The organism is Microbacterium foliorum (genome assembly GCF_006385575.1).
In the GTDB taxonomy this organism is placed as follows: domain Bacteria; phylum Actinomycetota; class Actinomycetes; order Actinomycetales; family Microbacteriaceae; genus Microbacterium; species Microbacterium foliorum_B.
The window spans coordinates 56,348-113,255 of the sequence record NZ_CP041040.1; the positions used below are offsets into that span (position 1 = coordinate 56,348).

The 56,908-nt window shown below is 68.6% G+C and carries 52 protein-coding genes and 1 pseudogene (1 of these 53 only partly in view); 27 read left to right on the plus strand and 26 right to left on the minus strand.

The window, feature by feature from the left end:
* Positions 1 to 1,071 carry an FtsX-like permease family protein gene (locus FIV50_RS00305; protein WP_140038550.1) on the plus strand — a complete coding sequence of 357 codons (1,071 nt, stop codon included), beginning with the start codon at positions 1 to 3 and terminating at the stop codon, positions 1,069 to 1,071.
* Positions 1,068 to 1,763 (plus strand): ABC transporter ATP-binding protein, encoded by a 696-nt coding sequence (locus FIV50_RS00310; RefSeq protein ID WP_140035686.1) that lies wholly within the window; start codon positions 1,068 to 1,070, stop codon positions 1,761 to 1,763. Before FIV50_RS00305 ends, FIV50_RS00310 begins: the two co-directional genes overlap by 4 nt.
* Positions 1,764 to 1,770: 7 nt before the next feature.
* Here the strand turns inward: FIV50_RS00310 and FIV50_RS00315 are convergent, their stop codons facing one another.
* Together FIV50_RS00315 and FIV50_RS00320 are read right to left on the minus strand one after the other, a co-directional pair.
* On the minus strand, positions 1,771 to 2,769 hold the full coding sequence (locus tag FIV50_RS00315; protein ID WP_140035687.1) for a hypothetical protein: 999 nt from the start codon (positions 2,767 to 2,769) through the stop codon (positions 1,771 to 1,773).
* A gap of 9 nt (positions 2,770 to 2,778) precedes the next feature.
* Entirely contained in the window at positions 2,779 to 4,605 is a 1,827-nt protein-coding gene (locus tag FIV50_RS00320; protein WP_140035688.1) for a substrate-binding and vWA domain-containing protein, read from the minus strand.
* A gap of 99 nt (positions 4,606 to 4,704) precedes the next feature.
* Between FIV50_RS00320 and fdhD the strand changes: the two genes are divergently transcribed.
* Positions 4,705 to 5,595, plus strand: a complete 891-nt coding sequence (gene fdhD / locus FIV50_RS00325) for a formate dehydrogenase accessory sulfurtransferase FdhD (protein WP_140035689.1) — start codon at positions 4,705 to 4,707, stop codon at positions 5,593 to 5,595.
* Positions 5,585 to 7,948 (plus strand): FdhF/YdeP family oxidoreductase, encoded by a 2,364-nt coding sequence (locus FIV50_RS00330; RefSeq protein WP_219846231.1) that lies wholly within the window; start codon positions 5,585 to 5,587, stop codon positions 7,946 to 7,948. Before fdhD ends, FIV50_RS00330 begins: the two co-directional genes overlap by 11 nt.
* Before the next feature lie 22 nt (positions 7,949 to 7,970).
* Here FIV50_RS00330 and FIV50_RS00335 read toward each other — a convergent pair whose 3' ends face one another.
* Entirely contained in the window at positions 7,971 to 8,420 is a 450-nt protein-coding gene (locus FIV50_RS00335) for a MarR family winged helix-turn-helix transcriptional regulator (RefSeq protein ID WP_140035690.1), read from the minus strand.
* 113 nt (positions 8,421 to 8,533) lie between these two features.
* Between FIV50_RS00335 and FIV50_RS00340 the strand changes: the two genes are divergently transcribed.
* On the plus strand, positions 8,534 to 9,721 hold the full coding sequence (locus tag FIV50_RS00340; protein WP_140035691.1) for an MFS transporter: 1,188 nt from the start codon (positions 8,534 to 8,536) through the stop codon (positions 9,719 to 9,721).
* A gap of 135 nt (positions 9,722 to 9,856) precedes the next feature.
* Here the strand turns inward: FIV50_RS00340 and FIV50_RS00345 are convergent, their stop codons facing one another.
* A complete protein-coding gene (locus tag FIV50_RS00345; protein WP_181164276.1) occupies positions 9,857 to 10,675 on the minus strand; it encodes a shikimate 5-dehydrogenase in 819 nt (272 codons plus the stop codon).
* A gap of 543 nt (positions 10,676 to 11,218) precedes the next feature.
* On the opposite strand from FIV50_RS00345, the gene FIV50_RS00350 reads away from it, so the two are divergent.
* Positions 11,219 to 11,425, plus strand: a complete 207-nt coding sequence (locus tag FIV50_RS00350) for a cold-shock protein (protein ID WP_042540947.1) — start codon at positions 11,219 to 11,221, stop codon at positions 11,423 to 11,425.
* 218 nt (positions 11,426 to 11,643) lie between these two features.
* On the opposite strand, the gene FIV50_RS00355 is transcribed toward FIV50_RS00350, so the two are convergent.
* Both FIV50_RS00355 and nucS read right to left on the minus strand, forming a co-directional pair.
* On the minus strand, positions 11,644 to 12,309 hold the full coding sequence (locus tag FIV50_RS00355; RefSeq protein ID WP_140035692.1) for an HAD hydrolase-like protein: 666 nt from the start codon (positions 12,307 to 12,309) through the stop codon (positions 11,644 to 11,646).
* 63 nt (positions 12,310 to 12,372) lie between these two features.
* Positions 12,373 to 13,068, minus strand: coding sequence for an endonuclease NucS (nucS, locus tag FIV50_RS00360; protein WP_140035693.1), 696 nt, complete (start codon positions 13,066 to 13,068; stop codon positions 12,373 to 12,375).
* 105 nt (positions 13,069 to 13,173) lie between these two features.
* Here nucS and FIV50_RS00365 point away from each other — a divergent pair, with 105 nt between their 5' ends.
* Positions 13,174 to 13,464 carry a response regulator gene (locus FIV50_RS00365; RefSeq protein WP_258184343.1) on the plus strand — a complete coding sequence of 97 codons (291 nt, stop codon included), beginning with the start codon at positions 13,174 to 13,176 and terminating at the stop codon, positions 13,462 to 13,464.
* Between the two features lies 1 nt (position 13,465).
* Here the strand turns inward: FIV50_RS00365 and FIV50_RS00370 are convergent, their stop codons facing one another.
* Positions 13,466 to 14,716, minus strand: coding sequence for an MFS transporter (locus FIV50_RS00370; RefSeq protein ID WP_140035694.1), 1,251 nt, complete (start codon positions 14,714 to 14,716; stop codon positions 13,466 to 13,468).
* Between the two features lie 59 nt (positions 14,717 to 14,775).
* Here FIV50_RS00370 and FIV50_RS00375 point away from each other — a divergent pair, with 59 nt between their 5' ends.
* Positions 14,776 to 15,837: a LacI family DNA-binding transcriptional regulator gene (locus tag FIV50_RS00375; RefSeq protein WP_140035695.1), complete on the plus strand. Its 1,062-nt coding sequence runs from the start codon at positions 14,776 to 14,778 to the stop codon at positions 15,835 to 15,837.
* 12 nt (positions 15,838 to 15,849) lie between these two features.
* Here FIV50_RS00375 and FIV50_RS00380 read toward each other — a convergent pair whose 3' ends face one another.
* Positions 15,850 to 17,349: a hypothetical protein gene (locus FIV50_RS00380; RefSeq protein WP_140035696.1), complete on the minus strand. Its 1,500-nt coding sequence runs from the start codon at positions 17,347 to 17,349 to the stop codon at positions 15,850 to 15,852.
* 262 nt (positions 17,350 to 17,611) lie between these two features.
* Between FIV50_RS00380 and FIV50_RS00385 the strand changes: the two genes are divergently transcribed.
* The 7 genes and pseudogenes from FIV50_RS00385 to FIV50_RS17750 all read left to right on the plus strand — a co-directional run bounded on the left by FIV50_RS00385 (position 17,612) and on the right by FIV50_RS17750 (position 24,953).
* Positions 17,612 to 20,554: a Na+/H+ antiporter subunit A gene (locus FIV50_RS00385; protein ID WP_140035697.1), complete on the plus strand. Its 2,943-nt coding sequence runs from the start codon at positions 17,612 to 17,614 to the stop codon at positions 20,552 to 20,554.
* A pseudogene (locus tag FIV50_RS00390) lies at positions 20,554 to 21,063 on the plus strand (Na(+)/H(+) antiporter subunit C); the annotation flags it as partial. The gene FIV50_RS00385 and the pseudogene FIV50_RS00390, both read left to right, overlap by 1 nt.
* A 248-nt stretch (positions 21,064 to 21,311) precedes the next feature.
* A complete protein-coding gene (locus tag FIV50_RS00395) occupies positions 21,312 to 22,865 on the plus strand; it encodes a Na+/H+ antiporter subunit D (protein WP_140035698.1) in 1,554 nt (517 codons plus the stop codon).
* The gene (locus FIV50_RS00400; protein WP_140035699.1) at positions 22,862 to 23,470 is read left to right on the plus strand and encodes a Na+/H+ antiporter subunit E; all 609 of its coding nucleotides are present in this window, start codon (positions 22,862 to 22,864) and stop codon (positions 23,468 to 23,470) included. Before FIV50_RS00395 ends, FIV50_RS00400 begins: the two co-directional genes overlap by 4 nt.
* Entirely contained in the window at positions 23,467 to 23,736 is a 270-nt protein-coding gene (locus tag FIV50_RS00405; protein WP_140035700.1) for a monovalent cation/H+ antiporter complex subunit F, read from the plus strand. Before FIV50_RS00400 ends, FIV50_RS00405 begins: the two co-directional genes overlap by 4 nt.
* Complete coding sequence (gene mnhG / locus FIV50_RS00410; protein ID WP_140035701.1) at positions 23,733 to 24,122, plus strand: monovalent cation/H(+) antiporter subunit G; 390 nt, start codon at positions 23,733 to 23,735, stop codon at positions 24,120 to 24,122. The genes FIV50_RS00405 and mnhG overlap by 4 nt, the downstream gene beginning before the upstream one ends.
* A 15-nt stretch (positions 24,123 to 24,137) precedes the next feature.
* Complete coding sequence (locus FIV50_RS17750; protein WP_219846232.1) at positions 24,138 to 24,953, plus strand: DUF2510 domain-containing protein; 816 nt, start codon at positions 24,138 to 24,140, stop codon at positions 24,951 to 24,953.
* A 34-nt stretch (positions 24,954 to 24,987) separates the two neighbouring features.
* Here the strand turns inward: FIV50_RS17750 and FIV50_RS00420 are convergent, their stop codons facing one another.
* Entirely contained in the window at positions 24,988 to 25,749 is a 762-nt protein-coding gene (locus FIV50_RS00420) for an alpha/beta fold hydrolase (RefSeq protein ID WP_140035702.1), read from the minus strand.
* A 103-nt stretch (positions 25,750 to 25,852) separates the two neighbouring features.
* Here FIV50_RS00420 and FIV50_RS00425 point away from each other — a divergent pair, with 103 nt between their 5' ends.
* Positions 25,853 to 27,217 (plus strand): MFS transporter, encoded by a 1,365-nt coding sequence (locus FIV50_RS00425; protein ID WP_258184344.1) that lies wholly within the window; start codon positions 25,853 to 25,855, stop codon positions 27,215 to 27,217.
* Between the two features lie 19 nt (positions 27,218 to 27,236).
* Here the strand turns inward: FIV50_RS00425 and FIV50_RS00430 are convergent, their stop codons facing one another.
* The 6 genes from FIV50_RS00430 to FIV50_RS00455 all read right to left on the minus strand — a co-directional run bounded on the left by FIV50_RS00430 (position 27,237) and on the right by FIV50_RS00455 (position 35,496).
* A complete protein-coding gene (locus tag FIV50_RS00430; RefSeq protein ID WP_181164277.1) occupies positions 27,237 to 29,882 on the minus strand; it encodes a penicillin acylase family protein in 2,646 nt (881 codons plus the stop codon).
* Between the two features lie 135 nt (positions 29,883 to 30,017).
* Positions 30,018 to 31,895 (minus strand): YhgE/Pip domain-containing protein, encoded by a 1,878-nt coding sequence (locus tag FIV50_RS00435; protein WP_140035703.1) that lies wholly within the window; start codon positions 31,893 to 31,895, stop codon positions 30,018 to 30,020.
* Positions 31,892 to 32,821: a hypothetical protein gene (locus tag FIV50_RS17555; RefSeq protein ID WP_181164278.1), complete on the minus strand. Its 930-nt coding sequence runs from the start codon at positions 32,819 to 32,821 to the stop codon at positions 31,892 to 31,894. Before FIV50_RS17555 ends, FIV50_RS00435 begins: the two co-directional genes overlap by 4 nt.
* On the minus strand, positions 32,818 to 33,441 hold the full coding sequence (locus FIV50_RS00445; RefSeq protein ID WP_140035704.1) for a TetR/AcrR family transcriptional regulator: 624 nt from the start codon (positions 33,439 to 33,441) through the stop codon (positions 32,818 to 32,820). The genes FIV50_RS17555 and FIV50_RS00445 overlap by 4 nt, the downstream gene beginning before the upstream one ends.
* A 133-nt stretch (positions 33,442 to 33,574) precedes the next feature.
* Entirely contained in the window at positions 33,575 to 35,008 is a 1,434-nt protein-coding gene (argG, locus tag FIV50_RS00450) for an argininosuccinate synthase (RefSeq protein WP_140035705.1), read from the minus strand.
* 68 nt (positions 35,009 to 35,076) lie between these two features.
* A complete protein-coding gene (locus tag FIV50_RS00455) occupies positions 35,077 to 35,496 on the minus strand; it encodes a winged helix-turn-helix transcriptional regulator (protein ID WP_140035706.1) in 420 nt (139 codons plus the stop codon).
* 110 nt (positions 35,497 to 35,606) lie between these two features.
* Here FIV50_RS00455 and FIV50_RS00460 point away from each other — a divergent pair, with 110 nt between their 5' ends.
* The 5 genes from FIV50_RS00460 to FIV50_RS00480 all read left to right on the plus strand — a co-directional run bounded on the left by FIV50_RS00460 (position 35,607) and on the right by FIV50_RS00480 (position 40,745).
* Complete coding sequence (locus FIV50_RS00460; RefSeq protein WP_140035707.1) at positions 35,607 to 36,971, plus strand: MFS transporter; 1,365 nt, start codon at positions 35,607 to 35,609, stop codon at positions 36,969 to 36,971.
* 13 nt (positions 36,972 to 36,984) lie between these two features.
* Positions 36,985 to 37,776 carry an NAD(P)H-dependent oxidoreductase gene (locus tag FIV50_RS00465; protein WP_140035708.1) on the plus strand — a complete coding sequence of 264 codons (792 nt, stop codon included), beginning with the start codon at positions 36,985 to 36,987 and terminating at the stop codon, positions 37,774 to 37,776.
* Between the two features lie 95 nt (positions 37,777 to 37,871).
* Positions 37,872 to 38,579 (plus strand): ZIP family metal transporter, encoded by a 708-nt coding sequence (locus FIV50_RS00470; RefSeq protein WP_140035709.1) that lies wholly within the window; start codon positions 37,872 to 37,874, stop codon positions 38,577 to 38,579.
* A gap of 135 nt (positions 38,580 to 38,714) precedes the next feature.
* Positions 38,715 to 39,683, plus strand: a complete 969-nt coding sequence (locus tag FIV50_RS00475; RefSeq protein ID WP_140035710.1) for an alpha/beta hydrolase — start codon at positions 38,715 to 38,717, stop codon at positions 39,681 to 39,683.
* 66 nt (positions 39,684 to 39,749) lie between these two features.
* Positions 39,750 to 40,745, plus strand: coding sequence for a hypothetical protein (locus FIV50_RS00480; RefSeq protein ID WP_258184345.1), 996 nt, complete (start codon positions 39,750 to 39,752; stop codon positions 40,743 to 40,745).
* A 50-nt stretch (positions 40,746 to 40,795) separates the two neighbouring features.
* On the opposite strand, the gene FIV50_RS00485 is transcribed toward FIV50_RS00480, so the two are convergent.
* The 11 genes from FIV50_RS00485 to FIV50_RS00535 all read right to left on the minus strand — a co-directional run bounded on the left by FIV50_RS00485 (position 40,796) and on the right by FIV50_RS00535 (position 49,871).
* Positions 40,796 to 41,212 (minus strand): PIN domain-containing protein, encoded by a 417-nt coding sequence (locus tag FIV50_RS00485; protein ID WP_140035712.1) that lies wholly within the window; start codon positions 41,210 to 41,212, stop codon positions 40,796 to 40,798.
* Entirely contained in the window at positions 41,196 to 41,429 is a 234-nt protein-coding gene (locus tag FIV50_RS00490) for an AbrB/MazE/SpoVT family DNA-binding domain-containing protein (RefSeq protein WP_140035713.1), read from the minus strand. The genes FIV50_RS00485 and FIV50_RS00490 overlap by 17 nt, the downstream gene beginning before the upstream one ends.
* A gap of 39 nt (positions 41,430 to 41,468) precedes the next feature.
* A complete protein-coding gene (locus FIV50_RS00495) occupies positions 41,469 to 42,590 on the minus strand; it encodes a hypothetical protein (RefSeq protein ID WP_140035714.1) in 1,122 nt (373 codons plus the stop codon).
* Positions 42,584 to 43,372, minus strand: a complete 789-nt coding sequence (locus FIV50_RS00500) for a hypothetical protein (protein ID WP_140035715.1) — start codon at positions 43,370 to 43,372, stop codon at positions 42,584 to 42,586. Before FIV50_RS00500 ends, FIV50_RS00495 begins: the two co-directional genes overlap by 7 nt.
* Positions 43,369 to 44,394, minus strand: a complete 1,026-nt coding sequence (locus tag FIV50_RS00505) for a vWA domain-containing protein (RefSeq protein WP_140035716.1) — start codon at positions 44,392 to 44,394, stop codon at positions 43,369 to 43,371. The genes FIV50_RS00500 and FIV50_RS00505 overlap by 4 nt, the downstream gene beginning before the upstream one ends.
* Positions 44,391 to 45,377 carry a vWA domain-containing protein gene (locus FIV50_RS00510; protein ID WP_140035717.1) on the minus strand — a complete coding sequence of 329 codons (987 nt, stop codon included), beginning with the start codon at positions 45,375 to 45,377 and terminating at the stop codon, positions 44,391 to 44,393. Before FIV50_RS00510 ends, FIV50_RS00505 begins: the two co-directional genes overlap by 4 nt.
* Entirely contained in the window at positions 45,368 to 45,859 is a 492-nt protein-coding gene (locus tag FIV50_RS00515) for a hypothetical protein (RefSeq protein WP_140035718.1), read from the minus strand. The genes FIV50_RS00510 and FIV50_RS00515 overlap by 10 nt, the downstream gene beginning before the upstream one ends.
* Positions 45,843 to 46,733 (minus strand): DUF58 domain-containing protein, encoded by an 891-nt coding sequence (locus tag FIV50_RS00520; protein ID WP_140035719.1) that lies wholly within the window; start codon positions 46,731 to 46,733, stop codon positions 45,843 to 45,845. Before FIV50_RS00520 ends, FIV50_RS00515 begins: the two co-directional genes overlap by 17 nt.
* A gap of 29 nt (positions 46,734 to 46,762) precedes the next feature.
* Positions 46,763 to 47,920 (minus strand): AAA family ATPase, encoded by a 1,158-nt coding sequence (locus FIV50_RS00525; protein ID WP_258184346.1) that lies wholly within the window; start codon positions 47,918 to 47,920, stop codon positions 46,763 to 46,765.
* A gap of 196 nt (positions 47,921 to 48,116) precedes the next feature.
* The gene (locus FIV50_RS00530) at positions 48,117 to 48,821 is read right to left on the minus strand and encodes a Pr6Pr family membrane protein (protein WP_140035720.1); all 705 of its coding nucleotides are present in this window, start codon (positions 48,819 to 48,821) and stop codon (positions 48,117 to 48,119) included.
* Between the two features lie 117 nt (positions 48,822 to 48,938).
* On the minus strand, positions 48,939 to 49,871 hold the full coding sequence (locus FIV50_RS00535) for a DMT family transporter (protein WP_140035721.1): 933 nt from the start codon (positions 49,869 to 49,871) through the stop codon (positions 48,939 to 48,941).
* Between the two features lie 194 nt (positions 49,872 to 50,065).
* Here FIV50_RS00535 and FIV50_RS00540 point away from each other — a divergent pair, with 194 nt between their 5' ends.
* From FIV50_RS00540 to FIV50_RS00565, 6 genes are all read left to right on the plus strand, one after another.
* Positions 50,066 to 51,352, plus strand: a complete 1,287-nt coding sequence (locus tag FIV50_RS00540; RefSeq protein ID WP_140035722.1) for an adenylosuccinate synthase — start codon at positions 50,066 to 50,068, stop codon at positions 51,350 to 51,352.
* Positions 51,353 to 51,359: 7 nt separating this feature from the next.
* A complete protein-coding gene (locus FIV50_RS00545; RefSeq protein WP_140035723.1) occupies positions 51,360 to 52,469 on the plus strand; it encodes a lactonase family protein in 1,110 nt (369 codons plus the stop codon).
* A gap of 57 nt (positions 52,470 to 52,526) precedes the next feature.
* Positions 52,527 to 53,900 carry an MFS transporter gene (locus FIV50_RS00550; protein ID WP_140035724.1) on the plus strand — a complete coding sequence of 458 codons (1,374 nt, stop codon included), beginning with the start codon at positions 52,527 to 52,529 and terminating at the stop codon, positions 53,898 to 53,900.
* A gap of 250 nt (positions 53,901 to 54,150) precedes the next feature.
* Complete coding sequence (locus tag FIV50_RS00555) at positions 54,151 to 55,584, plus strand: dihydrolipoyl dehydrogenase family protein (protein WP_140035725.1); 1,434 nt, start codon at positions 54,151 to 54,153, stop codon at positions 55,582 to 55,584.
* Positions 55,585 to 55,785: 201 nt separating this feature from the next.
* Positions 55,786 to 56,088, plus strand: coding sequence for a DUF427 domain-containing protein (locus tag FIV50_RS00560; protein WP_140035726.1), 303 nt, complete (start codon positions 55,786 to 55,788; stop codon positions 56,086 to 56,088).
* Between the two features lie 64 nt (positions 56,089 to 56,152).
* Positions 56,153 to 56,908: the 5' portion of an ABC transporter ATP-binding protein gene (locus tag FIV50_RS00565; protein ID WP_258184347.1), read on the plus strand. It continues 132 nt past the right edge of the window; the window shows 756 of its 888 coding nt (coding positions 1–756); its start codon is at positions 56,153 to 56,155; its stop codon lies beyond the right edge, outside the window.

The window sequence follows — 56,908 nt, forward strand, 5'->3', positions numbered from 1 at the left end:
ATGTTCGTCGCGTTACGCGATCTTCGCTTCGCCAAGGGTCGATTCACCCTCATCGGCTCCGTCGTCGCCCTCATCACCCTTCTCGTGGGATTCCTGAGCGGACTGACGGGGGGCCTCGCCATCCAGAACGTCTCGGGCGTGCTCGCGCTTCCCGCAGACCGCATCGTGTTCTCCGCCCCCGAAGGAGGAGACGGAGCGGCCAGCTTCGCGGACTCCACGATCACCGAGCAGCAGGCGAACGACTGGGCGGCGACCGCCGACGTGACCGACGCGCGCCCTCTCGGCATCAGCCAGACCCGCGCCGAGACCGACGACACCCGCGCCGCGATCGCGGTGTTCGGTGTCGAGCCCGGTTTCGACGCCGGTGCGCCCTCCGGCGACGGTCAGCTGCGTCTGTCGGTGCCCGCTGCGGAGGCGCTCGCCGTGAAGGTCGGAGATCAGATCGAGATCGCCGGCGTCTCCTACGACGTCGAGACGGTCGAGGGCGACGCGTGGTACAGCCATACTCCCGTCGTGCAGATGACCCTGCACGACTGGCAGGCGTACTCGGCATCCACGGGAAACCCCGATGCCTACGCCACGGTCCTCGCCGTCATGGGTGCCCCCGACTGGGATGCCGCGGATGCCGCGAACGACACGATCTCTGAGACGACCCTCGGATCGCTGACGGCGCTGAGCGCCTTCCGTTCCGAGATCGGTTCTCTCCTGCTCATGGTGGCCATGCTGTTCGGCATCTCGGGACTCGTCATCGGTGCCTTCTTCACCGTGTGGACCATGCAGCGCAAAGGCGATGTCGCCGTCCTCAAGGCGCTCGGCGCGAGCACGCGATCCCTGATCCGCGACGCCTTGGGTCAGGCGCTGATCGTCCTGCTGGTGGGCATCGGCATCGGTCTGGGGCTGGTCACGGTGCTCGGCCTGGTCGCAGGCACCGCCCTTCCGTTCCTGCTGAGCCCTGTCACGACGATCCTTCCGGGCGGCATCATGATCGCCCTCGGCCTCGCAGGCGCCGCCTTCGCCCTGCGATCCGTCACCTCCGCCGACCCCCTCACCGCACTCGGGAGCAACCGATGATCCGCCTGAACGACATCACCCTGACCTTCCCCGACGGTGAGTCCCGCGTGACCGCCGTGGACGGCGTCTCCCTCACCGCCCACCCCGGGACCGTCACCGGCATCACCGGCCCCAGCGGCTCCGGCAAGTCCAGTCTGCTCGCCGCCGCCGGCACCCTGCTGCGGCCGGATTCCGGCGAGATCCTCATCGATGGGAGCGACGTCACAGCGCTCAGCCCGGCCGAGGCGACGCGTCTGCGGCGGGAGCGGATCGGGATCGTCTTCCAACAACCCAACCTCATCTCCTCCTTGACTGCCCGTGAGCAGCTGAGCGTCATGAACGAGCTCGGTGCCGCGCACAGCCGACGCAATCGCGCCAAGGCGGCCGCCCGTGCGGATGAGCTGCTCGCCGCGGTCGGCCTCGCCGAGCACGGTCACAAGAGGCCGCACCAGCTTTCCGGCGGCCAGCGTCAGCGCATCAACATCGCTCGCGCCCTGATGAACGATCCGAGCGTGCTCCTGGTCGACGAGCCGACCAGTGCCCTCGATCAGGAACGCGGCGCCGCCATCATCGATCTCATCCTGCGGCTCACCGATGAACTGAACACCTCGACGCTGCTCGTCACCCACGACCTCGTGCACCTCCCGCGCATGCACGGGGTGCTGCACCTCGTGGACGGTCGTGTCGTCGACAACGCCGTCGCGAGGCGCTGAGCGGTGACTACTCGCCGGAGCTCTGCTTGAACTGACGCTCCCAGTCGCGCAGCTCGCTGCGACCGATGAGCGAATCGAGCGACACCTGAAAGAGCAGTCCCTTGCGGGCGTTGACCTGCTTGATGTTGTCGACGATCTGCGTGCTCACGGCCGACAGCGCCTCGCGCACCTCGGCGATGCGCTCGTCGGGAGCATCCCACAGGTCGGGCCTGGTGAGCAGGTCGAGCAGGTAGTCGCGGTCGAGCGCGGCGACGAGGCGAGCCAGCTTGTCGGAGTACTCGGCCTCGGCGAGCACGCTCTGATCCTCGCCTGCTCTCGCGTCGAGGCGGGTGAACAGCTGCTCGACGTGAGAGGCGAGAGCGTCGATACCTGCAGCCGTCTCGGCGGCGACCGGGCTGCCGGGCACCGCCGCATAGTCGGCACGCAGCTCGCGCAGGCGATTCACCCGAAGGCGGATGCCGGGGGGCACCGGGTCGGTCGAGACGACCGGCGTGCGGCGACGGCGACGGGCGATCAGGCCGATGGCGGTCACGGCAGCAGCGACGAGAACGACACCACCGATCACCAGCGGGATCACGGGGCCGGCGACCTCGGAGTCGCCACCCGGCGAGGTCGGCGCCTCGGCCGAGATCTCGGTCACGGTCTCGACGAGCTGGTCCTGCAGGCTTCCACCCGAAGACTCGTTCTCGTTCGCGATGCGCAGCGCATCATCACCGATCGCCGCCGACGCGGCCTGCAGGTCATCACCGATCGCGACGATCACGGTCTGCTGACTCGCGCCCGCAGTGAGCTGTTCGAGGATGTACGTGTTGTACGGGGTATCCGTCGCAGCATTCGCCGACAGCACGACCACCGCGATCGACCCGTCGCCGGGGACGACGCTCGCAAGCGCATCCGTCAGCGCCGCTCCCCCCGACACATCGGGGTCGACATAGATGTTCTGAACGGATATGCCCTCAACGGCATCCTCGATCCAGGGGTTGTTCGACGAGGAGAGATACGGCATCGCGAGGCCTCAGAAGTTGTTGATCACGGAAGCGAAGACGAGGTCGATGCGCTCGGCATCCGAGGCGTCGAACAGCTGTCCGCCCGTCACTTCCGCGATTCGCTGCAGTGCCGAGGTATCCGCGCCCTCTCCATACGCGATCGGGAATATACGCACCGGAGCGTCGTCGCCGCCCTCCTTCGTGCTCTTGCCGATCTTCGCGATGAGCGAGTCGAGCGAGGTGCTCGAGTCGGTGTCCTCGCCGTCCGAGAGCACCACGATCGCGTTGATGCGACCGGGCTCGGCCCGCTCGCTCATCGCCTCGTACGCGAGCAGGATCGAATCGTAGAGCGGAGTGCCGTTGCGCTGCGCGTAGCGCAGGTCGTCGAGCGACGAGTCGAGCTTCTCGCCGTCCGCGCCGAGTGCGCTCACGTCGCGGAGCACCTGGATGCCCTCGCCCTCGTCGGAAGAGATGCCGGTCGTGAACGCCCACACGCCGATCTCATCCGTCGAGCGGAAGTGGTTCAGCGTCGACTGCGCACCCTCGATCGCACCGTCGAGACGCGAGCGACCGTCGCCGATCGGGTCGTCCATCGAACCGGAGATATCGATGAGCTCGAGCACCGACGAGGGCTTGCGCACCTGCGTCCACTGGTCGATCGCGGTCGAGATCACGTCGACCTCGGGCTTCGGCAGCGTCACGGCGGGCTGCGCGGGGTCGACTCCGTACTTCGCGGTGAACAGGTCGCCCAGCGGCGCCGATTCGTCGAGCGGGCGGAACCCGTAGTCCGGCAGGATATTCTGCGCTGCGGTGGTCTGCACGAACTCGGCGAAGGCCTCGCCGGCGGCACGCTGCTCGGCGGTCACCCAGTCGGCGCCGAGCACCGTGATCGGGTTGTCCGACCACATGGAGCCACCCTCGGGGTAGACGGCGACGAGCTTGGTCTTGGGCGGCGTCAGTGTCTCGCCCGGCTGCACCGTGTGCGAGTCGGGGTTGCCCTGGTTGTAGTTGAGCAGCGAGGTCTCCTCCAGCGCGACGGCCGAGACGTACGCCGAGCCGTTCGAGCCGTTCTGCGTCTCGTCGTAGAGCGTAGAGAGCACATTGCCGGTCGTGTCGCCGTAGTGGATGACGCACTCCTCGAACACCCGCGAGAAGTCGGCCGAGGCCTCGACGTCGGCCGAGGTGAGGCCCTCGAGCTTGCCGGTCGCCTCGTACGACTGCATCAGGATGGTCGAGAGCCCTGTGGTCGACGTGTTGGGGTTGGTCTTCGAGATCTTGAAGGCGCCCCAGATGTCCTTGCCCACGCTGCCCCACCCGGCCGGGTCCTGGCAGAGGGCCTCGAGGTCGGTGATGCTGATGGGCGTGTTCGGCCAGCCGAGGGCGTTGGCCATCGGCTCGGGCATGCCGAACACGACGGGCGTGCGCGTGAACGACCTCGGTTCGCCCACGAGGCTGGGTGACGCGGCGGCGGCGACGCGATCGGTCCAGACCGTGGATGCCGGAGACCACAGGGTGGGCCACAGCGACTGGTCGTCGGTCGGCCAGTCCTCGCCCGAGGTGAGGAAGCGCGTCGCGTTGCCGGACGAGACGTTGGTGGGGCGCACGGTCGCGCACGTCTCGAGCCCCTCGTGTTCGGGCGAGTCCTTGAACGCCTTCGCCAGCTCGTCGAGCATGTTGACCTTCTCCGACGAGGTGGCGACGGCGATGTGCGTGCAGCCGTCGTCAGGGAACCCCTGTCCTCCGTCACTGTTCGTGCCCTCGTCGCCACCGCCGGTGCAGGCGGTCAATGCCAGGGCGACGATCGCCGCCATGGCGAGGGCAGCGGATGTCCGTCGTGCGTTGCGAGGCGCGCTCATGGGCTTAGGGTACCCAGGTATCGGCCTCCCGATGATGGATCGATCCGATCCCGTGACTGCATCGATCCGATCCCGTGGCCGCGGAGTACGCTCGCTGGTGTGGGGCGGATCACGACGCGGAGACCGATTCTGAAGCTCACCCTCGGCGAGGGTGCGAGCCGTCGCGCCGACACGCTCGCCGTCGAGGAGCCGCTCGAGATACGGGTCGCAGGCCCGCCGCTCGCGGTCACGATGCGCACTCCGGGGCACGACGTCGAGCTGGCGGCGGGGTTCCTCGTGTCCGAGGGGATCATCGCCCAGACCGCCGAGTTCCACTCGGCGATCCACTGCGGCGGCCCGGGCACCGGCGGCCAGGAGAACACGTACAACGTGCTCGACATCAGCCTCGCTCACGGCGTCGCGCTTCCCGACCCCGATGCCGCGCGGCGCTTCTACACGACCAGTTCGTGCGGCGTGTGCGGCAAGGCCAGCATCGACGCGGTGCGCACGGTGTCGCGGCATCCGGTCTCCGACGACGGCGTCCAGGCGGATGCCGAGCAGATCGCCGCCTTCCCCGATCGTCTGCGTGCAGAGCAGGCGGCGTTCGACAAGACGGGCGGCCTGCACGCCGCCGCTCTCTTCGACGCCGACACGGGCGAGATGCTCGTGCTGCGCGAAGACGTCGGGCGCCACAACGCGGTCGACAAGGTCGTCGGCTGGGCGCTGCTGAATGACCGGCTGCCGCTGCACCGGCAGATTCTGCAGGTCTCCGGCAGAGCGAGCTTCGAACTGGTGCAGAAGGCCGCGATGGCCGGCATCCCTCTGCTCAGTGCCGTCTCGGCGCCCTCGTCTCTGGCGGCGGAACTCGCCGAGGAGTCGGGCGTGACGCTCGTCGGATTCGTCCGCGGACGGTCGATGAACATCTACACGCACGCGCATCGGGTGCGCATCGGAGCCGAGTCGCTCGGCTCGTCTGCGCGCTCCGAAGAAGGGGCACACCATGCTCGATAGCCAGGGAACCGCGGGCAACGCAGGAACTGCCGGAAGCGCCTTCGGGCTGATGCCGGTCGAACCACGCCAGGGTGGCTACGGCCCTCGCACCGATCGGCCCTGGTCGCGCAAGCCGTACGGCCACCCCGCCGCCGGGTGGGGCGCGGCGCTGTCGGTAGGGCGGGTGGTGCTGGACCAGCGCGTGCCTATCGCCGGACCGCTCTCGATGCTGCAGATGAACCATCCCGTCTCGGGCTACGACTGCCCCGGATGCGCGTGGCCCGACGACCCGGGCAATCTCAAGCTCGACATCTGCGAGAACGGCATCAAGCACGTCACCTGGGAGATGACGCGCAAGCGCGTCGATCGGCGCTTCTTCGCCGAGCACACGGTCACCGAGCTCGCGACCTGGCCCGACTTCGACCTCGAAGATCAGGGGCGCCTGACTGAGCCGATGGTCTACGACGCGGCCACCGATCACTATGTGCCGATCACGTGGGACGACGCGTTCGCGCTGGTCGGTGACGAGATGCAGGCGCTCGACAGCCCCGACGAGGCATCGTTCTACACGTCGGGACGACTCAGCAACGAGGCCACGTTCCTCTACCAGCTGATGGTGCGCGAGTACGGCACCAACAACCTGCCCGACTGCTCGAACATGTGCCATGAGGCCTCGGGTCGCGCGCTCAAGGCCTCGATCGCCACGGGCAAGGGCACGGTCGACCTGCACGACTGGGACGACTGCGACGCCCTCTTCGTGCTGGGCGTGAACGCGGCATCCAACGCTCCGCGCATGCTCACAGCACTGTCGGATGCCGTGAAGCGCGGCGCCCAGGTCGTGCACGTCAACCCGCTCGTCGAGGCCGGTGCCACCCGCACGATCGTGCCGCACGACTTCGTCGACATGGCGCGTTTCAAGGCGACGGGCACGAGCACCATGAACCTGCAGGTGCGCCCCGGCGGTGACCTCGCACTGATCCGCGGCATGTCGAAAGTCGTCTTCGAGGCGGCAGTCGACGATCCATCCGTGCTCGACTCCGCGTTCCTCGCGTCGCTGACGACCGGCGCCGATGCGTACCGTGAGCTGGTCGAGGCCACACCATGGACCGACCTGGTCACGCAGTCGGGGCTCAGCGAAGAGCAGATCCGTGCGGCCGCCGCGGTCTATCTCGCCTCCGAACGCACGATCATCAGCTGGTGCCTCGGCGTGAGCCAGCACGAGCATGGCGTCGACACCGTGCGAGAGATCGTCAACCTGCTGCTGCTCCGAGGCAACATCGGGCGCAAGGGTGCCGGTCCTTCGCCCATCCGTGGGCACAGCAACGTGCAGGGCAACCGCACCTGCGGAATCGATCACCACCCCACGGATGCTTGGCTCGACCGACTCGCCGAGGCGTGCCGCATCGATCCGCCGCGGCATCCGGGACTCGACACCGTTCGCACGATCGAGGCCATGCACGACGGCCGCGTCAAGGTGTTCGTGGGCATGGGCGGCAACTTCGTGCTCGCGGCTCCCGACACCCCGTTCACGGCGCAGGGGCTAGAGAAGTGCCGCCTGACGGTGCAGGTGAGCACCAAGCTCAACCGCAGTCACCTCGTGCACGGTGAGAAGGCGCTGATCCTGCCCTGCCTCGGCCGCACCGAGCGCGACCAGCAGGCTCAGGGGCCGCAGGGCATCACGGTCGAGGATGCGATGAGCATGGTGCACCTCTCGATGGGGCGCAAGCAACCGGCATCCGCGTATCTGAGGTCGGAGCCGGCGATCATCGCCGGGATCGCGAAGGCGACCCTGCCCCACACGGCCACGCCCTGGGACTGGTACGTCGGCGACTACGACAACATCCGCGACGTGATGGCGAGGGTGCTGCCCGGGTTCGAGGGGTTCAACGACCTGATCCGCGACAAGCATGGCTTCCGCATCCCGCAGCCGGCGCGAGACCGCGTGTTCGAGACCCCGTCGGGGCGCGCCGAGTTCTCGCACCCGCCGCTGCCGAACGTCATCCCCGAGTCGACCGAGACCCTGGTGCTGCAGACCATGCGCTCGCATGACCAGTGGAACACGACGATCTACTCGAACGACGACCGCTATCGGGGCGTGAAGAACCTGCGCGAGCTCGTGTTCCTGCACGAAGACGACATGCGCGACCGGGGACTCGTCGAGGGCGACCTCGTCGACATCGTGTCGACCTCGAAAGACGGATCGACGCGGATGCTGACGGCGTTCCGCGCCGTGCCCTACGACCTGCCTCGTGGCAGCGCCGCCGGCTACATGCCCGAGATGAATGTGCTGATCGGGCGCAAGGACTTCAGCGCGCAGAGCGACCAGCCGCTCATGAAGAGCATCCAGGTGACCGTCGCGCGCTCGGGGTCGTGAGCGGGGCCGCGCTCGCTGCGCCTCAGGCGTCGACGGTCACAGCCTGCAGCGCGTGCACGACGGGCGCGAGCTCTGGCTGCGTGACCGCCTCACCGAGCGCGCGTTCGAGTGTCTCGTCGTGGATCGGATGCGCCTGCTCGTAGAGCGCCTGACCGGCAGCAGTGAGCTCGGTGTAGATGCCGCGGCGGTCGTCGGCGCAGAGGATGCGGGTGAGCAGCCCACGGTCTTCGAGGCGGGTCACGAGCCTCGTCGTCGCGCTCGGGCTCAGTGCCGTGGCGCGGGCGAGCTGCTGCATCCGCATGTGCCAGCCGTCCTGGCGGCTGAGCGCGTCGAGCACCGTGTACTCGACCACCGAGAGACCGACCGAGGCGCCGAGCGCCTTCTCGAGATCGGCCTCGATGATCCCGTGCAGCGCCGCGAGCGTGCGCCAGCCGCGCGCGCGGATCTCGACAGCATCGTCTGAGATGCCCACAGTGACCTCCGAAATAGTTGCTTGCGCTGGATAGTTGCGTGTGCAATGATTATCCGTCGGACGCAATATCCCGCGTCTGCAACTACTTTAGCAGAGGACCACGGAACATACCCATGCCACTCGGACTCATCGCACTCGCCATCGGCGCCTTCGGGATCGGACTCACCGAGTTTGTGATCATGGGGCTGCTGCCGGAGGTCGCCACCGACTTCGGCGTCACCGAGGCCACGGCCGGCTGGCTCATCTCGGGCTACGCGCTGAGCGTCGTCGTCGGTGCCCTCGGCCTCACCGCGGCAACCACGCGCCTGCCGCGCAAACCCGTGCTGCTCGGCCTCCTCGTGCTGTTCATCGTGGGCAACGCGATCACGGCACTCGCCCCCGATTACACGGTCGCCATGATCGGCCGCATCATCGCCGCCCTGTGCCACGGAGCGTTCTTCGGCATCGGATCGGTCGTCGCGGCCGAGCTCGTCGCCCCCGAGAAGAAGGCGCGGGCCATCGCGATCATGTTCACCGGCCTCACGGCGGCCAATGTGTTCGGCGTTCCCCTCGGCACGTTCCTCGGTCAGCAGTTCGGCTGGCGTTCGACGTTCTGGGTGATCTCGGCCATCGGTGTCATCGCCTTCGCGGGCATCGCTCTGCTCGTCGCCGCCCCGAAGTCGACCGGTGCGCAGGTGAGTCTGCGCAGCGAACTGCGGGCCTTCCGCTCGGGTCAGGTGTGGCTATCGCTCATCGTCACCGCTCTCGCGTTCGGCGGCATGTTCGGCGCCTTCACCTACATCGCGTACACGCTCACCGACGTCACCGGATTCGCCGACACGGCCGTGCCGTGGCTGCTCGTGCTCTTCGGCGTCGGGCTCGTCGCGGGCAACTGGGTCGGCGGGCGCCTGGCCGACCGTTCGATCGACCGCACCCTCCTCCTCTTCATCTCGGCCCTGGTGGTCGTGCTCGTGCTGTTCGGGTTCTTCGCCTGGTCGCAGCCCGTGACGACGGCGATCCTCGTACTGATGGGCGCGTTCGGATTCGGCACGGTGCCCGCGCTGCAGAGCCGCGTCATGCACTACGCCGGCGGAGCACCCACACTCGCCTCCGGCGCCAACATCGGTGCGTTCAACGTCGGCAACGCCCTCGGCGCCTGGGCCGGCGGCCTCGGCATCTCCGCAGGACTCGGCTACACCTCGCCCATCTGGATCGGCGCCGCGATCACGGCATCCGCTCTGGTCGTCATGGTGATCGCCGTCGTCACGGCTCGGCGGTCGTCGCCCGTCGCGACCGGCTCCCTGCAGACCATCGCCGCGTGACCGCCGCGCGGCCTCCGCGCGGCCCGAGACCCGCGACGTCGTCCGAGACCCATGCCCATGAGAGAGGTCTCGGGCGCGAAAGCGGGTCTCACCGATGAACGGGCATGGCGGGCGGGGGCAATGCGGACGCACTGGTCACTGCGCCCGCATGAACTCCTCGGCCGCCGCGACCTGTTCCGGGGTCGGGCGGATGCCGGTGTAGAGCACGAACTGCTCGAGCGCCTGCAGAGTCGCGACCTCGGCGCCGGTGATGACGGTCTTGTCGGCTGCGCGCCCCGCCGAGATCAGCGGCGTCTCGGCGGGCAGGGCGACGACGTCGAACACGACGGATGCCGTCGCGATCTGCTCCTCGGTGAACGACAGGGCATGCTCGTCTGCCCCGCCCGCCATGCCGATCGGGGTGATGTTCACGATGATGTCGGCGGTCACGGCATCCGCGTCCGCCGTCCATGCGAATCCGTAGAGGTCGGCCAGCCCTCGACCGCGCTCTTCGTTGCGCGCAGCGATCGTGACCCGCGAGAATCCGGCGTCACGGAAGGCGGCGGCCGTGGCCTTCGCCATTCCGCCCGAGCCGCGCAGCAGCACGGATGCCGCAGGGTCGAGCGAGTTTCGCTCGATCAGCTGGGCGATCGCGCTGTAATCGGTGTTGTAGGCCGTGAGCACTCCGTCGTCGTTCACGATCGTGTTCACCGAGTCGATCGCTGTCGCAGAGGGGTCCATGCGGTCGACGAGTGCGATGATGTCCTCCTTGAAGGGCATCGAGATCGCACAGCCGCGAATGCCGAGACCCCGCACGCCGGCGATCGCCTGGCCGAGGTCGGTCGGCGCGAACGCCTTGTAGATCCAGTTGAGACCCAGCTCCTCGTAGAGGAAGTTGTGGAATCGCGTGCCGTTGTTGCTCGGGCGTGCAGACAGCGAGATGCACAGGGTCATGTCCTTGTTCAGCATGGTCACCGCACCAGGCTACTCGGGGACTCCCTTCTGCCCGACTCACTGATGACCGCGATCGTCAACCCCCCTTGGCGGGATCCGATCGCCTCCCCTAGTGTGAAAGTGCATGCACAGGGGATTGATCGTCTTCGTCTTCCCCAGAGACGGACTGCCTTCCCCAGAGGCAAAGGCGATTCGTGCATGCGATTGGGCCCTCTCGAGTAGTTCTGTCCCCAACGGATTGCTCGAGAGGGCCGCTATCGTTTGTGACCTCCTCACAAGTTTTCCAATTTGTCCCCCAAATGGGGGACAAACGCGTGCCGGAGGGGTTAGGCTGGAATCTGACGCACCCTCCGGTCGTCTTCGGCCCTCATCGCTCCCCCCGCGGTGAGGGCCACACCATTTTCTGGGCGCCTTCTTCTGCGCCGTCGTGTGACCGCGAATGACGGCTCATGCAACATTTGGGTTACGGGCTGACCTCGGGACTTCCGCTCAGCGCGTGCTCCACTAGCGTGGAGCACGTCGGGGCATCCTGCGTCGGCTTCTTTCCAGCAGAACAGGCAGTACATGAGCACCCAGGGCACGGTTAAGTGGTTCAACTCGGAGAAGGGCTTCGGCTTCATCTCCCCCGACGACGGCGGCGCTGACGTTTTCGCGCACTACTCCGCCATCGAGTCATCCGGCTACCGCTCTCTTGAAGAGAACCAGCGAGTCGAGTTCGACGTGGCGCAGGGCCCCAAGGGCCTGCAGGCTGAGAACATCCGTCCGCTCTGAGAGCGGACGTCATAGAACTCCCCGACCGGAGGCACGCACTCGTTGCGACCTTCCGGCGGGGAGTTCTGTGCTTTGTGGACTGATTTCGACGGTTCTCCCACCCGAGGCGGCGGGCACCGGACTGCCGCTCGGGAGGAGGACTGCCTCTCGGGAGGACAACTGCGCGCCGAGGCTCCTCCCGAAGGAGAGTTCTCCTCCCGAGGCGGCGGGCGCCGAGGTCAGTTCAGCAGAAGCGCGCGAAGCTCGTCGGCGGATGCTGCGCGGAACGCAGCCTCGTCACCTTCATGCGTGTCGCTGAAGCCCCACTCGACGAAGATCACCGGGACGCCGTTCGCGTTGCCGCCCTCGACATCGTGGTGACGGTCGCCGATGAGCACGGGGCGTGAGATGTCGGCGCCACGGTCGGCCAGACGGCGCAGCGACTCGGCCACGATGTCGGTCTTCGACGCGAGGGTCGACTCATCCGGCGTCGCGCCGACGGTCGTGAGGAAGTACGGGCGGAGTTCGAAAAAGTCGATGATCGCGTCGACCTGGATCTCGGGCTTCGAGCTCGCGGTCGCCTGCGGGACGCCGGCGGTGTGCAGGTCGCGGATGATCTCGGGCACGCCCGGGTAGGTCCTCACGTCGGTCGTGTAGCCGTCGGCCTTGCCGAGTGTGCGGTAGAACGCCACGGCCTCGGCGGACTGCTCGGGAGTCATCCCCGCCTGCGCCTGGAAGGACTGGAACATCGGCGGCCCGATCCAGTGCACCAGCTGCTCGCGCGTGGGAGCGGGGTGACCGAAGTGCGTGAGGGCGACGTTCAGGCGGCGGAGGATGCCGACCGACGCGTCGGCGAGGGTGCCGTCGACGTCCCAGAGCACGCACGAGTAGGGGGAAGAAGCCATGTCTTCCAGCCTATGGGCAGTGCGCGAAGCGACCGAACGCGGTGAACATCTGTGCAGCTCGCCTCAGAAGAGGCGGGGGATGCCGGACTCGATGCCCTTCATGTCGTCGTAGTCGAGCACGAGGCAGCGGATGCCGCGGTCTTCGGCCAGCACACGCGCCTGCGGCTTGATCTCCTGCGCGGCGAAGACGCCCTGCACGGGCGCGAGGTGCGGATCGCGGCCCAGCAGCTCGAGGTAGCGGGTGAGCTGCTCGACGCCGTCGATGTCGCCGCGGCGCTTGATCTCGACCGCGATGGCCGCGCCGTCGGCATCCCGCACGAGGAGATCTACGGGGCCGATCGCCGTGGGGTATTCGCGGCGCACCAGGGTCGCGCCATCGGAGATGCGGTCGACCTGCTCGGCGAGGAGGCGCTGCAGGTCGGCTTCGACGCCGTCCTTCTGCAGTCCGGGGTCGATGCCGAGGTCGTGGTTGGTGTCGTGCAGGATCTCGTAGATCTGCACGCGAAGCGCGTCACCGGTCTTCTTGTGCGTGACGCGCCAGACCTCGGTGACGCCGGCGATCGACTCCTCCTCACCAGGCTCCTCGGATGCGAGAGAGCAGGGCGGGCTCATCCAGTTCAGCGGCTTGTAGCTGCCGCCGTCGGAGTGCACGAGCAGACTCCCGTCTCCCTTGTGCACGAGCAGACGCGTGGCAAGCGGGAGGTGGGCATTGAGCCGGCCCGTGTAATCCACGGAGCAGCGGGCGATGACGAGGCGCACCCGTCGAGCCTACTTCGTCGTGCGCACTCCTTCTGCGGTGACGGAGGCCGGTGCCGGTGTTTCCACATCGACCGGGGTCTCGTCGTCCAGCGCGATCGTGCCGGAATGGATCCTGACATTCTGGGCGAGCAGGCCGAAGATGAGGAGATGACCGTGTCGATCGAACTGGTGACGATGATCGTGACGGTCGCGTCCACGCTGCTGGGACTGGCTGCCGGGTTCGGGTGGATGATCACCCGGACGGATGCGCGGTTCGAGAAGTTCGAGCAACGTGTCGATGCGCGGTTCGGGCGCCTGGAGACGGATATCGCGGAGGTGAAGACGGAGATCGGCGAGGTGAAGATCGCGATCGCGCGACTCGAAGGCCCGGCGCCACGCCTTCTCGTCGCACGCTGATCTACGAGGCTGACGTCGAGCCGGCGAACTCCGTCGACATCTCGTCTTTGCGCAGGGGCCGGGCGGCACCCGAGAACAGGCCCGACAGCACGACCAGGCCGACCAGGATGTACAGAGTGTTGAGCAGACCGATGTGCTCGCTGATGAAGCCCAGCACGGGCGGGCCGCCGAGGAACGAGATGTAGCCGATCGTCGCCGCGGCGCTCACACGCGCAGCCGCCTTGGCCGGGTCGTCTGCCGCGGCCGACATTCCGAGCGGGAAGCCGAGCGATGCGCCGACGCCCCACAGCGCCGCACCCACGAAGACGAGCGGGAGGCTCGGCGCCAGGATGAACAGCAGGATGCCGGATGCCGCCGCCACCGAGAGGATGCGCAGCACCGCGACGCGTCCGAACCGGTCGACCAGCGGGCCGCCGAATACGCGCACCACGGTCATCGCGACCGAGAAGGTCGCGAGCGCGGCCGCGCCGAGCGCGGTTCCGCCGCCGTGGTCCTCAGCGACGCCGAGAGCCAGCCAGTCGTTGGCGCCGCCCTCCGCGAACGACATGCCGAGCATCACCACGCCGATCGCGTAGGTGCGCGGTTCGCGCCAGGCCGACATGGCGACGTGCATCCGCTCGCGCCAGTGCACCTTCTCGCCGTCGTCCGCCGTCGGGTCGAGTGCTTCGGCACGACGGGGGACGCTGGTGATGCTGATGACGCCGATGGTGGCGATCGCGATCGCGACGACGAGCGTGTGCGTGAAGACGTTGATCTGCAGCTGTGCGGCGAGGGCGCCGAGGCCGGCGCCGATCACTGTGCCGAAGCTGAAGAAGGCGTGGAAGAGGGGGAGGATCGTCTTGCCCGAGTGCTGCTCGATCGCGGTGGCCTCGACGTTCATTATGACGTCGACGCAGCCGTTGCCGAGGCCGAACAGCACGAGACCGATGAGCACGACGGCATAGGAGCCGAGAACGTTGGCGCCGATGCCGATCAGGGCGACGCCGGAGGCGAACGTGAAGATCGACACCATCATGCCGAGGCGTGCGCCGGTGCGCGCCATGATCGCCGGGCTGGTCGAGATACCGATGATCGAGGCGATGCCCGCACCGAGCAGCAGCATGCCGACCTGCGCCTTGTCGACCTCGAGCGCGAGCTTGATGTCGGGGACACGTGAGGCCCAGGTCGCGATCGACAGACCGCTGGCGAGGAAGATCGCGAAGATCGCGGTGCGCCAGCGCACATACTGCGATCGAGAGAGAGCCGTGTCCATGTCGCACAGCATATCGAATCGATTCGATGATCGGGAACCCGGGGAGCTATCCTCGGAGTATGACGAGCCACGACAGCCCGCGCCGAGCGACGATCGCCGATGTCGCACGACAGGCGGGAGTAGCGACGTCGACGGCATCCGTCGTCTTCAGCGGCAAGGCCAACGTCGCGCCGGCCACGCGCGAGCGAGTGCTCGCCGCAGCGGCCGACCTCGGCTACGCCGGGCCCGACCCGCGCGCCGCCTCACTGCGCCGAGGACGCAGCGGCATCGTGGCCGTGGTGCTCGAGGGTCATCTGCGCGCGGCGTTCCTCGACCCGGTGACCACCGCCATGATGGACGGCCTCACCGATGGGATGGCAGACCTGAGCGCCGGCATCCTGTTGATGCGCGACGAGCCGGGCGATGACGGATCGTCGCTCTCGAACGCGCCCGTCGACGCGGTCGTGCTGATCGGATGCTCGGGACGCGCCAAGGCATCGCTCGACATCGTCCGCAGTCGAGGACTGCCGGTGGTCGTGATCGAGGGCGACGCCGGAGAGGGCATTCCGAAGATCATGCTCGACAACACCGCCGCCGCGGCGGACGTCGCTCGGCACCTGCGCGATCTCGGACACCGCGACGTGGCGCTCGTCACCCTGCCGCTCGACACGCGACGCGAGCGCGGCCCGGTCACGCAGGAGCGCATCGACGCGGCGACCGTGGATGTGACGATCGATCGTCTCGCCGGCATGCGCGAGATCTTCCCCGACGCACCGGCGATCTCGGCGGGAGGCAGCTTCATCGATGAGGGCCTCCTCGCGGGGCGACGGCTGCTGGCGGACGCCGAGACGAGGCCGACCGCGATCCTCGCGCAGAGCGACCTGATCGCGGTGGGCATCATCCGCGCGGCGGAGGAACTGGGGCTGCGCGTGCCCGAAGACCTGTCGGTCGCCGGTTTCGACGGCATCGCCGCCGACGGACTCGGCGACCTCGTGCTCACGACCAGCGTGCAACCGGCGGTCGAGAAGGGGCGTACTGCGGGAGAGCAGGTCGCGCGCATGCTGCAGGGGGAGCCGGGCCTCACCCTGCACCTCACCTGCCGATTCCGCGAGGGAACGACCACGGCGGCGCCCGCCCGCTGAGCAGGCTGCCAGTCAGGAACGCTGCGGGCCCAACGGCAACGTCTCGGCTCCGAAGTCCAGGATCGAGTATCGACCGCAGTCGACGATCATCTCGGGGAGCAGCGCCTCGGGCAGGTCCCACGGCACGGTCTGCGCATCCTCGACGAGGAACGACACCTCGCCGGCCGCGAAGTCCGCGCGGTTCACCAGCCAGGCATACGCGTTGAGCTGATGATCGACCTGCACGAGTCGTGAGGGATCGGTCAGATGCAGCTTGGGCAGGCGCACCGTCCAGAACTGCCCGGCACCGGTGCGGCCGGAGGCATCGACCCAGTCGGCGACGCAGGTGAGATCCGCATCGGGCCGGGCGGCGGCATCCGCGAGTCGAGGGATGCTGAGGCCGCCGATGATGAGCAGCACGACCCCGGCCATCACCGCCGCGGTTCGCCGCACCCGCTCGCTGACCCGCAGGGCGTGCGGAGCGGCCACGAGTGCGAGCACCGGAGCGAAGGCGACCGGCTGCAGATAGCGTGCCGCGTGGGTTCCCAGGGCGATGGCTCCGATGACGACCACAGTCGGCGCCACCCAGGCCATCGCGGCGACCAGCCGCGAGCCGGGTTGCCGCGGCCGCACGGTTCGCACGACGGCCACGGCCAGGAGCGCGGCAGTGATCAGCAGCCCGATCGCCCCTGGAGGGCTCTGCATCCGTTCGCCGACGAGCCGTGCGTAGTAGTCGATCGAGTCGTGCCATCGCTCGGGATGCACGTACTCGACGCCGGTCTGAGTGATCCATGCCGCGAACGGAATGCGTGCGAGAAAACCGATCATCGCGCCGGTGAGCAGCACGACGATGATGACCGACGTTCGCGAACGCAGCTCGGACGAGATCGTGGCGACGGCCAGGACGATCACGAGCGGAACCATCGCCCACGCAGCATAGAGGGGGTTCGAGAGGGTCGACACGAGCGCGACGATGCCGAGGGCGATCAAGGGCCACGCCCTGAGCTCACGGTTGTCGACCATGCGCCGCACGATGCCGATCGTGACCACGACGCCGACGACGGTCGCCGAGTAGTACGTGGTGGTCAGCTGCAGTGACGCGAGGTCCAGCGCCTCGCGCGACGCGGAGACATCGGTCATCGCGAGTGCGCCGAACGCCGAGAGCGCGACCACGGACCAGGCCACGGGGGCACTGCCGGCGCGAGCACGTCCGGCAGCCAGACGGATTCCTCCGTAGAGGGCGAGCAGATTGACGACCGCGCTGATCGCGAAGAGAGCGTTCACGTCGGCCGGCAATCCTGCGTCGAGGGCCGTGAAGGCTGCGGACTCGGGCAGGAACAGCACGCTCGACATCGCCCAGTCGAGCGGTTCCCCTGCGAGCAGCGAGCGGGCGAGCATCGCCACGACCAGGGAGTCGCCGTCGCGGAAGAGCAGATCGGCTCGGGGCGACGACGCGACCGCACCCGCGGTGACGAGCGCGACAGCGGCAGCGCTCAGCCAACCGGCCAGCTCCCGCACCCACGCCCGCGTCACGGGGCTACTCTGCCACGACCCCTGGGAGAATTTCGGACTTCGCGCGGGTCACGCGATCTGTGGCGATCGACGCATCCGAATGACCGGATTCCTCGATTCGAATCACGCAAAGTGCCCGGAATGCCGCGAAAAACGGGACATTTGGGCGGCTCGACGTCGGCATGATCCGCCCTGAAGAGCGAAATATCAAGGTAAACTCGAAATTGACACCCGCCCGCCCGCCTGCGCCGCCCCGGCCGACGAGCTTTGAGGAGCCGCGTATATGCTGACGCTCCTCGCCGTGTTCCTCCTCGGGTCGATCCTGATGCCCGTCCTGGTGCGCTGGCTGGGGTCTCAGGCATTCGCCATCGCGGCTCTCATTCCCGCCGCGGCATTCATCCACGCCCTCGTACTCACCCCTCAGGTGCTCGACGGACCGACGCCCTTCGTCTCGGTCGCGTGGATTCCGCAGCTCGGCCTGAACCTGTCCATGAACATGGACGTTCTCGGCTGGGTCCTCACACTGATCGTCACCGGTGTCGGCGCCCTCGTGCTGTTGTACTGCCGGTGGTACTTCCACGACGACTCCGCGGGTATCGGCCAGTTCGCCGGGGTTCTGCTCGGCTTCGCCGGTGCGATGTACGGCCTCGTCCTGACCGACGACCTGGTCATGCTCGTCATGTTCTGGGAGGTGACGAGCATCCTCTCGTACCTCCTCATCGGCCACTACCGACGGCGAGCGGCCAGCCGACGAGCCGCCCTCCAAGCGCTCCTGGTCACCACGCTCGGCGGACTCGTGATGTTCGTCGGAGTCGTGCTGCTGGTCGTCGATGCCGGCACCTCGAGCATCCGCGAGATCCTCGAGATCGCGCCCACAGGGGCGATCGTCGATGCCGCCGTGGTCATGCTGCTCGTCGGTGCCATCAGCAAGTCCGCGATCTTCCCGTTCCACTTCTGGCTTCCCGGTGCGATGGCGGCACCCACCCCAGTCAGCGCCTACCTGCACGCCGCGGCGATGGTGAAGGCGGGCATCTACCTGATCGCGCGATTCGCCCCGATCTTCGCGTTCACCGGTCCGTGGCGGCCGATCATCATCTCGCTGGGAATCGTGACGATGCTGCTCGGCGGCATCCAGGCCCTGCGAGAGACCGACCTCAAGCGCATCCTCGCCTTCGGCACGGTCAGCCAGCTCGGGTTCTTCTCGATCGTGATCGGCTACGGCACGCAGGCGAGCGCCCTGGCCGGTCTCGCACTCGTGATCGCGCACGCGCTGTTCAAATCGGCACTGTTCCTCATCGTCGGTGTGATCGACCGGCAGCTGTCGACCCGAGACATCGATGAGCTGAGCGGCGTGGGGCGTCAGGCGCCGGTCATGGCCACTGCGGCATTCATCTCCATCGCGTCGATGGCGGGCATCGCGCCGACCCTCGGATTCGTCGCGAAGGAGTCCACTCTCACGGCCCTCCTCGATGACGCGCTGCACGGGTCTCCGTGGGGACTCGTCGCCATCATCGGCGTCAGCGTGGGATCCATTCTCACTGCGGCATATGGCATCCGCTTCCTCTGGGGCGCCTTCTGGACCAAGCGCGACGCAGCAGGCGATCGCCTGCCGGACACGATGTGGCCCGATCCGCCGGTCGGGTTCCTCTCGGCGCCGATCATCCTCGCCGGCCTCACGCTCGCGGCCGGCATAGGTGCCCCGGCTCTCGACGTCGCTCTGCAGGGATATGCGCTCACCGCCACGCCCGGCCTCGACGCAGAAGGGGTCCCCGCCGAGGGGCCGGGGCACCTCGCGCTCTGGCATGGCCTCGAGCCTGCTCTCGGCATCTCGATCCTGTCGATCCTGCTCGGCGCCGCGGTCTTCCTTCTCACTCTGCGCACGGGGTGGGATCGCAAGGCGCGGTTGATCCGCTTCACCGCGGCGGACGTCTACTACCTGGTCATGCGCGGCGTCGACCGGCTCTCGGTGCTGAGCACGACGCTCACGCAGCGAGGCTCGCTTCCGGTCTACGTCGGCACGATCTTCGTGGTCTTCGTCGCCGCCGAGATCACGGCTCTGGTCGCCAGCGACATCGACCGCTTCCAGCTCTCGGCCTGGCACACTCCCACGCAGCTCGTGGTCGCGCCCTTGATGGCCGCCGCCGGCGTCATGGCCGTGCGGGCGCAGAAGAGGTACACCGGCGTCGTGCTCGTCTCGATCACGGGCCTCGGCATGGTGGCGCTCTTCGCCACGAGCGGTGCGCCCGACCTCGCGCTCACGCAGATTCTCATCGAGACCGTGACGATGGTGACCTTCGCGCTCGTGCTGCGCCGCCTGCCCGCACGGATGGGCGAGCACAACGCGTCCGTCGGTCGCATCCCCCGAGCGCTGCTGGGAGTCGGAGTCGGACTCACGATGGCCCTGGTCGCGATCGTGGCGACGCAGTCGCGAGTCGCCGATCCGATCTCCGCAGTGTTCCCCGAGATCGCGTACGAGATCGGCCACGGCAAGAACGTCGTGAACGTGGCGCTCGTCGACCTGCGCGGCTGGGACACGATGGGCGAGCTCTCGGTGCTCGTGCTCGCCGCCACCGGCGTCGCATCGCTCGTTTTCGTCACGCATCGCGCCGACATGCTGTCGGCGACCAAGACGCTCCCCAAGGCCCGTCGCCGCCGGACCCTCAGCCGCCCGCTGGTCGAGACGACCGAGGGCGTGCGGTTCCAGACGGACGAGAACGAGAGCAGCCCCCGCGCCTGGCTCGTCGGCGGCCCGAAGATGAAGCCCGAGAACAGGTCGATCCTGCTCGAGGTGATCGTCCGCATCCTCTTCCACACGATCATCGTCGTGTCGATCTTCCTGCTGTTCTCCGGTCACAACCTTCCGGGCGGCGGCTTCGCAGGCGGACTCGTCGCGGGCATGGCGCTCGTCATGCGCTACGTCGCCGGCGGACGCTGGGAGCTCGGCGCGGCCGCGCCCACGGACGCCGGCCGACTGCTGGGTGCCGGTCTGATCCTCGCGGTCGGCACCGCCGTCGTGCCGCTGTTCTTCGGCATGGCCCCGCTCACCAGCACGTTCTGGGAGTGGGATATCCCCTGCATCGGCCACATGGAGTTCGTGACCTCGACCATCTTCGACGTCGGTGTGTACCTCGTCGTGATCGGACTCGTGCTCGACGTGCTGCGCAGCCTCGGTGCCGAGGTCGACCGTCAGGCGCAGGAGTTCCGCGAGCGGGGGGTGAGCATCTGATGGATGTCTCGTTGACCCTGATCGTGATCATGGCCGTGCTGTTCGCGTGCGGCGTGTACGCGATGCTCGAGCGCAGCCTCACCCGCGTGCTGATCGGCTTCCTGCTGCTCGGCAACGCCACGAACCTCCTGCTCCTCATCGTGATGGGCGTGCCGGGAAGCGCGCCCTTCTACGGCGTCGAGGGCGAGGTCAGCGATCCGCTGCCGCAGGCGCTCACCCTGACGGCCATCGTCATCACCTTCGCCGTCTCCGCCTTCCTCCTCGCGCTCATCTACCGCTCGTGGCAGCTGGGCCAGGCCGACACGGTCGAGGACGACGAGGCCGACATCGCTCTCCGCGAGCGCACAGACGCCGACGAGGACCTCATGGACGACGAGGCCGACGCAGCCGACGACGAGGCGACCACCGACTTCGTCGGCGTGCAGACGTCGCCGATCACGGTGCTGCACATGCGCGATCACGCCGCGATCAACGACGACGCTCCGACCGACCGGCCCACCGCTGCCCGTGCCCCCGAACGCGCGGAAGACGACGACGACGCGGATGCCGCAGCATCCGTCCTCACCGCCGAATCGGCCCCGTCTGACGATGACGGCGCAGACGACTCGCCGCCCTCCGACGACTTCCGAACGGATGCCGACACGCACGCGTCCGACGCTCACGAGACCGACGCGGCTGATGCCGCCCGAGACACGGCGGCCGACACGGCATCCGATGACAGCGCACCCGAGCACACCGACGACGAGGAGGACCGCCGATGAGCGCCCTCGTCCCCCTGCTCGTGGCCCTTCCGTTGCTCGGTGCCGCGGTGACCCTGATCTTCGGTCGCAACCCGCGCCTGCAGGCCTTCGTCACGGTCGCGACGCTCGCGACAGTCTCGGTGATCGCCGCCGTGCTGCTGGTCGTCGTCGACGCCGGCGAGCCGCTGGCGGTCTCGGTCGGCGGATGGCCCGTGCCCTTCGGCATCGTGCTCTACGTCGACAGGCTCGCAGCTCTCCTCGTGCTCATCTCGAGCATCGTGCTGCTCGCGGTGCTGCTCTTCTCGATCGGTCAGGGCGCGGCCGACGGCACCGACGAGACACCGATCTCGATCTTCAACCCGTCGTACCTCATCCTCGCCGCGGGAATCTTCAACGCCTTCATCGCGGGCGACCTGTTCAACCTGTACGTCGGATTCGAGATCCTGCTCGTGGCGTCGTACGTGCTGATAACCCTGGGGAGCACTGAGTCGCGCATCCGCACCGGTGCCGTCTACATCGTCGTCTCCCTGGTGTCGTCGATCCTGTTCCTCGCCTCGATCGCGATGATCTACGGCGCGCTCGGCACCGTGAACATGGCGCAGATCGCCGAGCGCATGACCGAGCTCCCGCAGGAGACTCAGCTCGTGCTGCACCTCATGCTCGTGATCGCGTTCGGCATCAAGGCCGCGATCTTCCCGGTGTCGTTCTGGCTGCCCGACTCGTATCCGACGGCTCCGGCCCCGGTCACCGCGGTCTTCGCCGGCTTGCTGACCAAGGTCGGCGTCTACGCGCTGATCCGCACCGAGACGCAGCTGTTCGCCGACAACAGCATCGACACCGTGCTGTTGATCATCGCTCTCGCGACCATGATCGTCGGCGTGCTCGGCGCGGTGGCGCAGGCCGAGCTCAAACGAATCCTGTCGTTCACGCTCGTGAGCCACGTCGGCTACATGATCTTCGGCCTCGCGATAGCGACCCCGGCGGCGATCGGCGCGACGGTGTATTACATCGTCCACCACATCGTCGTGCAGACGACCCTGTTCCTCGCCGTCGGTCTCATCGAGCGTCGAGCGGGGAGCACCTCGATCCTCCGTGTGAAGGGTCTGCTCAAGGTCGCGCCGGTGATCGCCGTGCTCTACTTCATCCCCGCGATCAACCTCGGCGGGCTCCCGCCGTTCTCCGGGTTCATCGGCAAGTTCGCGCTGTTCGAGGCTGCGGCATCCGTGGGCACCCCGCTGATGATCGTGCTGATCTTCGGCGGAATCGTCACCTCGCTCCTCACTCTCTACGCCCTGATGCGCGCGTGGAATCTCGCATTCTGGCGCGAAGAGGACGACTCGACCGAGACCGAGGGTCGCATCTCGTATCTCGGCAACGCCCCGGCCGCAGACGAGCAGCAGGAGCGTCGCCGCATCCCGCGCATCATGACGATCGCCACCGCAGGCATGGTGGGGGTCACCCTGGCTCTCACGGTGTTCGCCGGCCCGCTCTACGCCCTGTGCGATCGCATCGGTGCGGCTCTGCTCGACCCCGTCACCCTCGTGCAGCTGGAAGACGAGGTCGAAGGATGAGTCCCACCGAGACCGGTCGCCACTTCTGGCGGGACATCCGGGTGCAGCTGCCGTTCCTGGCGTGGCTCGTCGTGCTCTGGATGCTGCTGTGGAGCCAGTTCACGGTGCTGGCGTTCATCTCGGGTCTCGTCGTCGCGGTGTTCGTCACGCGCGTCTTCCGGCTGCCGACCGTCGAGCTCTCCGGCCGCATCAACATCTGGTACGCCGCGCTCCTGGTCGTGCAGTTCCTGTTCGCGGTGCTCCGAGGCGCGGTCGCGGTGACCGTGCAGGTGTTCGACTTCCGGCATCAGCCCGGCGCGGCGATCATCGCAGTGCCCCTGCGCTACGCAGACGATCTGATGATGACGCACGTGGCAGTCATCTCCTCGCTGGTGCCCGGGTCGCTCGTCGTCGAGGCCGACCGCGACCGTCAGGTGCTGTATCTGCACGTGATCGGGGTGCGCAGCATGGCCGACGTCGAGAGGCAGCGCGAAGGCGTGCTGCGGTGGGAGCGACGAGTCGTGCGTGCGCTCGGCGCCCCCGCGCAGTACCGTGCCCTCAAGGCCGACCTGCGCGCGACACGTGCCGGCGGTGCCGGCGGGCTGACCAGGGGAGGTGCCCGATGAACGTCCTGATGCTGGCGATCATGGTCGTCTTCGGGGTGGCCGCCATCCTGACGATCGTGCGCATCGTGCGCGGCCCCTCGATCCTCGACCGAGCCGTCGCCTCCGACGTGCTGCTCACCGAGGTCATGTGCGTGCTCGGCGCCGAGATGGCGATCAACGGCCACACCCGCAACATCCCGGTGCTGCTGATCATCGCGGCCGTGGGCGTCTTCGGCTCGATCTCGGTCGCCCGATTCGTGGCCAGAAGGGACAACACGACCCCATGAACGTGTTCGGTCTCGCCATTCCCGACGCCGTCATCGACGTCGCCATACTCGTGCTGATCCTGCTCGGCGCGATTCTCTGCCTGTCGGCCGCGGTCGGGCTGCTGCGCTTCCGCGACGTGCCGTCGCGTCTGCACGCCGCGACGAAGCCCCAGGTGCTCGGTCTCATCCTGATCTGCCTCGCGATCGCCCTGTCGCAGCGCACCGTCGGCGGAATCCTCATCGGGCTCGCGCTCGTCTCGCCGATCGTCCTGATGCAGTTCGCCACAGCCCCGCTGTCGGCCCACATCGTCGGCCGTCAGGCCTATCGCAACGGCACGACCGACCAGCGCAGCCTGGTCGTCGACGAGCTCGCCGAGTCGAAGCAGACTCCGCCGGCCGCCGGCTGAGCAGAAGGAAGACGGATGTCAGCACCACAGGGATGGTACGACGCGGGCACGCCGGGTCAGCAGCGCTGGTGGGACGGCGTGCAGTGGACCGCGCATGAGCGGATGGCGCCGCCGACCACCCCGCCGATGGGCTGGTACCAGGTGCCGGGGACCGCAGACGTCCGCTGGTGGGATGGCGTGATCTGGACGCCGTACCGCGTTCGCACCGGCAAGCCGCGGCCCGACGCCCTGGCGGTCGAGCCGCCGGCGGTGGGGCTGGTCCTCGGGATCGTGTTCTTCGTGCTCGCGATGCTGCAGCTGACTGCAGCGGTGATCACGCAGAACCCGGGCAACTTCGCCCTTCCCGTGATCCTGATGTCCGTGGCCGTGATCTGGATCCTCGGCGCCGCGCACACACACGCCGTGCGCAGACTCCCCGCCCCGCAGTCCGCGCCGATCGTCGACGCATCCGTGCAACCGCTGCCCGGAGAGGTCGACGGGCCGGGCGCCGGGTGGTATCCGGTGACCGGGCAGGCCAGCCGCTGGTGGACCGGTTCCCGGTGGACCTGGTACCTCGGCACGAAGTTCGGCACGCGCCCCGGGCACGCCGGGCCGCGCGGCTATCTCGTGTCGATGATCGTCGGGTGGGGTGTGGTCGCGATCGCGGTGATCGGTGTGATCGCCGCTGTGGCGGGAAGCGTCATGGAGCAGAGCCTCGTCACCGGGTTCATGATCGTGTTCGGCATCATCTTCGCGCTGCTCTTCGGCGGTCTCGGGGCCTTCGTCCTTCTGCTGACGAGGTCGCGCCGCAACGCGATGCTTCTTCCGACCACACCCCCGCCGCTGCGCTGAGGCGGGTGCGCCGCACGCCGGTGCGGATCTCGGGTCAGAGGTCGTCGGCGAAGCGCTGGATCAGGCGGGCCGCCGGCTCGGAGTCGCTGATCAGCGTGCCGTGCCCGTGGTCGGGGATGACGCGCAGGTCGGCGCCGGGGATCTCGTCGATGATCTCCTGGCACCAGCTCATCGGCGCGAGCGGGTCGTCTTCGCCGCGCAGCACCAGCACCGGCTGATCGATGCGAGCGAACGCCTTCTCCGGCTGGTGCACGATGGTCGCGCGGATCTTGCGGATCAGGTGCGGGCCGCCTCGGAGGTACTCCCGGGCGCCACGCCAGATGACCAGCGGGCGCTCGCCGATCAGGTCGGTGAGGAGGTACCTCGCCTGGGAGGCGATGTTGCGCGCTGCCTTGTTGACGGTGGGGCCCGCAAGCACGACGCCTTCGACGAGCGAGGGATGCCGGGCGGCGAGCTCTGCCGCGATCTGGCTGCCCATCGAATGGCCGATCACGACGACAGGACCTTCGCCGGTATGCCGCAGGTAGGCGGCGACGAGGTCGGCGTGACGCTCCATGGTGAAGGTGCGTGCGGGCTCGGGTGATTCGCCGAACCCGGGGAGGTCGAGCGCGATGACCCGACCCTTCAGTCGCTGCACGACATCGAGGTAGACGCTGCGACCCATGCCGATGCCGTGCAGCAGTAGAAAGGTGCGGGGTCCTTCGCCGAAGGTCTCTGCGATGAGCGTCGCCCCTGCGTGCTCGAACTCGAGCAGGGTGACGGGAGTGCCCTTCGGGGCGAGATAGCTGGAGACCACGCACCCACGCTAACCGAGTGCAGGCGCGGCGGCTAACCCGAACGATGTGCGTCGTATGCCGGTGTGCGACGAGACGCGAGCGCGCGCCATGCGAGGATGAAGGGTGTCTTCGCCCAGCTCCGATCCCGATCAGATCGAGACAGGGGGCGAGACGCAAGGACGGTCGAAGGGGTTCATCGTCCGCATCGCAGAAGGGTTGAGCGATCCGGTGCTGCGGGCGCTCGTCGCCGCGACCGCTGTGTCGCGCATCGGCCGCGGTGTCTTCCTCGCGGTCACGGTGCTGTTCTTCACGCAGATCATCGGTCTCTCCCCTGCACAGGCCGCCGTGGTGCTCGCGGTGTCGAGCGGGTGCGGTGTCGTGGGGTCGCTCCTCGGCGGCTGGCTCGCGGACCGGTGGAGCGCACGACGCCTCGCATTCGGCTTCGAGTTGACCGGCGGCGTGCTGCTCGCCGCCTATGCGTTCGTCGGAGATTTCGTGTCGGCGCTGCTGCTCGCCAGCCTCTCCGGCTTCTTCGACTCGCTCGGATACTCCGCCAGGTCCGCGATCATCGCGCGAGGGTTCGCACCCGACAAGAGAGTGCACGCCCGCGCTGTGCTGCGCACGGTCACGAACCTCGCGATCGCGGCGGGCTCAGGTTTCGGCGCGATCGCCCTGGCGCTCGGAACCCCCGAGGCGTACCGGGTCGTCATCGCCGGTGCGGGTGCCGTCTGTGCGCTCGGCTCGCTCTCGCTCCTCCGGCTGACCGCGGCGGTCGACGCCCCTGCACGCGGTCGTGTCACGGCGCAGCTCACGGAGACGGGATCCATCGACACGGAGGCGACGGCCGCGGCATCCGCCGAACGCAAGGACTGGAACAGGCGCTCTCCTTGGCGGGACCCCCGGTACCTGCTGCTGAGTGCACTCTCGGCGATCTTCGGCATGCAGTTCGGGGTGGCGGAACTCGGAGTGCCGCTGTGGATCAGCGAGTACACGAATGCGCCTGATGCCACGTTCGCGGTGCTCCTGATCGTCAACACCGCGCTGGTCGTGCTGTTCCAGGTGCGTGCCTCGCGAGGCACGCATGACGTCCGGATCGCAGGACGGGTGACGATGATCGCGGGGTGGCTCATGGTCGGCGCCTGCCTGATCTACGCGCTCGCCGCAGGCCTTCCGACGTGGGCTGCGATCGTCATCCTCATCATCGGCATGATCACGCACACCTTCGCCGAGATCCTGTCGCAGGCCGGAGCCTGGGGGCTCAGCTTCGAACTCGCCGACCCGGTGCGGGCGGGCGCCTATCAGGGTGTGTTCGGCATGGGCTTCTCGCTCGGAGCCCTCGCGTCGCCGATCGTCGTGAACGCCACGGCGATCACCTTCGGCTTCGCCGGATGGGCGATGCTCGCGGCGATCTTCCTCGCCGCCGCGGTCGGCATCTGGGTGATCGCACGCCGCGCGGCCGCATCCGGTCCCACCCCTGTCGACGCCTGAGGAACGGGCCGGGCCGCGCCTACTCGCCCGGCGTCAGCACCAGCGTGTTGCGCGTCGCCGCGTCGACTGCCTTCTCGGAGAACGCCCACGGCTTCTGCACGCCGGCCGCCCAGTCGGCGGTCTGATCGACGTAGTGCTCATGGAACGCATGACCTGACGCGCCGGTGAGGTGGATCCAGGTCGAGGCGTCGAGGTCGGCCAGGTCGACCACCATGCGCATGGACGGCACGGTGGTCGTCGCGTACGAGGACCCGAGGTCCCACCCGGTCGCGTTGACCACCGATGCGCCGCCGCCGACGGCGTACGGACCGCGGTTGAAGAGCATCTCGATCGGGGCGATCCCCGACGAGCCGAGAGTGTCGCTCGTGAGGGTGATCGCGTGCAGGTCGCCCCACCTCCATCCCGTGACGGCTTCGCCCTGCAGGGCGGAGAGCTCGTCGTACGCCTCTTCGGCCGACAGCGCCAGCATCTCGTCCATGCTCGCGACGTCGATGGCCGGGTTCGTCCAGAGCGGGTCGGAGGGGTCGTCGAGCAGGTCCGCGACGACCGTGAAGAGGCGGCCCTGGCCGTCGATCGGCAGAGGCTGGTCTCGTTCGGCGAACAGGTTCTGCACGAGGTTCGACCAGAGCACGTTCGCGTAGGCGGCTCCTGCCGACCCCGCGTCGTTCTGCGCATCCCACGAGCGCAGCAGGGCCACGGCAGCCTCGGTGCCTGCGCCCGTCACCTCGACATCGTCCATCGCGGATGCCAGGCGCTTGCCGATCCACATCTCGCTGTCCAGCTGGATATCGCGCATGTCCTGCGCGGTGAGCGGTGCGGCTGCCACGCGTCGTTCGATCAGGTGGGCGATGCGATCCGCGCGGTAGCCGTAGTCCCAGTCCCGCGAGAGGAAGTACGGGTAGTCATCGGTGACGATCGCGTTGTTCGCGGTCACGATATAGCCGGATGCCGGGTTGTACGACACCGGCAGCTCCCCGAAGGGGATGAATCCGGTCCAGTCGTAGCTGCTGTCCCACCCTGGTTGCGGCATCCACCCGTCGCCCGCGCCGCGCACCGGCAGGCGTCCGGGAGTCTGGTACCCGATGTTGCCCTCGACGTCTGCGTAGATGAGGTTCTGCGCCGGCACGTCGAACAGGGCGGCCGCCGAGCGGAACTCGTCGAAGTCCTGGGCGGTCGACAGCGCGAAGATCGCGGTGGCGGCGGTGCCGGGGTCGAGCGCTGTCCAGCGCAGACTCACCGCGTATTCGGAGGCCTCGCCCGTGGGGGCCGCACCGGTCGCACCACCGGCGGCGAGGCCGGGCTCCGGGTCGTCGGCGATAGCCGTGAAGTCGTCGGTGAGCCCCGAGATGATGGGTCCGTGCACGGTCGACCGGATCGTCAGGTCGATGTCGTCGCCTCCGGCGACCCTGATCGTCTCGGTGGTCTCCTCGATCGGCACCAGCGCTCCGTCGCGCCAGTACTGGTCGCCCTCGATCCGCTCGACGTAGAGATCGGTGACGTCGGTGGTCAGATTGGTGAAGCCCCAGGCGATCTGCTGGTTGTGGCCGATCACGATGCCGGGGAGTCCCGAGAACGAGAAGCCGCCCATGTCGAACGGGCACTCGTCAGTGACCTCGCTGCATCGCAGCTGCACCTGGTACCAGACCGACGGCAGCGATGCGCCCAGGTGCGGGTCGTTGGCGAGCAGCGGCATCCCGCTCTCGGTGAGGTCTCCCGACACCACCCACGAGTTCGACCCGATGCCCTCGCCGACGTCGCCGACGAGCAGGCTCGCCGCTTCGATCACGTCGGAGGCCTCCTGCCATTCGATCGTCGTCGCGGCCTGCTGCATCTCCTCGTCGTTCGCATCGGACGTGAACGCGGCAGGCTCGGCTCCGGTCTCGAGAGTCGGCGCAGTCGTCAGCTCGGGCACGATCACCGGGTGCTCGTCGAACGGATACGCAGGGTAGAGCTCGTCGAGCGTCGCGGCGATCCCGGTCGGGTCTGAGGTCTCCGAGAGCTGCGCGGTCAGCAGTGCGCGCTCGACCTCATCCTCGATGTTGCCGCGGAGATCCCAGGCCATGGCCTTCAGCCAGGCGACCGAATCGGCGGGTTCCCACGGCTCGGGCTCGTACTCGGGGTTCTGTATTCCGAGCACGGCATATTCGAGTGACCGCTCGGCACCCGACCGCGATGAGAGATAGGCGTTGACGCCATCGGCATAGGCCTCGTAGTAGCCGCGCGTCACGTCGTCCATCGCCTCGACCTCGGCCTCGGCGACCTTGCGCCACCCGAGGGTGCGCAGAAAAGCATCCGTTGCGGCCTGCGATTCGCCGAACATCTCAGCCACGCGCCCGGCCGTCACGTGTCGTCGGAAGTCCATCTCGAAGAAGCGATCCTGCGCGTGCACGAATCCCTCGGCGTAGAAGAGATCGTCGCTCGAGTCGGCGGTGATGGTCGGGATGCCGCGATCGTCGCGCTGTACCGTGACGTCGGCCTGCAGACCCTCGAGCCGGAGGGTGCCGTCGGTCTGCGGGAAGGACCGCTGGATGGTCCAGGTCACGAAGAAGGCGGCGGCGACAGCGACCACCACGATGGCGGCGACGACGAGGAAGACGATGCGGCCGATGCGGGCGCCCAGTGAAGGGCGCGACGGGTCGACGATCTCGGTCGAATGGGTTGTCATCTTCGAGAACTCTTTCGGGTGGCATGGCGGAACTCAGTCCCAGAGAGTCCCAGAGTGCGTCTCACCGACGCACTCTGGGAATACTACCCACAACGGCGCTGCGGGCGGGGGAGTTCTCGGCCCCCGCCCGCAGTGTCAGCCGATCAGGCTCGGCTGCAGATCGCGCAGCGTGCGCCGGTGCGTCATGCGGGTCACCCCGATGGCGGCGAGCAGCAGGGCGCCGACCAGCCAGATCCCGAGCACCACCAGATCCCACCCGGCCCTGGCGAGATTGCCCCCGTACATGAGCTGTCGCATGGCGTCGACCACGTAGCCGAGCGGCAGCACATGGTGCAGCGCGGCCAGTGGAGCGGGGAGCGTCTGCCAGGGGAAGGTGCCTCCGGCGGTGACGAGCTGCAGCACCATGAGCACCAGGCCCAGGAACTGACCGACTGAGCCGAGCCAGACGTTCAGGGTGAGGATGATCGCCGCGAACGTCGCCGACGCGAAGATCATCACACCCAGCGTGCCGATGGGGTTGTTGAACGTGAAGCCCAGGGTGATCGCGAGAATACCCATGAGCCCGACCATCTGCACCGCGCCCAGCATCGCGGGAGTCAGCCAGCCGGCCAGAGTCACCCGGATCGGGGAGTGCAGCGCGGTCACGGCGCGGCGAGAGACCGGCTTGACGATGAGGAACAGTGCGTAGATGCCGATCCAGGCCGACAGTGCAGCGAAGAACGGTGCGAGGCCTGCGCCGTAGTCCTCGGCCGACGCGACCTTGTCGCTCGACACCTTGACGGGGTCTGCGATCGTGTCGGCCTGCAGTGTTCGCAGTTCGGGGGTCGACACGGGGATCTGCTCCACCCCGTCGGAGAGACCGTCGCGCAGCTCGGCCGTGCCCGATGCGAGAGTGCTGAGCCCGTCGCGCAGTTGGGCCGCGCCGTCGTTCGCCGCAGCCGCGCCCGTCGCCACGGTCTGCGCGCCGCCGGCGAGGGTCTGCGCGCCGCTGGCGAGCTGTGAGGCACCGGATGCCAACGACTCGGCTCCGGCGGCGAGCTGGTCGACCTTGTCGACCGCGTTCTGCACGGTGGCGTTGCCCTCTTCGAGACGCGTGCGAAGCGGGTCGAGGGTCGCGAGGACCCGATCGATCTCCTCCTGCGTGAGGCCCTGATCCGTGAGGACCGTCGCGATGTCCTGTCGCGCCTGGGGCAGAGCATCCGTCGCGTGCTGCACTGCCGACCCGGCGCGGTCGGCGACGTCGGCCAGCTGTCGGTTGCCGTCGCTGACCTGCTGAGCCCCCGAGGCGAGGGTCGCCGCGCCGCCGGCGAGCTCAGACGCGCCCCCTGCGAGCTGCGACGTGCCGTCGGCGAGCTGAGAGGTGCCGTCGGCAAGTGTGGCGCTGCCGTTCGCCGCGGTGTTGGCGCCGTCGGTGAGCTGGCTGGCCCCGTCGGCGGCGGTGACGAGGTTGTCTCGCACCTCGCTGAGTCCGGTGAGCAGGCGCTCTGCGGCTTCGCTGCCGACCATCTCGGCCACTGAGCTGCGGATCTTCTCGACCGCCTGGGTGCCCATGGACGACGCGAGGTAGTTGTTCGCGTCGTTGGTCTCGAGTTCGATGCGCGCCTGGTGGGGGTCGTCGCCCGCGGCCGAGGTCAGCGCCGCAGAGAAGTCATCGGGGATCGTCACGGTGAAGTCGACCGTGCCCTCGCGCAACGCGTCTGCGGCCTCGTCGGCCGACATCCGCTGCCAGTCGAAGGCATTGCCGTCGATGAGGTTCTCGGCGACGTCCTCGCCGTAGTTGACGGTCTCGCCGGTCTCGGCATCCGTTCCCGTGGTGGGGGCAGGTGCCCCGGCGTCATCGACGACCAGCGCCACCGGCACGTCAGGGAACTTCGCGTACGGGTCCTGGTTGGCCCAGAGGTACAGGCCGCCGTAGAGGATCGGCACGCACACGAGCGCGATCAGGGCGATGATGCCCATCTTGCTCGCGGTGAGGCGCCGCAGCTCGGCGGCGATCATGGCGGGAACCTTCATCGCGCGCCTCCGTTCTTCTCGGGGTCTGTGTCGGGCGTTTCGTCTCGGTCGGCTTCGCCGTCCTCGCTCAACGACCGGGGTTCTGTGTCTGGGTCGGGGGGCTCGCTCGACGAGCGGGGCTCGGGTTCTGGGGGAGAACCGAGAGGATCGGGCGTGTCCTCGGCGTGTTCGTCGTCGACACGCGGTGCCGTGGCGAGGTCGTCTGGGTTCTCCGGGACGGGGTCTGTGTCGGGCGTTTCGTCTCGGTCGGCTTCGACACCATCGTTCGACGACCGGGGGGCGTGGTCGAGCACGAGCGGTGGGATCGGGCCGGACGCGTTGATCGCCTCGAGCTCATGCATGCGTTCGAGGGCGACCGCTGCGGATCCGCCGATGACGACGAGCATGGCGTAGCCGCGGTCGGCGAACTCCGATGCGATGCGCCACCAGCCGTCGGGGCTGCCGCCGTGGCGGTCGGGAGCGACGAGCACGATGCCTTCGGTGCCGTCGCGGAGGATCGCGAGCTCGCACAGGATCCGCACGCGTGCGGCCGGGTCGACGTTGCCGATCGGCACACCGGCGAGGTCGCCGAAGCCGAGCTGGTTCAGCCAGCGGCGTGCGTGCAGCGGCGTCGCCCCGAGGCCGGCGAACATGAGCTCTTCGCCCACCACGCCGGCGAGGGTGATGTCGGCGTGCGGGTCGCTGACATCGGGAGCATCGACGAGCGCGATCGTGCGGCGCAGGGCCTTGTTGTTCGAGTCTCCGTCGATCGTCACGCGCCCGGTGTCCGGCCGCATCCGTCCGCTGGCGATCAGGCCCAGCACGGTCGGTCGTTGCTCGGTCTCGGCGAGGGCGAAGCGCACCGCTCCGCTGTGGAACTCCAGGCTCGTCGTCGGCAGCGACTGACCGCCGCGCCCCTTGCTCACCTCGTGCAGAGTGACTCTCATGCGCTGACCTCCCGCGATTCGGCGATGTCTGGGTGCGCGTTCAGCAGCTCGTCGGCCTCGCGCCATGAGAGCCCGGCGATGCTGAGCAGCGTGCGCACGGCGAGGCCGGCCGCACCGGTGCTGTGGGCATCCGTGCGCGAGACGACCGTGCGCGCGACCTCTTCGATGAGGCGAGCGAGGGTCGGGGCTGAGAGGTCGGTGCGGAAGCTGCCGTCTTCCTGCCCGCGACGCGCGAGGGCGGCGACGGTGCGGCGCAGCGGGGCGAGGGCATCTGCGGTGTGCTGCACGTGGGCTTCGTCGAGGGCGAGCGCGGCGGCGACCTGAACGTGCGCGGCCTCGTGCCAGAGACGTGCGGCGAGGCGGGCCAGCGCGATGCGCGAGTCGGCGTCGGTGACGGACTCGGCGATCGCGTTGAAGCGCTGCGCTCCAACCGAGATCAGCTCGCGGATCAGCGCCTCGCGGTCGTCGAAGTGGCCGTAGAGCGTGCGGCGCGACAGGCCGGCGCTGCGGGCGATGACGTCGATCGAGGCGCGCGGGTCGGTTGCGAGGGTCGCGCGGGCCGCATCGAGGATTCCGGCGCGGTTCTCGACGGAGTCGCGGCGGGGAGCACGGGTGGTCATGCCCCCATTCTACGTATTGTGCACAGTAGTGTGCAAGATAACTCGGGGGACTCACAGGGTCGCAGTCCACCGCGCGGGCAGAAAGAGGGGGGCGGATGCCGCAGCATCCGCCCCCCTCCAGAAGAATCGAGAGTCAGTCGGTGCCGGAGTCGAACGCAGCACCCTCGGATGCGGTGTCGACCGCGTCGGCGAAGTTCTCGTCGACCTCCTCGACGGATCCCGTGATCTCGCCCGACTCGCCGGCGGTGACGCGTCCGACGAGCTCGCCGGTGGCGCCGCCGATGAGGCCGAGACCCGCGTACTGCTCGAGGCGCGAGCGCGAGTCGGCGATGTCGAGGTTGCGCATCGTGAGCTGTCCGATGCGGTCGACCGGGCCGAAGGCGGCGTCGCCGACACGTTCCATCGACAGCTTCTCGGGGCCGTACGACAGGTTGGGCGACGTGGTGTCGAGGATCGTCCAGTCGTCTCCGCGACGCAGGCGGATCGTGACGGTGCCCGAGATCGTGAGGCCGACCCAGCGCTGGATCGACTCGCGCAGCATGAGCGACTGCGGCTCGAGCCAGCGTCCTTCGTACATGAGGCGACCCAGGCGACGACCCTGCTCGTGGTACGTCGCGAGGGTGTCTTCGTTCAGGATGCCGTTGACGAGGCGCTCGTACGCAATGAAGAGCAGCGCCATGGCCGGAGCCTCGTAGATGCCGCGCGACTTCGCCTCGATGATGCGGTTCTCGATCTGGTCGCTCATGCCGAGGCCGTGGCGTCCGCCGATCGTGTTGGCCTCCATGACGAGGGCCACCGGGTCGGTGTACTCGACGCCGTTGATGGCGACCGGGCGTCCGGCCTCGAACGTGACCGAGACGTCTTCGGTCTCGATCGCGACCGAAGGGTCCCAGAACTTGACGCCCATGATCGGGTCGACCGTCTCGAGCGAGACGTTCAGGTGCTCGAGGGTCTTGGCCTCGTGCGTCGCGCCCCAGATGTTGGCGTCGGTCGAGTACGCCTTCTCGACCGAGTCGCGGTAGGGGAAGTCGTGGGCGACGAGCCATTCGCTCATCTCCTTGCGGCCGCCGAGCTCGGTGACGAAGTCGGCGTCGAGCCACGGCTTGTACACGCGCAGGCGTGGGTTGGCCAGCAGGCCGTAGCGGTAGAACCGCTCGATGTCGTTGCCCTTGTAGGTCGAGCCGTCGCCCCAGATGTCGACGCCGTCTTCCTTCATGGCGCGCACGAGCAGCGTGCCGGTGACGGCGCGGCCGAGGGGCGTGGTGTTGAAGTAGGTGCGTCCGCCCGAGCGGATGTGGAACGCGCCGCACGACAGCGCGACGAGACCCTCTTCGACCAGGGCGGTCTTGCAGTCGACCAGACGCGAGGCCTCGGCGCCGTACTCGAGCGCGCGGCCGGGGATCGACTCGATGTCGTCTTCGTCGTACTGCCCGAGATCGCCGGTGTACGTGTAGGGGACGGCGCCCTTGTCGCGCATCCACGCGACGGCGACGGAGGTGTCGAGTCCTCCGGAGAAGGCGATGCCGACGCGCTCGCCGACGGGAAGGGACTGGAGGACCTTGGACATGCTTCCCAGTCTATCGGCGGCGTGTCGGCTGTTTCGGACGGGAAGCGAGGGAGTGACGAGGCCCGGTGTCAGCGCGCGGCGACGGGCTCGAGCGTCTCCGGCTCGGCGGCGAGCTCGAGATTCTCACGTCGTTCGAGCTCTCGTCGCTGATGCGCCGCGTATCGGCCGCCCCAGTCGGTCAGGGCCTCGACGAGGGGCATCGACCCGCGGCCGAGGTCGCTCAGTCGGTACTCGACCTTGGGTGGGACCTGCCGGTACACCGTGCGGATGAGGAGCCCGTCGTCCTCCAGCTCACGCAGCTGACGGGTGAGCACACGAGCGGTCGGCTCGTCGAGCAGTCTGCTGAGTTCGCCGAATCGCAGCACCTCATGCTCGTCGAGAAGGCTGAGGATGCTGGGCTTCCAGGCTCCGCCGATCACAGCGATCGAGATCTCTGCGTCGCACGCGTCGCCCCACTCGCGGACGATGCGCTCCGTCTTCTCCCTCATGGGATCCGCCTTCCGTTCCGGCTCATGGTCGCCATAGTATCCAGACGGTCACTATGTACCATCCATGACTGTACTTGTCTGAAGTGTACTCAGGACACGAGACTGATGCGGTGACCTTCCCGATTCCCACGGCATCCGCTCGACCGCGCACCGCCCTGCATCCGTGGCTCGCCATGATCCCGCTGCTTCTCGGCATCCTGATCGGGGCGCTCGCGATCAGCAGCATGTCGACCGCGCTGCCGGCGATCCGCGGCGACCTCGCCCTCAGCGACAGCGGTGCGCTGTGGCTCGTCGACATCTATGCGCTCTCGTTGGCGGCGACCCTGATCATCGCCGCCCGGATCGGCGACGCGTTCGGTCGCAAGCGGATCGTGCTCGCAGGACTCGCGGGCTTCGCCGTGCTCAATCTGGTGGGCGGATTCGCTCACGACGGGATGCTGCTGATCGTCGTGCGCGCGCTGCTCGGCGTCGCCGAAGCCTTCGTGGTCGCGGGCGTCGTCGCCACGATCGGGGCGCACTATCACGCACGGCAGCGCGTGCTGGCCTACGGACTGTGGACTGCGACCTTCGGTGCGGGCAGCGCACTCGGCCCCGTGCTCGGCGGGCTCGTCACCGAGGGGCCGGGATGGCGGTGGCTGCTGTTGGGCAGTGTGCCGCTCGCGGTCGCCGCCGGTGTGCTCGCGATCTGGCTCGTGCCTGATTCCCGCAGCTCCCGGCGACCGTCGTGGGACATCCTCAGCATCGTGTCGTCGATCGTCGCGCTCGGCGCCCTCGTCTTCGCCCTGCACGAGGTGCTCGCAGCCCCCGTCGCCGCGGGCATTGCCGGTGTGCTCGCGGTCGGCACGCTCGTGTTCTTCATCCGACGCCAGCGCGCCCTCGCCGAACCCCTCATCGACATGCGGCTCTTCCGAGTCCCCGGCTTCAGCCCTGCGATCGTGCGCATCGTGGCGAGCGGCGGTGTGTCGACGGCATCCGTTCTGCTGGTGAGCCTGCACCTGCAGGATGCCAGGGGGTTCAGCGCGGCGGAAGCCGGCATCGCGATTCTTCCGCAGGCCGTGGCGATCGCGCTCGGCGGAGTGCTCGCGCCCCTGTTCCTGCGGTGGCTGAGCTCGCCCACGCTCACAGTGCTCGCCCTCGTGGTGCAGGGCGCGGGGCTCGTCTGGCTGTCGACCGGAGTCGATCTCGTCGCGTTCCCGCTCGTGCTGGTCGGAGTGGGGTTCGGGGTCGCAGCGACGCTGGCCGCGACCACGCTCTTCGACGTGACGACCGAAGACGACGCCGGTCAGGTGGGGGCGATCCAGGAGGTCGGCTTCGCGCTCGGCGGCGGCCTCGGCATCGCGGTGCTCGGCACGATCGCCGTCATCGCCGGGTCTCGAGGTTTCGTCGTCGCCCTGCTCATCGCAGCCGGGGCGGTCGTCGCCGCGGCACTCCTGCCACTGTGTCGGCGCACAGCTCCCCACCCCGTCTACCACTGAAGAAAGGCCATCCGTGTCAGCATCACGCCCGACCGTCCACTGGATCTACGCCCACCCGCAGGCGAACTCGTTCAACGCGCGACTGTTCCGCGACGGAGTCGAAGCGCTCTCGCGCGACCACGACGTCGAGATCACCGACCTGTACGCTCAGCGGTTCGACCCCGTCCTCGCGTCCCAGGATCTGGGCCAGCCGCACGGCAGGGAAGGCAACCTCGTCGATCTGATGGGCGAGGCGTACGCGGCGGGGCAGCTGTCGCCGGATGTGATCGAGGAACAGCACAAGCTCGCGGCCGCCGATCTCGTCGTGCTGCAGTTTCCGCTGTGGTGGTACGGCCCGCCGGCGATCCTGAAGGGGTGGTTCGACCGCGTGCTCACCAACGGGTTCGCGTATGGCCCCTCCGATGCCGAGACCGGTCTTCCGCTGCGCTACGGCGAGGGGCCTCTCGCCGGGCGGCGAGCCCTCGTGATCGTCACGGCAGGCGAGGACGACCGTTCCATCGGAGAACGCGGCGTCAGCGGTGATCTGGACTCGCTGATGTTCCCGCTCACCCACGGAACCCTCTGGTACACCGGCATCGAACCGCTCGACCTGCACGTCGTCCACGATGCCGACGGGTTGGACTCGGCGGGCGTCGAACACGAGAGCGCCCGCCTGATCGAACGACTCTCGGGGGTCCGCGACGAGTCGCCGAGCAGTCCGTATCGTCGGCTGCGCGACGGCGACTACCACGGCACCCGGGCGCTCCGACAGGATCTGCTCCCCGGTCGCACCGACCTCGGCATCCACCGCGTGCAAATCGGCTGAACGGAGCGCGCGGCGGCGGCGACGCGCAGGGCCAGCCGGATCCATCCGCGATTTTCCATCCCGACGGTGGCAGAGTTGCCCTGAAGGAGGTCGGTATGGGTGCAGCGATCCTGTGGGGCGTCGTCGCGGCATCGCCTCTGATCATCGGAGCCGCGCTCGCCCTGCTGCGCACCTGGCCGCCGCGCTGGCTCGGCATCGTGCTCGGCTTCGGCGCCGGGGCGCTCATGGCCTCCATCGCGTTCGAGCTGTGGGAGGAGGGGCTGGATCTCGCCGGTCCGATCCCTCTCGTCATCGGCGTCGCGGCCGGAGCTCTGGCGTACTTCCTCGCCGACCGGATCCTCGACGCACGAGCCGCGAAGTCGAAAGATCAGGGGGCGGGGGCGCCGCTCGCGCTCGGCGCGCTGCTCGACGGCATCCCCGAGCAGCTCGTGCTGGGCATCGGCCTCGCCTCCGGTGAACCGGTGAGCATCGCGCTCGTCGTGGCGATCGTGGTCTCGAACCTGCCCGAGTCGATCGGCTCGGCCGCCGATCTGCTGAAAGGCGGCATGGCCAAGTCGCGCGTGCTGCTGCTCTGGGCAGGCATCTCGGTGATCTGCGCGCTCGCGACCGTCGCGGGCTTCGGCCTGGCGAGCGCGACCGGAGATGAGTTCCGTGCGGGCGCGAGCGGCTTCGCGGCCGGTGCCCTGCTCGTCATGCTCGTCGACTCGATGGTCCCGGATGCGCAGGAGAAGGCGAAGCAGGTGACGGGGCTTGCGACGGTGCTGGGATTCGCGCTCGCCGCGGGGCTCTCGCTCGCGAGCTGAGGCCACGCCAACCGCCCGCCATCCGGCGGCCTCCCGGCCGCAGAACGGCCCTGTCTGGCGGGTTACGCTCGGGTGCGACCTCCTGGAGGCTGGCGGGACGCCGACATGACTGCGGCCGAGAACAAAGGAGTTCTGATGACCGAAACAACCCTTCGCCCTCCGTTCGACCCCGAACTGGAGGCCGCGCTCGCGCTTGTCGCAGACACGCTGCCTTCGACCCTGACTGCCGAGATGATTCCCCTGATGCGCCAGTCCCCCGTGAGCGGTGAGGATGAGATCTTCGCCGTGCTCGACGAGCGGGGCTTCACGCGCCGCGACGTGACCATCGCAGGGCATGGCGGCGACGAGATCATCGTCTCGGTGGTCGAGAAGGCCGGTCGCACCGGTACGGGGCCGGGCTTCTTCCATACGCACGGTGGCGGCATGATCATCGGCAACCGCTGGTTGGGGCTCGTGGGATTCCTCGACTGGGCGGAGCGCTTCAACGGTGTGATCGTGACGGTGGAGTATCGGCTGGCACCGGAGTTCCCCGATCCGTACCCGGTCGAGGACTGCTACTCGGGTCTCGTGTGGACGGCCGAGAACGCTGCGGAGCTGGGCATCGACCCGAACCGGATCCTGATCGGCGGAGGCAGTGCCGGTGGCGGCCTGGCTGCCGGAACGGCCCTGCTCGCCCGGGACCTTCGCCGGCCGGCGCTCATCGGCCAGTTGCTGATCTACCCGATGCTGGATGACCGCGATGAGAGCGTCTCGACCCGGCAGATCGACGGGATCGGCGTGTGGGACCGCGGGTCGAACATCACGGGGTGGACCGCCCTGCTCGGCGAGCGCAAGGGCACTGACGACGTCTCGATCTACGCGGCCCCGGCGCGCGCCACCGACCTGGCCGATCTTCCGCCCGCCTTCATCGACTGCGGCAGCGCAGAGGTGTTCCGTGACGAGGACGTCGACTACGCCACCAGGCTCTGGGCGGCAGGCGTGCAGGCCGAACTGCACGTGTGGGCCGGTGGGTTCCACGGCTTCGACATGTTCGCACCGCATACGGCCGTCGCGCAGGCGATGCTGGCCGCGCGCGACGACTGGGTCAACCGGCTGCTCGGGTGACTTCGGCACCCTACGGGCTCGGTCGACGAACCCGTAGGGTGGAAGCCCCGCGCGATGGAGCCCGACATGCAAGATCTGCTGGGGCGGCTCACCGCCCTCGACCCGGATGCAAGTGAGACCCTCAAGGTCGTCTCGTACTTCGACACGCTCATCGCCCGCGCCGTCGGCGTCGAGAGCATGCTGCGCGGGGCAGCGGTGCTGAGCGGTGCCACGGTGGGGCAGCGTGACGCCCGACAGATCATCCGGGTGCGCGCCGACGGGGTGCGCATCGATCCGATCGACCCCGGCGATCGATGGATGCTGCGCGAGAGCGGCCCGGATGCCGTCGCCTGGATCGAGCGCGAGGGGGCTCCCCATACCAACGACGCGATGATCCTCGAGCGTCTCACTCTCGCGCTCGAGATTCTCCGCGCCCGCCGCGCAGGCGATGCGGGGAGCGCCGTCGAGCTGGCGATCAGCGAGTTCGCGGGTGAAGTCGAGCGCGCCTCGGCACTGGCGAGACTGCGGTTGCCGGTCGGATCGGTGGCGGTCGTGGCCTCTCCGCCCGATCCTGCGCCGCTGCCGCAGCATCCTTCCGTCGTGGTCGCGACTCGGCATGGCCTGACCAGGGCGACGATCGTCGTCGCGGGCACGCCCGTGGATCGAGCGTGGACTGACGCGGCCGGCCTGCGTCTGGGCATCGGAACCGCGGGGCCCGGTGAGCACCTCCCCGATTCGTGGGCGGAGGCGCTGATCGCAGCTCGTCTGAGCACCGCCTCAGAACCCGTGGTAGCCGCGGACGACCTCGGTGCCCTGCTGCTGATCGCCGCCGCCGCGGAGTCCCGCGACGTGCATCCGGATGCTGCGGCACTCGGCCGCCTCGATGCCCGCAGTCGGGAACTGCTCGACGCCGTGGTCGACGAGCTGAGCGTACGTGCCGCCGCCGTGCGGCTGGGTCGTCACCACTCCAGCGTGCAGGATCGCCTCACCGCACTGATCGGCGTCCTCGGCTACGACCCGAGGTCGTCACGCGGGCACGCTCGGTATGTGCTGGCCCGCATGCTGCTCACGCTCTCCGCCTGAAGGGCGCAAGGCCGCGTCGCGAGCGGAGCCGCCGGAACGGAGAAGAGGCGTCAGACCATCTCGACGTCGACCTTGAGCTTCGCATAGGTTCCGATCGCGCGCCGATCGCACGTGAGCAGCGTGAGCCCGGCCGCGCGCGCGGCCAGAGCCACCAGACCGTCGTAGACCGCGCCGCCCGCGATGCCCGCCTCGGCCAGCTCGGAAACTGCGCCCACCGCGTCTTCGGATGACAGCGCGACGGACCGAGGGAACTCCTGAGCGATCACTCGAGCCGCGGCCGCGGGGCTGAGACGGCTTCCGCCCGGCAGTCGGGTGAGCACGGAGTACGTCTCGAGCAGTGCGTGCCCCGCCAAGCCGAGAAGGAGTCCGGCGCATGCGGAGCGAACGAGCTCGTGCGCCTCGCTGTCCTCCAGCACGAGTGCGACCGCCGCGCTCGTGTCGAGAAGCAGGTCAGCGCTGGTCGGCAAGACGAAGCTCCCTGATGTCGTCAGCCGAGAGGGGCGTGCCTCCGCCACGGATGACCAGGCGACCGTCCTTCTCCACGAGGTTGTCGGGCGCCGCGACCTCGATGCGGATGCCGGTGCCGTCGATCATGATGTCGACCGGCCCTGGCAGCATCCCGAGCCGCTCGCGGATCGACGCCGGTATGACGACGCGCCCTGCCTTGTCAATGGTCGCATGCATGCCATGACGATACCATTCCGATGGCAAGCGCACCAGGACTCAGAACCCGGGGTACTCCTGCAGCTTCTGCTCGAACTCGGCGCGGTCGGCGTCGCTGAGCACTGCGCTCGCGATGACGACCATCTGCAGCCCCTCGAGCGGTTCTCCGGTGCGGGCGCTCTGCGCCTCTCTGGTCTTCAGGAAGTCGCCGGACGGATCGTTCGAGAGGTCGAAGATGTTCGTGTAGAACCGCATCGGGTCGGGGTAGTTCTCGGTGTAGTACTCCCACGTGTGCTGCTCGCGGGGGTCCTCGCTGCCGTAGAGCTTCGCGATCATCGACGGATCGATGCCCGAATACTCACCGTTGAACGAGTACAGCGACGGCAGGCCGTGCTCGGCGACGACCTCGTCGATCGTGGCCATGACCTCGAGCTTCAGGCTGTAGTCCTGGATCGGCTCGCTGGTCGCCCAGCCGACGGACGTGTACTCGACGAGCATCGACTCTCCGCCGTAGCCGTTGCGCTCGGGGCGCAGATCCTCGTCGCCGACCTGCACCCACTCGTAGCCGTATTCGGCGGTGACGCGCTCGCGGATGTCGGCGAACAGGCTGTCGGCCTCGGCCTGCACGTCTTCGAGAGACTGCTGCCGCAGAGCATCCTGAGGATCCGTGCCCTTGATGCCGGGGTAGGCCTCTTCGTGCTTCTGCTCCTCGGTCTTCATGCCGTCATAGCTGCCCGAGGCCGAGGTCTGCAGTGCGCCGATGCCGCCCACCGTGGCGACGTTGAAGATCAGGGTGACCGCAAGGGCGACGGCTCCCAGGGTGCGTCCGCGGGCGGTGAACATCGCACCGATGATGACGGCGACGACCACGAGCTGCAGGGCCAGCATGGTCACGCCGTAGAGTGCGTCGGTCGCTCCGATCGCCAGGGTGATGAGGAGGATCAGAGCGAACAGGATGCCGACGACCAGGGCGACCCAGCCGAGTGTGTTCGCCGGTCTCTTCTCCTCCGCCGAGGCTTCGGCCGCGGTCACCGTGCCCGACATGGCCGGGGAGCCCGGATGCTGCACGACGGGACCGGCCTGACGGCGTGCGTTGCGATAGCCGCCGGGCGGCGGAACGGGCGGAGCCCCCTCAGTGCCGGCGACGTAGCGGGCCCGCTGCTTCTCGTGATCCATCACCATGGCTTGTCCGTTCCCGAGCCGCCGCCGTCGTCGCCCTGCTGCTGATCGCGCTCCTGCGTGCCCTGCTCGAGCTTCTCCTCGAGCTCTTCGAGCTTCTCGTCCGAGGGCTGCGGCTCCTGCTCCTGCTCTTCCTCGGGGGGCGGCTGCTGCTCGTTCTGCTGCTTCTGCTTGAGACGGTCTTCGAGATCTTCCTGGCTCTGCTGCATGTCGCGGTCAGGGTCGGACGACTGCTCCTGCGCCTCGTCGCTGTTGCATTCCTCCGGCGTCTCGGTCGTGACGGTGAGCGCCTCGCCATAGAACTCGGCGGCTGCAGCGCCGTCGCCCTCGGCGCGGGCGGCGTCGCCCATGCGCTCGAGGACGAGCGCCAGGTTGATGCGCACCGTGCACACCTCGAGGCCGGTCGCGAGGTCGAGCGACTCCTCGAGCTTCGCCCGCGCCTCCGGCAGCTTCTCGGCCCCGGCCAGTGCGGTGCCCACGTTGAACGGCGCCTTGTAGGGCTCGAACCAGTTGAGGAACTCCTGGCCGCGGGCCGATGCTTCAGAACCCGAGTAGTCGTCGGCCACGTAGGCGGTGATCGACTGGTGCGCGAACGCGTACATGCTGAGGATCTTGCCGACGAACAGCAGGGCGGCCAGCGCGAGGGGCAGCGTGCCGATCGCGATCCACCGACGGATGCTGCGTCGGCGACGATTCGAGGCGAGCAGTGCGGCGGCGGCTGACGCCCTCAGGTCTTCGGGGCTGCCGGATGGCGTCGCGCCTGCACGGGAGGACAGATCGGTCATGCGGCACCTCCGGCGGTCGGCTTCTTCCGGCGGCGGGACGACGACGGCGCTCGCAGCAGACGCAGCCGGGCGACGAGCATGCTCGCCCTCGTGAGCTCCACGCCGAGCAGCGCCACCACGACGAGCGCCGCGATCCAGTACAGCTCGGTCACGTTGCCGACCGTTCCCGACTCGGCATAGCTCGTGGTGGTCGACGGAGCCTCGGGCAGGGTCAGCTCGGCATCCGCGGTGCGGTGCTGGTAGTCGACGCCGAGATCCGCGGCGATCGCCTCGAGGTTCGCCTCGTCGATCACCGACAGTGCGTTCGCCCCCTGATACTCGATGTACCCACTCGATGACCCATCCACGCTGCCCGTGTTGAGTTTCATCGGCCCGCCTTCGGCGGTGCCGTAGCCGAGCACCGCGCCGGCATCCGTGAGCCTCTCGCTGCCGTCGAAGGGCTCGGGCGGCGACGTCACCGTCTGCTCGCCGTCGCCGAAGTAGAACACCATGCGCGAGCGGTCGGGCGAGGCCTCGGCCGCGTTCGACAGTGTGTCGGCGAGCAGCTGGTTGGCGATGCCGATCGAGCTGCCGCGCGACTGACTCGTCACCTCGGGCCGAAGCACCTCGAGCGACGAGACGAGCGCGGTCGTGTCGGTCGTGAGTGGCATGCGCAGGTCGGCAGAAGCGTCGAAGGTGATCAGGGCGAAGCGGGCACCCGGGTACTCGTCGACGATCGTCTGCACGTCGGCGCGGACGCCGTCCAGGCGCGGCTCGTCGCCGTTCCAGTCCTCGGCGACGATGCTCGCGGTCGTGTCGACGACGAGCACGATGTCTGTGTCGGTCGCGAGCGTCTCGGTCGCGCCCCCGGGGATTCCCGGCCGCAGGAACATGACGAAGCAGGCCAGCAGCATGACCAGTCGCATGGCCCACAGCGCCTTGTCGCGTCCCTTGGCCTTCGTCAGCGCGATCACGGCGAGAGCGGCCACCGGCGCGCAGAGAAGCGCCAGGAGGAAGACGTTGAGCACGGGCTGGAAGATCACAGTCTCACCCTCCAGAGCACGACGATGAACGAGAGCATCGAGATCATCAGCACGACGATCCAGAGGTTCGGGGCGTCGGTCCAGACGACCTGCGCCTGACCCTTCAGCGCGGCCGCCTCCTGCTCCTGCACCTGGGCGACGATGTCGCTCACGGTGGTCGTGTCGCGCAGGCCGAAGGCCTGGCCGCCCGTCGCCTCGGCGGCCTTCGTGAGCTCGGCGCTGACGTCGGCATCCTTGCCCTGCACCGGGTTGAGCGCGAAGACCCGGACCCCGTTCGAATCGGCGTACGCCGCAGCCTCGTCGAGAGTCACGATCGAGGCGCCGTTGACCTCGTTGTCGGTGGCGAAGATGATCGATCGCGACCGCTCGTCGTCGGGGTGGTCGAATGCCATGGCACATGCTGCCAGACCGTCGCCGATCAGCGAGGCGCCGTTGCCGTTGAGCGTGCCGACCCAGTGCTCGGGGATCGACTCGCTGAACTCGAAGCTCTCGCGGATGCTCCGCAGGTGGTCGCTGATGAACTCGTAGTCATCGGTCAGGGGGAAGATCTGCACGGGCGAGCTGTTGAAGATCGTGAGGCCGATGCGCTCGCCCTCGAAATCCTCGAGCAGCTCCTCGAAGACGGTGAGCACCTCGACGTCGACCTCGCTCATCGAGCCCGAGACGTCGAGACACAGCATGATGTCGCGGCTCGTGTTGACGGGCTGGATGGTCTGCGACGCCATCGGGCGCGCCGAGACGACTCCGGCAGCCAGAGTCGCGACCACGCCGATCAGCAGGATGCTCGACAACGCCAGCACACGTCGGTTCAGCGCCTGCCGGAAGGTCGGCAGCGCGCGCAGGCGTTCGGCGCGGGCGACACGCGCCCGCTCGTGCTCCTCGGTCTTCGCATGGCTGCGCAGACCGATCACGATGCCGAGCGCGATCGCGACCACGACGACGCCGACGGCGACGAGGATGAGCCACCCGTTCGCTAGTGCCACGTGCGCACCACCGTTCTGGCCGCCTCGGCGCCTGCGATCGGATCGATCGCAGGGCCGGGTCGGAAGATGCTCGGGTAATAGTGGCGCCCCATCGCGTCGACGAGGGCGGGGTGCACTCCGCGAGAAACGAGATCGTCGAGCGCGAGCACCGGGGCCTCGAGACCGCTGTACTCGTTCACGAACGTGCGCACCACCCGGCTGAGCTCGAGGTTCGCGTTGCGGGCCGAGAGCGTGCGCGCGCGGTAGTCGTCTTCGATGTGCTGGATGCGGTCGAAGTACTCGACCCTCAGCTGTGACAGCACATCGGTCGTGAGCAGAGTGGGTCCCTGCGCGTCGCGGGTCAGCGTGAGGTCGCGCCGTGGACGCGTCAGAGCGACGATCAGCCACGCCGCCGCGATCATCAGCAGCAGGATGCCGAAGGCGAGCAGGAGCCATCCCCAGCCGTACTGGAACGGCGGGTAGAGCTCATCGGAGCCGGGCATTCGACCTCCGATTCAGCAGCTGCAGCAGCTGCGAGACGGCGTCGTCCTGACCGGCCAGAACGCTGTGGCTGATCTCCATGCGCTTGAGCAGCTCTGCCAGACGCGCGGCGTCGGCCTCGGTCTGCGCGGCGAGCTCACGGATGATGTCGGGGTCGCCCTGCACGAAGTCGGGCACCTCCCACATGCTGTCGACATCGCTGCGGACGGTGCCCGTCGCGTGGTCGAGCACCGGGTCGGCATCGCTCACGGTCAGCCACAGCACGTCGTGCTGCACGCGCAGTCGGCGCAGCATCCGCTCTGTCTCTTCGGTGACCGGAGCCTCGTCGGTGATGACGACGACGATCATGCGCCGCGCGATCGTGCGGGTGACGTACGACAGCAGCGCGTCTCGGTCGCTCGACGCCGTGCTCGCGTCGATCGACTGGTCGATCGTGCGCAGGGCGTGTTCGAGCGCGCCCTCGCTGCGGCCCGGCGCGCGCCGGCGGATGCGGTCGGAGTCGCCGTAGACGAGAGAGAAGTCGTCACCGTGCCGCAGCGCGAGCACACCGAGCACCCCGGTGGCGAGGATCGCGAGGTCCTTCTTCGACTTCTCGTCGTGCGCGAGCGCGGCCATCGAACGGCCGGTGTCGACCACGAACAGGATGGTGTGCATGCGCATCGCGCGGTGTCGCTTGACCAGCGGGGTGCCCAGTCGCGCCGTGGCGCGCCAGTCGATGTCGCGCACCTGATCGCCGTACTCGTACTTGCGCAGATCCTCGAAGTCGAGGCTGCGGCCGTGCAGCAGCGACGCGTAGGCGCCGTCGAGCGCGTGCAGCGACTTGCGCGACGAGTGGATGAAGAGCTTGCTCTTCACCTGGGCGATCAGGCTGGACATGGTGGGTGGGTCCCTGAGCGTGTCGAAGGTCAGGGTGTGGGCACTGCGGCGAAGATCTGGTCGATGATCTCCTCGCTGCGGATGCCGTCTGCGTCGGCCTCGAAGGTCAGCAGCACGCGGTGGCGCAGCACGAGGTGGCGCAGCGAGCGGATGTCCTCCGGGATCACGTGGCCACGACCGTTCAGCAGCGCCAGGGCTCGGGAGGCCTGCAGGAACGCGATGCTCGCCCGGGGGCTCGCGCCGTACTTGATGAAGCGGGCGCGCTCCTCGCCGATGTACGGCGCGGGGTTGCGGGTGACGTAGGCGATCGAGACGATGTAGTTGCGGATCGCCGGGTCGACGTAGATGCGGCTCGCGACGTCCTGCAGCATGTGCACGTCGTCGAGGCTGATCGCGCTCGAGACGTGGCGGTCGGGGTCGAGCACACCCGAGTCGATGCGCCCGAGGATCTCGAACTCCTCGGCGGGGCTCGGGTACTCGACGATCTCCTTCAGCAGGAAACGGTCCATCTGCGCCTCGGGCAGCTCGTAGGTGCCCTCCTGCTCGATCGGGTTTTGCGTCGCGATCACGAGGAAGGGCTTGGGCAGGTGGTGCACCTCGCCGCCGATCGTGGTCTGGTGCTCCTGCATCGCCTCGAGCATGGCGCTCTGGGTCTTGGCGCTCGAGCGGTTGATCTCGTCGAGCAGCACGAAGTTCGCGTGCACCGGGCCGAGCACGGTGCGGAACGATCCGGTCGCCGCGTCGTAGATCTGGTTGCCCGTGATGTCGCTGGGCAGCAGATCGGGCGTGCACTGGATGCGCTTGAACTGCGCCCTGACGGTGTCGGCGAGCGTGCTCGCAGCGGTCGTCTTCGCGAGCCCCGGAACGCTCTCGAGCAGGATGTGCCCACCCGCGATCAGCGAGATCAGCAGGCTCATGCGCAGACGCTCCTGGCCGACCATCTTCGCGGAGTAGGCGTCTGACACGGTCTTGAGCACGGCGGTCGCGCGCTGAAGCTCAGCCTCGGTGGGGGCTTCTGATTTCTTGCTCGCCGACGTCGACGCCGCGGGTGCCGTGGGTGCGGATGCTGAGGCGGCGGCGCGGGTCGCAGGAGCGGGCGGGGCCGGTGGGGCTGCCTGGGTGGAGGGCACGGGCGGAGGCGGCGGCGTCGAACCTGCAGAGGGGCCGGGCGCGTAGGGCTCGTTCATCGGTATGTCTCCTCGTTCCCACGGGGGACGCGTCGACGACCCCCCGTCGACCAGCGTAACCGCATCCGGTCTCGCCGCTCCGGCCCGGCGACGGATGCAGGTCGAGCTCACAGATGCATGCTCAGAACGGCCCGTGCGGCATGCATCGGTGATCTGCGCATGCAGGTGTCACGGCGTACCGGCTCCGCGCGTCGGATCAGGCCGTGAGGGGGACTGCCGCACTCCGTCTGCGGCCGACCCACACCACGAAGCAGGCGACGCCGATGATCGCGATGGCGATGCCGACGATGTAGCCCGCGACGCCGAGGTAGCCGCCGGGCACGATGTGCGGGTTGAGGAACGGATACGGGTACCACCAGGTCTCGCCGGTGGCGGGGGCGATGATGAGGTTCGCGCGGATCATCGTGTACACGACCCACGCGATGGGGAAGATCGTGGCGATGGCGACCGCGCTCCAGCGCAGTGCGCGTCGGCGTGGTGCGAACAGCAGATCCGCGAGCAGGAACAGCGGGATGACGACGTGCAGCACTTCGTTCGACCAGGGCACGGTGACGCCCTGGGGCAGCTCGACGCCTCTCAGCAGCGTGTTGTAGACGATGCCGGTGACGATCATGTAGGTGCTCACGCAGGCCAGGATGATCGCGAACCAGGTCGGCTCCGGCTCGGTGCCGCGGCGGTGGCGCAGCGACCAGATCGCGCCGATCGCCAGAACGATCACCGCGAGCACGTTCGACAGGATCGTGAAGAAGCTGAAGAAGTTCGCAGCGACAGTCGGCAGGTGCTGACCCCACTCGGTGGTGGATGCGAGAGCGTTCTCGATGCTGCGAGCGAGCTGCGCGATGATCGCCGCGAGTCCGAGCACGGCTGCTGCGAGTCGTGCAAAGGGCCACCAAGTCGTCATATTCGCCTCCGCGCACACTGTATCGGTCGGGATGCGTCTGATCGCCAGACCGATATATCGATACGCGAGACCGCCGACGACAGGACTTCCCGAGGCTCGACGGGAGAGTCGCGATCGTCAGGCGCGACGCCCCCACTTCATCCGGGTCACGAGCACGCCGAGCAGGCACAGCGCGCCGCCGATGAACATGAGCGGGGTCGGCACCTCGCCGAGGATCGCCCACGACATCAGGATCGCGATCGCCGGCACGACGTAGGTCGTCGCCGACGTCTGCCCGGCGGTGCTGCGCTGCAGCACGTACGCCCATGTCGTGAAGGCGACCGCCGTCGGGAAGATGCCGAGATACACGACCCACAGTGTCGAGCCCAGCGGAGCCGTCTGCAGGACTCCGATCAGGTTGCCCGCCCAGGGAATCAGCGCGACGGTGCCGGCCGCTGCGCCGAGGAACGTCAGGGTCGTCGCGTCGGATCCCGCGCTGAGCAGGTGTTTCTGCAGCAGAGTGCACCCCGCGTACAGCACGGCGGCGAGCAGCGCGAGGAGGAGGCCGGTGATGTCGGGACCCTCGCTCGTCGACGAGTTCATGCCGATCAGCACCACGCCGAGGAAGGCGATCGGCGCCCCGATGACGAGCGGCTTGGGGAAGCCCTCGCGCAGGAACAGTCCGCTGAAGACCACGACCATGAGAGGCGCGAGGTTCACGACCATCGCCGCCGTGCCCGCGTCGAGGGTCCGCTCGGCGGCGTTGAGCGCGAGGTTGTAGACGCAGAACCAGCCGATGCCCCACACCGCCACGAGCCACCAGTGCCGGCGGTCGGGAAGCCGGATGCCGTGGCGCACCGCGATGATCGCGAGCACGGCAGTGCCCACCGCCATGCGCAGCAGCGCGAGCGCGCCCGGATCGAAGTGCTCCCCTGCGCCGCGGATGCCGATGAACGCCGACGCCCACAGCACCACCGTCACCAGGGCGGCGACGAGCACGAGCGGTCCCTGCTTTCGGGGTGTCGCTGTGATCAGGGTGTCGTCGCGGCTCTCGCGACCGGTCTTCGGCATTCTCCGATCGTGCCACCGGCCACCGACATCGGCGATGCGCGCGAGCGACAGCATCCGATGCTTTTCCGCCGGCAGCGACGCATCGCCAGTCCACAGCCCGGAGGGTCGGCGAACGACCTTCGATAGGATGGAGCCGCCCGAAGAGGGCCAGCTCATCAGCCGGTGCAAACCCGGCGAAAGCAAGGGGGATACCCATGCCAGGAATCGTTATCGTCGGCGTCCAGTGGGGCGATGAGGGCAAGGGCAAGGCCACCGACCTGCTCGGCGAGCGCACCGACTGGGTCGTCAAGTTCAACGGCGGCAACAACGCGGGCCACACCGTCGTGGTCGGCAACGAGAAGTACGCGCTGCACCTGCTGCCCTCCGGCATCCTGTCGCCGGGAGTGACCCCGGTGATCGGCAACGGCGTCGTGATCGACCTCGAGGTGCTCTTCAGTGAGCTCGAGGCGCTCGGCGCCCGCGGCATCGACGTCTCCCGCCTCAAGGTGAGCGCGAACGCGCATCTGATCACGCAGTACCACCGCACGCTCGACAAGGTCACCGAGCGCTTCCTCGGCAAGCGCATGATCGGCACGACCGGCCGGGGCATCGGCCCGGCCTACGCCGACAAGATCAACCGCGTGGGCATCCGCGTGCAGGACCTCTTCGACGAGAACATCCTGCGCCAGAAGGTCGAGGGCGCCCTCGACCAGAAGAACCACCTGCTGGTGAAGATCTTCAACCGCCGCGCGATCACCGCAGACGAGATCGTCGAAGACCTGCTGTCGTACGCCGAGCGTCTGCGTCCGATGGTCGCCGACACCGGATACCTGCTCGACGAGGCCCTGCGCCGCGACGAGGTCGTGGTGTTCGAGGGCGGCCAGGCCACCATGCTCGACGTCGACCACGGCACCTACCCGTTCGTCACGTCGTCGTCGGCCACGGCCGGTGGCGCGTCGACCGGATCGGGCATCGGACCCGGCGCTCTCGACCGCATCGTCGGCATCGTCAAGGCCTACACGACCCGCGTCGGCTCCGGTCCATTCCCGACCGAGCTGTTCGACGAGCAGGGCGAATGGCTGCGCTCGCGCGGCTTCGAGTTCGGCACCACCACCGGCCGGCCGCGCCGCGTCGGCTGGTACGACGCCCCGATCACGCGCTACGCGACCCGGGTCAACGGCATCACCGACCTCGTGCTCACCAAGCTCGACATCCTGACCGGACTCGAGCAGATCCCGGTGTGCGTGGCCTACGACGTCGACGGCCGGCGCTTCGACGAGGTGCCGGTCAACCAGACCGACTTCCACCACGCGACGCCCGTGCTCGAGTACTTCCCCGGCTGGAGCGAGGACATCTCGACCGCGCGCACCTTCGACGACCTGCCGAAGAACGCGCAGGACTACGTGATCGCGCTCGAGGGCATGAGCAACACGCGCATCTCGGTGATCGGCGTCGGCCCTGAGCGCGACCAGGTCATCGTGCGTCACGACCTGCTCGACTGAGCGCCCGGTGACACGCTTCTGGCTCGGCGGGTACGGCCCCGCCATGGACGGCTCCGCCGACGGAATCGGCCTGCTCGCCGGTGACGAGAGCGCGCCGACCGCGCTCGAGTATCGCGGCGCGGTCACGCAGACCGCCTCGCCCTCGTGGCTGGCGCAGCATCCGTCGCTCGATGTCGTCTATGCGGCGCTCGAGGCGGATGCCGGCGTGCAGGCGTTCGCCCGCAGTGGCGAGTCGGCCCTGCGGCCGCTCGGCGAGCCGGTCGCCGCGGGTGACGGCGTGTGCCACGTGGCGGTCTCGTCGAGCGGATCGTTCCTGATCGCGAGCTGCTACGGAGACGGACGAGTCGTGCGCATCGGCATCGACGCGCAGGGACAGCTGGTGCCGGATGCCGTGAACAAGGCCGCCGAGCTGCGGGCAGCGCTCCTCGGCGAACCGCTCGAGGAGACGGCGCCGGCCGGTGTCGCCGCCGCGGCATCCGATCCGTACTCCGGAGAGCTCACCGCCACCGGCGATGCGCGCTCCTCGCATGCGCACTCCGCGGCGTTCCTCGCCGATGGGCGCATCGCGACGACCGACCTCGGATTCGACCTCGTGCGCATCTGGCGTCCGATCGCCGGAGGCCTGGTGCTCGATCACGAGGTCGTGCTGCCCGTCGGCACCGGTCCGCGTCACATGGTCGTGCACCCCAGCGGCCACCTGCACGTGGTGACCGAGTACTCGTGCGAGGTGTTCACGCTCGCCGCCGGGCGCGACGGCACGTGGGCTGTCGTGTCGTCGGTGCTCACGAGCCCCATCGCAGAGATCGGCGTGGACTTCCCCGCCGAGCTCGCCCGCACCCGTGATGCTCAGTTCGTCTACACGGCCCTGCGAGGCAGCAACACGATCGCGGCGCTGCGCGTGCGCGGCGGAGGCGAGGCGCTCGAGCCGATCGCGCTCGCCGATTCGGGGGTCGACTGGCCACGTCACCACCTCGTGCACGAGGGCAAGCTGCTCGTCGCGGGGCAGCGCTCCGACACCGTGGCGCTCATCGACCTCGACGAGCGCACAGGGGCTCCGCTCGACATCCGTCACATCGCGCAGGCTCCGGCGCCCACGCACATCCTGCCGGTGCGCTGAGGCGGTCGACGGGCGCAGCTTGACCTCAACCTTTGTTGAGGTTCTACGGTCGAGCCTATGACCATCGACACCGATGCGGTTCCGACCGCGAAGCCCGCCGCCGGCATCCTGAGCGGCGCCTATGTCTGGATCACGATCGGCGCGTGTGCGCTCGTGTTCCTCGGGGCGTTCGAGTCCCTCGCCGTCACGACGGTGATGCCGGCGGTGAGCGCCGACCTCGACGGCGAGCGCCTGTACGCCCTCGCGTTCGCGGGCCCCCTGGCCACCGGAGTCATCGGCATGGCCGTGGCGGGCAACTGGGCGGATCGCCGCGGACCCGTGGTTCCCCTCTACGCCTCGGTGGGCCTGTTCGTGATCGGGCTGATCGTCGCCGGACTCGCGCCCAGCATGGAGGTGCTCGTGGCCGGGCGCTTCGCGCAGGGCCTCGGCAACGGCGGGCTGATGGTGGCGCTCTACGTGGTCGTCGCCCGCGTCTACCCGCGCGACCTGCATCCGGCGATCTTCGCGGGCTTCGCCGCGGCCTGGGTCGTGCCCTCGCTCGTCGGACCCACCGTGGCCGGTGCCGTCACCGAGATCTGGAGCTGGCACTGGGTGTTCCTCGGCGTCGTCTTCCTGGTCGTGCCCGCGCTGCTCATGGTCGTCCCGGCGCTCCGAGGACTCTCGGGTGACGGCGACGCCACCACGCCGTGGGCCTTCGGGCGGCTCGGCTGGTCGGTGCTCGCCGCGATCGCCGTGCTCGCGCTGAACCTCGTCGGCGATCTGCCGGGCGCCGGGCCCGTGCTCGCGGCCGCCGCCGTGGTCGTGGCGCTCGTCGCGGTTCGTGCGCTGCTGCCGAAGGGCACGCTGCGCGCGCAACGGGGTCTGCCGTCGGTGCTGCTCGTGCGCGGTCTCGCCGCGGCAGGGTTCTTCGGCGCTCAGGTCTACATCCCCTACCTGCTGACCGAGCGCTACGAGGTCTCGCCGACCATCGCCGGACTCTCACTCACGGGCGGTGCGCTGGCCTGGTCGGCTGCGGCGACCGTGCAGGGACGCATGGGAGCCAGACTCTCAAGTGTGCTGGCCGTGCGCATCGGAACGGTGCTGGTGGTCGCGGGGGCGGTTCTGGCACTCGTCGCCACCGTGCTCGCCGCGCCGGTGGTCGTCATCATCGTCGCGTGGGTCGTCGCAGGAGCGGGTATGGGCCTGATGAGCCCGAGGACCAGCGCCCTGACGCTCGAGATGTCGGCACCCGAGAACCAGGGCTTCAACAGCTCGGCCATGACCGTGGCCGACTCGTTCGGCAGTGCGCTGGCGCTCGCGATCACCGGCGTGCTGTTCACCGGGCTGGCGGCGGCGGGAGACCCGTTCATCGCGGTGTTCGCCTTCGCCGCGATCATCGCGCTCGCCGCGGCGGTGCTCGCCGTTCGTGTCGCGCCCCGGCAGCCGGCCTGACCGACGCCGGGCCTGACCGACGCCGGCCGGATGGGGTCGTCCGCTTGCAGGACCGACGCACGGATGCAGGACGAGAAGGCGGATCGGTCCTGCAGACGTGCCTCGGTCCTGCAGACCGATCGGGTGGGATCAGGTCGGATCGGGGCCCCGACGCGCCCCCCCGACGCGCCCGGCGACGCGCCCAAGGAACAACCACCCCGTGACTCGACGTTGCTCTTGAGCAAGACTGGGCGACGGAGAGGTGCACCTCATGACTGCTGAGAAGACCGACGAATACGACCTGATCGTGCTGGGCGGCGGACCGGTGGGCGAGAACGTCGCCGACCGCGCCGTGCAGAACGGGTTGACCGCGATCATCGTGGAGAGCGAGCTGGTCGGCGGCGAGTGCTCGTACTGGGCCTGCATGCCGTCCAAGGCACTGCTGCGTCCGGCCCAGGCGCTGCGCGCGGCGCAGAAGGTCAAGGGCTCGGCCGAGGCGGTGACCGGAAAGCTCGACGTGCGTGCGGTGTTCGACCGTCGCGACTCGTTCACGAGCAACTGGTCCGACGACGGGCAGGTGAAGTGGCTCGACTCGGCCGGCATAGACCTCGCTCGCGGTCACGGCCGTCTCACGGGTGAGCGCGAGGTGACCGTGACGGACGCCGACGGCGGCACCCGCGTGCTCCACGCGCGCCACGCTGTCGCGATCAGCACGGGGTCGGATGCCGTGATCCCGCCGATCGACGGGCTGCGCGAGGCCTCGCCCTGGACCAGCCGTGAGGCCACCAGCGCCGAGGAGCTTCCGGTGTCGCTCGCCGTGATCGGCGGCGGAGTGGTCGCCGTCGAGATGGCCACGGCCTATGCGGCGCTCGGTTCGACGGTGACGATCATCGCCCGCAGCGGTCTGCTGGGTTCGATGGAGCCGTTCGCGGGTGAGCGGGTCGCGGCCGGGCTGAAGGAGCTCGGCGTCGACGTGCGCACCGACACCCGCACCACGAGCGTCACGCGCGGCGACGACGGCGTCTCGATCGTGCTCGACGACGGATCCACGGTCACTGCGGCGGAGGTGCTCGTGGCGACGGGGCGCTCGCCGCGCAGCGGCGACATCGGCCTCGACGTCGTGGGCCTCGAGGCGGGCCGCTGGATCACCGTCGACGACACGCTGCGCGTGCCCGGGTCGGACTGGCTCTACGCGGTCGGCGATGTCAACGGACGGGTCCTGCTCACGCACCAGGGCAAGTACCAGGCCCGCGCTGCCGGAGACGTGATCGCCGCACGCGCCCAGGGCGACGACGTCGACGACGCCCCCTGGGGCAAGCACGTCGCGACCGCAGACCGTGCGGCGGCCCCGCAGGTGACCTTCTCGTTCCCGGAGGTCGCGTCGGTCGGGCTCACCGAGGCAGACGCCCGCAAGGCGGGCACGGACGTGGCCGTGATCGACTACGACCTCGGCTCGGTCGCAGGAGCGAGCCTCTACGAGGACGGCTTCGAGGGTCAGGCTCGTCTCGTCATCGACAAAGAGCGCGATGTCATCGTCGGTGCGACATTCGTGGGCCCCGAGGTCGCTGAGCTCGTGCAGACGGCGACCGTGGCGATCGTCGGCGAGGTGCCGATCGCCCGGCTCTGGCACGCGGTTCCGGCCTACCCCACGATCAGCGAGATCTGGCTGCGGCTGCTCGAGACCTACGGGCGGGATTCGGCATGAGCGCGTCGGACGGATGCGGAGAGCGGGTGCCGCTCGGCGCCATCCGTTCCGGCATCCGCTCCGAACAGTCCGTGAGAGACCTGGCGCGATCGGCGCGCCCGGAGCAGGATTGTTTCCCACATTGACGGCCCCGGGCACAACCCCCGACCGAATGTCGCACACCTCTTATACGCTCGAACCCACATCCGAGGAGGCAGGACCATGAAGGCTGTACTCGCAGGAACCGTCATCGCCGAGGCAGACGAGAGCGATCTCGCCCGCATCGAGGGCAACTGGTACTTCCCGCCGGCGTCGATCACCGAGGGAGCGCTCGTCGAGAGCCCGACCCAATACACGTGCCCGTGGAAGGGCGACGCCCAGTACTTCTCCGTGCAGGCCGGAGGCGAGCTGCACACGGATTACGCCTGGTCGTATCCGACTCCTTTCCCGAGTGCGTTCGATCGCGTCGGCAAGGACTTCTCGGGCTTCGTCGCGTTCGACCCGCGGGTCGAAGTCTCCGCATGACCTCTGTATGCCGCAGCCGCGGCGCTGACGCCCGTCTCGTCGATCGACCGACCGGAGAGTAATCGTGATCGAGTTCCGCAACGTCACCAAGCAGTTCCCCGACGGCACCACCGCCGTGAAGGACTTCAGCCTGGTGCTGCCGTCACGCAAGACGACGGTGTTCGTCGGATCCTCGGGATGCGGCAAGACCACTCTGCTGCGCATGATCAACCGCATGGTCGAGCCGACCTCGGGCGAGGTCGAGATCGACGGCGAGAGCGTGCTCGGCGGCGACCCCGTCGCGCTGCGTCGCCGCATCGGATACGTCATGCAGAACTCCGGACTGATGCCCCACTTCACGGTGATCGACAACGTCGCCACAGTGCTGCGCCTCACGGGTGTCAAGAAGGGGCCGGCACACGAGCGCGCGCGCGAGCTGCTGAAGACCGTCGGCCTCGACCAGTCGCTGGCCGAGCGGTATCCGAGTCAGCTCTCGGGCGGTCAGCAGCAGCGCGTCGGTGTGGCCCGCGGGTTGGCGGCAGATCCGAACATCCTCCTGATGGACGAGCCGTTCGGCGCGGTCGACCCGATCGTGCGAGCCGACCTGCAGCAGGAGACGCTGCGGCTGCAGCACGAGCTCGACAAGACCGTGGTGTTCGTCACGCACGACATCGACGAGGCCTTCCTGCTCGGAGATCAGGTCGTGATCCTCGACAAGGGCGCGCGCATCGTGCAGGTGGGCAGCCCGAGCGAGATCATCGAGAACCCGGCAGACGACTTCGTCGCCTCGTTCATCGGCGCCGACCGAGGGCGTCGCGCTCTGCACCTCAAGGAGACCCCG

Bases quoted from the DNA above. Each gene is read 5' to 3' on its own strand.
- FIV50_RS00400 (WP_140035699.1), top strand. From the start codon at position 22,862: ATGAGTCCCACCGAGACCGGTCGCCACTTCTGGCGGGACATCCGGGTG.
- FIV50_RS00540 (WP_140035722.1), top strand. From the start codon at position 50,066: ATGCCAGGAATCGTTATCGTCGGCGTCCAGTGGGGCGATGAGGGCAAG.
- FIV50_RS00365 (WP_258184343.1), top strand. From the start codon at position 13,174: ATGGATCCTGACATTCTGGGCGAGCAGGCCGAAGATGAGGAGATGACC.
- FIV50_RS00305 (WP_140038550.1), top strand. From the start codon at position 1: ATGTTCGTCGCGTTACGCGATCTTCGCTTCGCCAAGGGTCGATTCACC.
- mnhG (WP_140035701.1), top strand. From the start codon at position 23,733: ATGAACGTGTTCGGTCTCGCCATTCCCGACGCCGTCATCGACGTCGCC.
- FIV50_RS17750 (WP_219846232.1), top strand. From the start codon at position 24,138: ATGTCAGCACCACAGGGATGGTACGACGCGGGCACGCCGGGTCAGCAG.
- FIV50_RS00475 (WP_140035710.1), top strand. From the start codon at position 38,715: ATGACCGAAACAACCCTTCGCCCTCCGTTCGACCCCGAACTGGAGGCC.
- FIV50_RS00555 (WP_140035725.1), top strand. From the start codon at position 54,151: ATGACTGCTGAGAAGACCGACGAATACGACCTGATCGTGCTGGGCGGC.
- FIV50_RS00320 (WP_140035688.1), bottom strand. From the start codon at position 4,605: ATGAGCGCGCCTCGCAACGCACGACGGACATCCGCTGCCCTCGCCATG.
- FIV50_RS00445 (WP_140035704.1), bottom strand. From the start codon at position 33,441: ATGACCACCCGTGCTCCCCGCCGCGACTCCGTCGAGAACCGCGCCGGA.
- FIV50_RS00515 (WP_140035718.1), bottom strand. From the start codon at position 45,859: ATGCCCGGCTCCGATGAGCTCTACCCGCCGTTCCAGTACGGCTGGGGA.
- FIV50_RS00310 (WP_140035686.1), top strand. From the start codon at position 1,068: ATGATCCGCCTGAACGACATCACCCTGACCTTCCCCGACGGTGAGTCC.
- FIV50_RS00480 (WP_258184345.1), top strand. From the start codon at position 39,750: ATGCAAGATCTGCTGGGGCGGCTCACCGCCCTCGACCCGGATGCAAGT.
- FIV50_RS00375 (WP_140035695.1), top strand. From the start codon at position 14,776: ATGACGAGCCACGACAGCCCGCGCCGAGCGACGATCGCCGATGTCGCA.
- FIV50_RS00520 (WP_140035719.1), bottom strand. From the start codon at position 46,733: ATGTCCAGCCTGATCGCCCAGGTGAAGAGCAAGCTCTTCATCCACTCG.
- FIV50_RS00560 (WP_140035726.1), top strand. From the start codon at position 55,786: ATGAAGGCTGTACTCGCAGGAACCGTCATCGCCGAGGCAGACGAGAGC.
- FIV50_RS00370 (WP_140035694.1), bottom strand. From the start codon at position 14,716: ATGGACACGGCTCTCTCTCGATCGCAGTATGTGCGCTGGCGCACCGCG.
- FIV50_RS00430 (WP_181164277.1), bottom strand. From the start codon at position 29,882: ATGACAACCCATTCGACCGAGATCGTCGACCCGTCGCGCCCTTCACTG.
- FIV50_RS00455 (WP_140035706.1), bottom strand. From the start codon at position 35,496: ATGAGGGAGAAGACGGAGCGCATCGTCCGCGAGTGGGGCGACGCGTGC.
- FIV50_RS17555 (WP_181164278.1), bottom strand. From the start codon at position 32,821: ATGAGAGTCACTCTGCACGAGGTGAGCAAGGGGCGCGGCGGTCAGTCG.
- FIV50_RS00340 (WP_140035691.1), top strand. From the start codon at position 8,534: ATGCCACTCGGACTCATCGCACTCGCCATCGGCGCCTTCGGGATCGGA.
- FIV50_RS00500 (WP_140035715.1), bottom strand. From the start codon at position 43,372: ATGACCGATCTGTCCTCCCGTGCAGGCGCGACGCCATCCGGCAGCCCC.
- FIV50_RS00315 (WP_140035687.1), bottom strand. From the start codon at position 2,769: ATGCCGTATCTCTCCTCGTCGAACAACCCCTGGATCGAGGATGCCGTT.
- FIV50_RS00355 (WP_140035692.1), bottom strand. From the start codon at position 12,309: ATGGCTTCTTCCCCCTACTCGTGCGTGCTCTGGGACGTCGACGGCACC.
- FIV50_RS00385 (WP_140035697.1), top strand. From the start codon at position 17,612: ATGCTGACGCTCCTCGCCGTGTTCCTCCTCGGGTCGATCCTGATGCCC.
- FIV50_RS00470 (WP_140035709.1), top strand. From the start codon at position 37,872: ATGGGTGCAGCGATCCTGTGGGGCGTCGTCGCGGCATCGCCTCTGATC.
- FIV50_RS00395 (WP_140035698.1), top strand. From the start codon at position 21,312: ATGAGCGCCCTCGTCCCCCTGCTCGTGGCCCTTCCGTTGCTCGGTGCC.
- FIV50_RS00550 (WP_140035724.1), top strand. From the start codon at position 52,527: ATGACCATCGACACCGATGCGGTTCCGACCGCGAAGCCCGCCGCCGGC.
- FIV50_RS00530 (WP_140035720.1), bottom strand. From the start codon at position 48,821: ATGACGACTTGGTGGCCCTTTGCACGACTCGCAGCAGCCGTGCTCGGA.
- FIV50_RS00495 (WP_140035714.1), bottom strand. From the start codon at position 42,590: ATGGTGATGGATCACGAGAAGCAGCGGGCCCGCTACGTCGCCGGCACT.
- FIV50_RS00330 (WP_219846231.1), top strand. From the start codon at position 5,585: ATGCTCGATAGCCAGGGAACCGCGGGCAACGCAGGAACTGCCGGAAGC.
- FIV50_RS00435 (WP_140035703.1), bottom strand. From the start codon at position 31,895: ATGAAGGTTCCCGCCATGATCGCCGCCGAGCTGCGGCGCCTCACCGCG.
- FIV50_RS00350 (WP_042540947.1), top strand. From the start codon at position 11,219: ATGAGCACCCAGGGCACGGTTAAGTGGTTCAACTCGGAGAAGGGCTTC.
- FIV50_RS00405 (WP_140035700.1), top strand. From the start codon at position 23,467: ATGAACGTCCTGATGCTGGCGATCATGGTCGTCTTCGGGGTGGCCGCC.
- FIV50_RS00535 (WP_140035721.1), bottom strand. From the start codon at position 49,871: ATGCCGAAGACCGGTCGCGAGAGCCGCGACGACACCCTGATCACAGCG.
- argG (WP_140035705.1), bottom strand. From the start codon at position 35,008: ATGTCCAAGGTCCTCCAGTCCCTTCCCGTCGGCGAGCGCGTCGGCATC.
- FIV50_RS00490 (WP_140035713.1), bottom strand. From the start codon at position 41,429: ATGCATGCGACCATTGACAAGGCAGGGCGCGTCGTCATACCGGCGTCG.
- FIV50_RS00525 (WP_258184346.1), bottom strand. From the start codon at position 47,920: ATGAACGAGCCCTACGCGCCCGGCCCCTCTGCAGGTTCGACGCCGCCG.